The organism is Limnospira sp., from assembly GCF_051859755.1.
Taxonomy (GTDB): domain Bacteria; phylum Cyanobacteriota; class Cyanobacteriia; order Cyanobacteriales; family Microcoleaceae; genus Limnospira; species Limnospira fusiformis.
Map to the genome: position 1 here is coordinate 1 of NZ_JBIMLI010000006.1, position 57,671 is coordinate 57,671.

Here is a 57,671-nt window from a genome sequence, read left to right on the forward strand (position 1 = left end):
GACAGGTTTCTCTCGCAGAGGTTAAGAAACCCGGTTTCTCTCACGGAGGTTAAGAAACCCGGTTTCTCAAAGAAACCGGGTTTCTCGAAGACAGATTTCCCCCACAGAGGTCAGGACACCCGGTTTCTCCCGCAGAGGTTAAGAAACCCGGTTTCTCAAAGAAACCGGGTTTCTCGAAGACAGGTTTCTCTCGCAGAGGTTAAGAAACCCGGTTTCTCTCACGGAGGTTAAGAAACCCGGTTTCTCAAAGAAACCTGGTTTCTCGAAGAAAGGTTTCTCCCACAGAGGTCAGGAAACCGGGTTTCTCAGCCGAAACGGTTTGATATCTGACGCACCACCCTAGGAATGATTGGTATTGAACTTTAGGATGATGCAATTGATGATTAATGTACGACTACAGGTAGAAGACTCGATAGAGATGAACCGATAGTATGGGGTTAATGCTGATTTGTGAGGAAAATATCTGTTTATGGATATTAATTTAGTTCTAGGTGAAGTGGCAACAAATGCGCCTCATTTTCCAGTGGCTGCTACTTTATCCTTGGTAGTAGGGTTTATTGCAGCAGCTTCTATTGGTTCTATTGCTTGGTATAACTCTAAGCGTCCTGTCGGTTGGGAGGATAAAGAACGCCCCGACATAGTTCCCAACATTAATAAATAGGGTGATTCATTGACCCAGTAACACAAGATAACTAAGCAATTGTAGCACAAAATTGGAGAAAATTAAATTATGGCAACTCAAAAAAATAATCAAGCCACAGTAGGTGATAACTACGATCGCAACATCATGTCAGCGGAAACAGCCGCCCGCATGGAAAGGGAGGGGGACAACTTTAAAAAGACTCCTGACGCAGCAGAGGGAACCACAGATACTACGGGTGGTTATCGTATGAGTCGAGAAGGGCTATTAGATAATTTTGCGGTTGAACCAGAAATGTACATTGAGGAACCTGGTGATTTACGGGAACAAGAACAAGTTGATAAAGCGAAACGACTCGAAACCCTTAAACAAGTTAATGAAACTGACGAAGAAGGTAAATTAACTATGTCTGAAGATAGCCGAGGTAAGGGAACCGGAATTATATAATTATCCACTACTAGGATAATCAATGATTGATTAGGTATTTACGGGGTGCGTCATCACCAGGACGCACCCTCAAAAACTGGTCTATTTGGGGCTGTTGACGCGCCCGACAAAAGGTTTGGTAATGGCGGGTTGGGAAGTGACAACAATTATGCGATCGCGGTGGATAAGTTCCCTGGCGACTTGGTTAACTAATGAGGGAGTCACCGCGTCAATTTTTTGGTAAAATTGATTAAGTTCTGTGGGGGTAAATTGGAAGATTTCATTCCACATAATTACACCAGCGAGAAACTCAGGATCTCCTAAAGCTACACGATCGCTCGAAATTATATTATGTTTAGCGGTTTCTACTTCGGCGGGGGTAACTCCCTGTTGCTGAACTTGTTTGAGTAGGGCGAGGGTTTTCTCAATTGCTAATGCTGCGTTTTCCGGTGCGGTTTGCATTTCGATAGTGAAACAACCCCAACGCCACCCGGAATTAAACCAACTATACACCCCATAGGTGAGTCCGTGGCGATCGCGCAATTCCAGTCCTAGGCGACTTGACAAAGTGCCACCCCCTAGGATGTGATTAAGAACTAGGGCTGCATAATAGCGGGAATCGTGGCGGTCTATGCTAGGATATCCCATGGCGGTGACTGACTCCACTATACCGGGTATCTCTTCCTGTAGCCAGACAAATTTGGTGGGTAGGGAAACGGGCGGCCAAGGATTTTCCGGGGCGGTGGTTTGGTTTTTCCAGGAGCCAAATTCGGTTTCGATTTGCGATCGCATCAACCCTAAATCAAAATCTCCGACTACTACCAAAACTGTCCGCTCAGGGCGATAATAAGTCCTCTGGAAATTCTTAATCTCATCACGAGAGATGGCTCTGAGGCTGTTCTGGGTGGGGTAACTATGCAGCGGGTGGTTTTTGGGATAAAGCTGCTTTTGTAGGGCGCGGTGGCTCACATAGGCGGGATTCTGTTCAGATTCTAGTAACTCAGATATCTGTTGTTGGCGGGTCAGTTCTAACCATTTTTGGGGAAAGGTGGGATTTTGCAATACATCAGCCAGCGTTTCCAAAACCAGAAGCCAATCACCACTGAGAGCGGAAGCCGAAATATCTACCCCTTCCGTGGCGGCAGTAAATTCGAGATTTGCGCCTCGATTTTCCAGACGACGGGCTAATGATTGCCCATTATAACTGACTGTTCCACTCATTAGGTTTTCCGCAGTTAGTAGGGCTAACCCTTCCCGACCTTGGGGGTCAAATTCTTCCCCGGCTTTCACAAATCCCCGAATTGATATCGATGGGGTACTATTGTCCGCTAGTAATAACACTCGCATCCCATTATCTAGGGTGAAAGACTCCGGCGGCGTGATGGTGTGAACTTTCGCGGGGGGAATTTCTGGCAGATATTGGCTGATGGCTGCTGGGTCTGGGGGTTCACTAATGCGATGATGACCGTTCGTTTGGATATTAACTTTAGTGGCGGCGGAATTAAGAGCATTTGGGTCTGTTGTTGACTCGGTTTGGGTCTGGGTGGGTTCAAATCTTCCCAGGGTGCGATATTCTGGTTTGAGATAGGTTTGGGCGACTTTTTGCACGTCTGCTGCTGTGACTTTGGCGATCGCTTTTAGATAATCTTCTGTATAGCGATAATTCCCCGTTGTTGTCCAGTCTAAACCTAATTGCATGGCTTGACTGGTCAGATCACGATTTTCCAGGATGGAACTAGCCAGGATTTGGGTTTTGGCGCGATCAAGTTCTTCCGTAGTCACCAATTTTTTTTGTAGTTTGACAATCATTTTTTGCCAGGCTTTATCGAGGCGGTTCAGAGATTTGATGTTAGTGGTAGTTCCCCACATTTCTAACCAACCTCCCGCACTTAAATTAACTACTGTACTGCCAGCATCCGTCGCAATTCCACTATCGATTAATTCTTGATAAATCCGAGAACTACGACCACCATTATCTAAAATATAATCCAGGATATTCAGGGCGGGAATATCATCATGATTAATGGCGGGGATTGGATAAATTGCTAGGCTGAAGGGGACGGCTCCCGGTTCCTGTAGAATAATCGGTTGATTTGATGGTAAAATCTGGGGGGGAAAGGTACTGGGAATTTGTCCGCGCTGTACACGGGTGGGAGGTTCATCCGGGTTAGGAATGCCGCCAAAGATTTCCTGAATTGTGGTGAGGATTGATGCGGGGTCAAAGTCACCAACCACAATTAAAACCGCGTTATCAGGGCGATAATTGAGATGGTAATAAGAACGCACATGATCGACCGTGAAAGTTTCGACATCTGCTTTAGTTCCACCAATCATTAAACCATAGGGATGATGGCGAAAGGCGGCTTCCATTACGGCGCGACTGAGGCGATATTGGGCGCTATTTTCATATCCCTGTAACTCGGAGATAACTACTCCTTTTTCTTTGTCAAGTTGCTCTGGAGAAATCAGGGCATTTTTGAGGCGATCGCCTTCCAAAATGAGAACGCTTTTTAAGGCATTAGATTCCACAGTATTATGATATGCTGTCTGGTCATAACCTGTAAAAGCATTAAAATCTCCCCCCAAGGTTTCTAATAAACTACCATATTGAATAGGGCGGGTAGTAGTACCTTGAAACATCATGTGTTCCAGTTGATGCGCGATACCATTATCCCCCGGTTGTTCGTCTAGTGAGCCGATTTTATACCATACCTGGACTGTCACAACTGGGGCGGTATGGACGGGTTTGGTTAAAACGGTCAGACCATTTTCTAGGATGGTTTGAGTCACGTTTTGGCTGGGGTGAATGGTGGTGGCTTCTGTGGTTAAATTGGGTGGAAAGGATGGATTTAAAATCACTTGGTTTAAAGGGTTAGTTACCATTAAAAATTGGTTGAATCTCGCGCCATACAGGATTAACTAATTATGGCTAATGATACTGGTAATCATGGCTATCTCAAGATTCATATATACTCGGAGATTTGGGGTTATTTAATGACCGCTAGAGGGATAGTTATTAACTGTTCTCTCTAGCGGTGTTCAGGTGAAATGATTAAGGATTTACCAGCCCATTGTCCCCGCCCCACCTTTAAAAGGTCCGACAATATCTTGAGTAATCCAACCGCCGTAAAAATCTCCGGGTTGAGATTGCACTAACTCATCATTAACATAACATTCATCCATGAGACTAGCATAGAAGCTGTAACATTCTTGGATATCGACAAAACTGGGAGTTGGCTGCACATAACGCCAAGCGGCATTAGATACTCGCTTATCTCCGACAATGACATCATAATAAACACAAACTCCCTTCCATTCGCACATAGTGCGGCGGGAAGTTTCCACAAGATATTCAAGTTGAATATCATCGCCGGGAATGTAGTATGTTGGGGGGTGGCTAGTTTCTAAAACCCGTTTAGCGTTGCGGGAGTCAGCGAGAGTAATGCCATTAAAAATAATCCGCAGGTGTTTATTGGTATCCTCCAATTTGGCGGGACGGGGATAGTCCCAAACTGATTCTTGTCCGGGACCAGGGGTAATCGGTGATGGTCTAAAAAAACTCATGTTTTGTGGTTTCAGGGTTTAATTAATAAGAATCCGAGGAAGGCGATGTTTAAATCCACAGAGGATTTCCCAGGAAATCGTGCCTAACTGTTCCGCCCAATCATCGGCGGAAATGCTATGATGGCGATCGCTTCCCAAAAGGGTGACCACTTCTCCGACCTGTAAATCAGGAATAGCAGTTACATCTAACATTAACTGATCCATTGTGATTGCGCCAATTTGGGGGACGAATTGACCGCGAATTAGGACTTTCATCTGGTTAGACAGGTGGCGGGGTACTCCGTCAGCATAGCCAATACCGACAACTGCAATGGGAGTCTTTTGTTTGGCGATAAATTTATATCCGTAACTAACGCCGCACCCAGCTTCAATGGTTTTGATTTGGGTAACACGGGCGCGAATACTCATGGCGGGCTGAAGATTGACGACCGATCGCAAATGAGGGGCGGGATATAATCCATAAAGGGATAAGCCGACCCTGACCATATCATAATGTAAAGCTGGGTCGGTTAAGGTGGCGGCGGAGTTGGCTAGATGTAAACAGGGTTTGACGGTAGGGATAGAGAAGAGGGTTGTATGTTCCTGAATTTGGGCTAAGACCTGTTGAAAGCGCCAATGTTGCTGATCCATAATGGTGCGATCGCGAATATCAGCGGTGGCGAAGTGGGAATATATGCCAGAAATCTCCAAATTAGGTAATCCCCGCACCAGTTGCACAAATTCTAGGGCTTGTTCCCACCAAGTCCCCAGCCGTGACATTCCGGTATCTATATTAAGTTGAACGGGTAGCGATCGCTTAATTGATTGGAGAGTTTCCGAGAAAAGTAGGGCTTGAGTCGGGGTGCATAAAGTGGGTTGTAGTCCCCAATGGGCGATCGCCTTGATCTCATCAGAAGTATGAACAGCCCCCAGCACTAAAATAGGCTGTTGAATACCTAAGCGCCGCAATTCAATACCTTCGGGAATGGTAGCCACCGCGAAATCGTCAACCCCAATTTCAGACACAATTTTAGCCACACTCACCGCCCCATGACCATAGGCATCTGCTTTAATTACAGCCATCAACCTAGTTTCCGGGGATAGTAGGTGGCGGATCTGTTTGACGTTATTGGCGATCGCCCAGCGGTCTACTTCTACCCAAGCACGATGTTCACATTCACCCTCATAGGTATAGGTGCGATCGTCCTGGGCTAGTGGCTCAGATTTCCTGCTAACCATTATCATTCCTTAGCGCGAAAGTTAAAATACACAGATACCAATTAGATACCAATATCGTCTGGGGATTTCCCGACCCAGGCCAAAAATTTAAATATATGATAATATCGGGTCAAAATCATTACATCGCAGCAATTTATTAGTATGGGCAATGTTCTGGTGTTGAATGCCTCCTATGAACCGCTCAATATCACGACTTGGCGGCGGGCGGTGGTCTTATTGTTGAAGGAAAAGGCGGAACAAGTTGAGCATAATGGTAAGTATCTGCTACCAGATTTTCCCCTCCCAACTGTGATCCGATTACGTCATTATGTCCGAGTCCCCTATAAAGAAATTCCATTAACCCGAAGGAATATCTTGCAGCGCGATTGCCACTCTTGTCAATACTGTGGCTATAAGGGGGATGAATTGACTGTTGATCATGTGATTCCGCGATCGCGCCAAGGGGGTGATACTTGGGAAAATCTGGTAACCGCTTGTATGCGCTGTAATGTCAAAAAGGGCTGTCGCACCCCGAAGGAAGCCGGAATGCCTTTGAGACATCCCCCCCGAAAGCCTTACAGCAGCCTTTATTTTGAGGTGACTCGACACCTCAAAAGTGGCATGAACCAAGAATGGCAAAAATATATGATTGGCTTGTGAAGCCCCTGGATACAATGATACCCAGGGGTTTTTGTATAGGGGAGGTCTTGTGACCGACAGTTGGGAAAATGGCCAGCCAGATCTTCCCACGGCGGCTAAATACTCCAGCTACCCCAATAATACCAATAATAAATGTAGGGGCGGGTTCTACTGTTAATTACAGAAGGGGGCGACAAGATTAATTAACCCGCCCTCTGATACCCCCCTGTTAATTACAGAAGGGGGCGACAAGATTAATTAACCCGCCCTCTGATACCCCCCGTTAATTACAGAAGGGGGCGACAAGATTAATTAACCCGCCCTCTGATACAGCTTGTTCACCAGTCGCTTAATACATTGCCCTCACCCTAAATCTGGATCCCAGAGAGGGAGAGGGACTTTGAGAAGTGATCAGATGATTTCTGAACAGGCTGTACCCCCCGTTAATTACAGAAGGAAGAGGGGGCGACAAGATTAATTAACCCGCCCTCTGATACCCCCCGTTAATTACAGAAGGAAGAGGGGGCGACAAGATTAATTAACCCGCCCTCTGGAAGATTGTCGCATACCCGGAAATTTTGGGCCATAGCCAGATTTTTCCACGTTCAATGTATCTTTAGCAATCAATTCGGGAATTTTGAGATGAGTAACTTATATTTAATTCGTCATGGAATCGCCGCCGATCGCGGTACTTACCAAAAGGACGAACAACGTCCCCTCACCCCAGAAGGCGATCGCAAAACCCGTCAAGTAGCCCTTACACTGAAACAGCTCAAAATTCAGTTTCATTGTATACTTTCCAGTCCTCTTGTGCGCGCCAGACAAACCGCCGAAATTCTCCAATCAACCGGACTGAGTTCCCGGTTAGAAATCTTGCCAGCCCTAGCCCCTGATGGTGACATTCAACAATGGTTAGATTGGTACGGAAACCATGACAAAACTAGGGATAAGGATTGGGCGCTAGTCGGACACCAACCGGATTTAGGCAATTGGGCAGAATATCTAATCTGGCAAAAATCTGCAGATGTTTTAATCGTGAAAAAAGCTGGTATAATTGGAATCAAAATTCCCAAACAGGGTATGATACAAGGGAATTCCCGTCTGTTTTGGTTGACAGCTCCTAAATTTTTGTTGGGACTAAATGAACGTTAACTTTTATTAACAGCCATTTGTTAATTAATTATTTTAAAATGGCGTTTGTTTCAATGTGTCTGGTAATGTAATACCTGTACATTCTACACATATAGAAAAGCTCCTATGACTACAACGAGTGAGTTTAAGCCCGGTTTAGAGGGCGTTCCCGCTACGCTGTCAAGCATCAGCTACGTTGATGGACAAAAAGGACTCCTGGAATACCGAGGGATCAGCATCGAGCAGTTGGCTGAACAAAGCACATTTTTGGAAACTGCCTATTTGTTGATCTGGGGAAAACTGCCAACGAAAGACGAACTCGCAGATTTTGAGCATGAAATCCGCTATCACCGTCGGATTAAATATCGGATTCGGGACATGATGAAATGCTTTCCCGAAACCGGTCACCCCATGGATGCTCTGCAAACCTCAGCGGCTGCTTTAGGGCTGTTCTACTCCCGTCGCGCCTTAGATAATCCCGAGTACATTCGCCAAGCGGTAGTGCGACTGCTGGCGAAAATTCCGACGATGGTAGCAGCTTTTAAACTGATGCGGAAAGGGAATGATCCGGTACAACCCAGGGACGATTTGGACTACTCCGCCAACTTCCTATATATGCTGAGTGAAATGGAACCGGACCCGTTAGCAGCTCGTGTTTTTGATGTGTGCTTAACTCTCCATGCAGAACACACCATCAACGCTTCGACATTTTCGGCAATGGTGACAGCTTCGACGTTAACTGACCCCTATGCGGTGATCGCGTCGGCGGTGGGAACTTTAGCAGGTCCACTGCACGGGGGTGCTAACGAGGAAGTTCTGGAAATGCTCGAAGAAATTGGTTCTGTGGAAAATGTCCGGCCCTACCTAGATAGCTTGATGGAGAAAAAAGCCAAAATTATGGGCTTTGGTCATCGGGTGTATAAAGTCAAAGACCCGAGGGCAACTATTCTTCAGAATTTGGCAGAGCAACTGTTTGAGAAGTTTGGTTCCGACCAATACTATGAAGTGGCGGTGGAATTAGAAAAGGTGGTTCAGGAACGGTTGGGACATAAGGGTATTTATGCCAATGTGGACTTCTATTCTGGTTTGGTGTACCGGAAATTGGGTATTCCCTCGGACTTGTTTACTCCGATTTTTGCGATCGCTCGGGTAGCTGGATGGTTAGCGCACTGGAAAGAACAATTGGTCAAGAACCGCATTTATCGACCCACCCAGATCTACACGGGAAATCATGCGGAAACTTATATCCCCATTCATGACCGCAACTGTGCGATCGACCTGCAAGGTCCAGTGATTAAATAGGTATTGAACCACTACAGATTGGGATTGGGGGAAAGGGCAATAGCCCCCCCCCATTTCCTTTTTTTGGGGGCAGAAATTCCCCCGGCGGTGAAAATTTCCCCCGCTCGTGAAGATTTGAGTCCCTCCAGCGGTTATACTGATCAGGGGAATTGCAGCCGTTTTGAATGCGAATAATATATGAATCCAGGAATTGATATACAAGGAAGTTTCATTCAAGTCCTCCTAGATTTGGGTATACCAACAGGGGTGGCTAAAATTCTGTGGATGCCATTTCCCATGGGATTAATGCTAGTTGGTGCTACCGTAGGAGTATTAGGATCGGTTTGGTTGGAACGAAAAATATCCGCCGCCGCTCAACAACGTATCGGACCCGAATATATTGGCCCGATGGGGAGTTTGGCTCCCCTGGCAGATGGCCTGAAACTTTTGCTAAAGGAAGATATTGTCCCGTTTAAGGCAGATCCGCTATTATTTACTCTCGGCCCGATTATTGTGTCGATTCCGGTGTTTTTGTCTTACCTGATTGTGCCGTTTGGACAAAATTTGGCGATCGCTAATCTGGGGACAGCAATATTTTTGTGGATCGCCCTATCGAGTATTCAGCCTATTGGTCTACTGATGTCCGGCTACGCTTCCAATAATAAATACTCCCTACTGGGAGGGCTACGGGCCGCCGCTCAGTCCATCAGTTACGAAATTCCCCTCGCCCTAGCCGTGTTGGCCGTGGTGATGATGTCTAATAGCCTCAGTACCCTTGATATTGTGCAACAACAGTCCGGCTATGGCATCCTGGGTTGGAACGTCTGGCGACAACCTGTGGGTTTTGCGATTTTCTGTATTGCCGCTTTGGCTGAGTGTGAAAGATTACCTTTTGATTTACCAGAAGCTGAGGAAGAGTTGATCGCTGGATATCAGACGGAATATTCCGGGATGAAATTTGCTCTGTATTACCTGGCTTCCTATGTCAACCTGGTACTATCTGCCCTGTTGGTATCAGTTTTGTACCTTGGGGGTTGGAATTTTCCGATTCCCGTCGTGGCGATCGCAGGACTTTTGGGCGTGAGTGAAACCACCCCTTGGTTACAGGTGCTAACCGCCAGTCTCGGCATTACCATGACTATCCTGAAAGCCTATCTACTGGTATTTACTGCTATTCTGATCCGGTGGACCGTCCCTAGGGTTCGTATTGACCAACTGCTTAACCTGGGTTGGAAATTCTTACTCCCCGTGGCTTTGGTAAATCTTTTGCTAACAGCCGCCTTAAAACTAGCATTTCCCATAGCTTTTGGGGGATAAATATTAAAGGGGGCTAATCCCTAAACTTAAGTTAACCCAAGCTAAGACACTCCGAAAACACTATGCTCAAGTTTCTTAACCAAGTTGGCGACTACGCCAAGGAAACCATTCAAGCCGCTAAATATATCGGTCAGGGTCTATCTGTCACCTTTGACCACATGAAGCGGCGACCCATTACTGTTCAATACCCCTATGAAAAACTGATTCCTTCCGAAAGGTTCCGGGGTCGCATTCACTTTGAGTTTGATAAGTGCATCTCCTGCGAGGTCTGCGTCAGGGTATGCCCCATTAACCTCCCCGTCGTAGACTGGGAATTTAACCGGGAAACTAAGAAAAAGAAACTCAAACACTACAGCATCGATTTTGGCGTTTGCATCTTCTGCGGTAATTGTGTCGAATATTGTCCGACTAATTGTCTGTCAATGACGGAAGAATACGAACTGGCGGCTTACGATCGCCATGAGTTGAACTATGATAGTGTGGCACTGGGACGGTTACCCTACAAGGTGACTGATGATCCGATGGTGACTCCCCTGCGGGAACTTGCCTATTTACCCAAGGGAGTTATGGACCCCCACGATCTTCCCCCAAATTCCCGTCGTTCTGGTTTGCGTCCAGAGGAAATTCTCGATAAGATGGAACAACAACGGGATGGGGAATCCCAAGCTAAGGCAGAAAAAGCCTGATTTTAATAACTTTGGCAGGGGTAATGTCTCCATTACCCAAACTTTGATAACTCTAGGATATGCCCGTGAATTTAGCAGAAGGGGTTCAGGTCGTTTCCTTTGGCCTGCTAACCATCATGATGATTGGCTCCGCTTTGGGTGTGGTTTTGCTCAAAAATATCGTTTACTCGGCATTTTTGCTGGGAGGCGTGTTTATGAGCATGGCTGGATTATATCTCCTACTCAATGCGGATTTTGTGGCTGCGGCTCAAGTTTTGATTTATGTCGGTTCTGTTAATGTCTTGATCCTGTTTGGGATCATGTTGGTTAACAAACAACAGGATTTTCGGGTTTTACCTAATGCTGGGCTGCGCCAAATTGCTACGGCTGTGGTCTGTGTGGGCTTATTTGCTCTGTTGTCTACTATGGTGTTATCAACGCCATGGTCGGTTACGACTACAGTGGTGACCATTGAAAGTTCGGCGATCGCTATTGGTGAACATTTCTTTACTGACTTTTTGCTACCCTTTGAGTTAGCTTCTGTGTTCTTGCTAATGGCTATGGTGGGAGCTATTGTTCTCGCTCGTCGGGATTTTCTCCCCGATGCTTCTAACGCGCCAACTACAACTACACCTCTTTTAATGCTCACCGAGCGCCCCCGGGAACTGGTCTCCGTTTCTGGTAGCTCTGAGGATTCCTCCGAATAATGGCTAGAGTAGCGATCGGTTAATCTACAGCGAGGCTATTTAACCCTGGGTTAGGCCTTCGCTGTGGTGATCCCGATGGCATTACACAGACACTTGGAAATCTTAAAAATTGTTTATGGAATTGCAACTTCAATATTTTCTATTGGTCGCGGCGGCTTTGTTTTGTATTGGTATCTATGGATTGATTACTAGCCGTAATGCGGTCCGGGTTCTCATGTCTATTGAGTTACTGCTTAATGCTGTTAACCTCAATTTGATGGGGTTTTCTAACTATTTGGACTCTGGGAGTATTAAGGGTCAAGTTTTTGCGGTGTTTGTCATTACCGTGGCGGCGGCGGAGGCGGCGGTCGGTTTGGCGATCGTCTTGACAATTTATCGTAACCGTGATACGGTCGATATGGAAGAGTTTAACTTGTTAAAGTGGTAGTCTTCCTAACTCAAACTAATCATTGAAAGCCTGGTTTCTAAGGAAATTAGGCTTTTTTGGTGGTGGACTCTAAGACGAGAGGGGCGATCGCAGAAGTAAGATCTTATTTTCATTGTGCTAGAATGTTGTAGTGCAGGAATCCCTTGAGCTATCAGGGTATTCCCAGGGTCTAGCACAATTGCCAATTGGGGTCAACGGGTTCCCGATAACTGAATATGGTAAACCCTTTCAGTGAGGGGGAGTTGTTGAACTCGGAAAACCCTGGCTTTGATGGCTAGTGGGTTCAGTTTCACTTAGCACTCTTATCATCAGAGAAAATTATTATAGATACTTCACCTATTATTGTTGGACCGGAGACTAAAATAATTGATGCGATCGCTCTAATGAAGGAGTTGGACGCACAAGTTGTTTTGGTTGTCAATGACAGTACCCCGATTGGTTCATTCAGCGCCAAGGAGGTAGTCGATGTCGTGTCGAAAAAAATAGATCTAAATGAGACTAAAGTGGCAGAAGTAATGAAGGAATTACCACTGGTCTTCAAAAAGTCACATTTGCCGAATATCTCTAGCCTAATTTCATTATTTAATAATGCTAAAACTGATTTTTGTGTCGTAGTTAATGACGAAAATCATTTATTGGGATTAATTTCGAGTTACCGACTTTTACAAATTCTGAACAATCCCATATTATATCAATCAGTTTATCAACTCCAAGAACAGCTTGATATTCTGCAAAGTGACAATGATGATTGGCGGGATGAGACCCAAGCACAAATAGACCAAATACAGGCAGAATTTCAAGACCTAAAAACTCGTTTAATTACGACAATTTCCCATGAGTTAAGGACTCCCTTAACTACTATTTCTTTCTCGGCTGGATTATTAGAAAGTTATAGTCAGAGAATTTCCGATGACAAAAAACGCACCCATTTTCAGAGAATCAGGGTAGGAATCCAGCAAATGACAGAACTTTTAAATGATATTCTCATCATTGAAAAAGCGGAATCTGGCAAGTTAATCCCCCATCCCGTGGTGGTGAATCTGAAAGAGTTTTGCGCTAACTTAATTGCGGAAATTCAACTAACCACGGATAAACACAATTTAATTTTTACCTGTCCTAGCAGTTTCCCGGATACCAGACTTGATGAGTATTTAATCTCACAAATACTAACTAACCTGATTTCTAACGCGATTAAGTATTCCCAGGCGGGGGGGGATATTAAAATAGACTTGACTTGTGAGGATGATCGGGTTATCTTGATGATTAAGGACTCAGGTATTGGCATTCCTAAGTTGGATCTCAAACACCTATTTGAGCCGTTTCACCGTGGTAGCAATGTGGGGAATATATCAGGAACAGGACTGGGGTTGCCTTTGGTGAAAAAAGCGGTAGATTTACAGCTTGGTGAAATTCGGGTGGAAAGTGAAGAAGGAATAGGAACAACTTGTACAGTTATCTTGCCATCTAAATTAGAGGAATGAAAAAAATTCTGATTATTGAAGATGAAAGATTGGTCAGAGAGAACTTGGTGGAACTGCTAACATTTGAGAATTTCCAAGTGTTGGAAGCTACCGATGGTCTGCGGGGTGTTAAACTGGCTGAACAGGAGCAACCTGATCTGATTTTGTGTGATGTGATGATGCCGATACTTGATGGTTATGGGGTTCTCGCACAGCTTCGACAGAACCCGAAAACGGCAATTATTCCGTTTATTTTTATGACGGCTTTAGCCGATCGCATGAATACCCGCAAGGCTATGGAGTTGGGTGCTGATGATTATATTACTAAACCCTGTTCAGCAGCGGAGCTAATGCGATCAATTACCGTGCGTTTAGAAAAATATTCCAATATGCAACGGTATTATCAAAATAATCAGAGTCAAATTGTATCTACAGAATCACCACTGAATCAACTGTTGGACTGGGACGGAATCACTAATTTACCGAATCGTTTGGCTTTGCGCGATCGCTTTGAACAAATTTTAGAGAATTTACCAAGTTACGATTCGGGATTAATTCCCATTGTCTGTTTGAGTGTAGATAGATTTAAGCGGATTAATGACATCCTTGGTTATGAGTCGGCGGAAGCACTACTTAAAGCGGTGGGAGAAAGACTGGTTAAAGCTATGGATAATCAGGGGACTGTAGCTTATTTGACCAGTGGAGAGTTTGCGATTATTGGTGAGTTCACTGGCTCGGAAAATCAAGTCCATGAGCAAGCCCAACTACTCAGGGATGCTGTGGCTGAACCCTTATTAATTAGGGGTCATGAAATTGTGATTATGTCTAGTATGGGAATTGCTCTGTATCCTCTTCATGGTCAGGAGATTGATTCGCTGTTAAAAAATAGTCAAATTGCTTTAAATTCGAGTCGCAGTTATGGAGGAAACCGCTGTACAGTATATCGAGATAGTTTACAGGTGATCTCAGCGGATAGTCTGGCTTTAGAAGCGGATTTGCAAAAAGCGATCGCCAGGAATGAGTTACAACTTTATTATCAGCCAAAAGTCTGCTTAAAAACTGGTAAAATTGTGGGTGCTGAGGCTTTGCTGAGGTGGAATAGGCGCAATAATGGTCTAGTCCCACCGGCGTTATTTATTCCTTTGGCTGAAGAAACAGGTTTAATTCAAGCTCTTGGAGAATGGGTAGTTAAAACGGCTTGTAATCAAATCAAAAATTGGGCAAATTTAGGCCTGTTAATTCCGGTAGCGATTAATGTTTCAGCTGATCAGTTTAATCATCCTGATTTTTGCCACCATTTAAGGGAAATTTTACAAAGTGAAGGGGTAGATCCGGCTTATTTGGAACTAGAGTTAACCGAAAGTATCTTGGTGAAAAATGAGGAGTTATCTATCCGGAAGTTAAAGGAATTAAATTCTCTGGGTTTAAAAATTGCCATTGATGATTTTGGGACGGGTTACTCTTCTCTTAACTATTTAAATAAGTTTCGTTTTGATACTTTGAAACTAGACCGTTGCTTTGTGAAGGATGTTGATAAAAATCCGAAAACTCAAGCTATTGTGAAGGCGGTTACTATGATGACCAAACAACTTAACTTAAAGGTGGTGGCGGAAGGGGTACAAACGGAAGAAGAACTGGCGTTTATTTATGACAATTTATGTGATGAAATTCAGGGTTATATTTTCAGTCCCCCCCTGACGGCTGCTCAGTTTGAAGGTTTATTAAAAAGCGATCCTGATTTTAACCTACCCAATTATTGAAATAAAGCGATCGCCTCTTTTAAATCCACATTACCGCCACTAATAATCACCCCAACACGACGATTAGCAGCGGGGACAATTCCCGAAAGTAAAGCGGCTGTGGCTAATGCTCCGGTGGGTTCTACCACCAATTTTAACCTTTCCCATAAAAACCGCATCGCCTCAATAATTTGAGTTTCGGAAACCGTTACCATATCATCAACAGTCTCTAGGATAATCGGAAAGGTGAGACTTCCCAAATAAGGTGTTCTCGCGCCATCAGCAATAGTTTGGGGGTTGTGAATAGTCTGGAGAATTTTAGTCTTAAATGACCGGGTAGCATCGTCTGCTAAAGCGGGTTCAACGCCGATAATTTGACAAGCCGGAGAAAGTTGGCGAGTAGCGATCGCACAACCGGAAAGCAAGCCACCGCCGCCACAACAAACTAACAATAAATCCAATTCTCCTACATCCTCAATTAACTCTAATGCTGTAGTTCCCTGTCCGGCGATAATATCGGGATGATTATAGGGGGGAATAATGGTAGCATTTCTTTCCTCGGCTAGTTGTTGACAATATTTTTCTCGCACTACTTCCGAGGGATTATACAGGACAATTTCCGCGCCATAATTGGCTGTAGCCGATCGCTTGACAGCGGGGGCATTGTCTGGCATAATGATAGTGGTGTTGATTCCTAGAATTGACCCGGCTTGTGCGATCGCTTGGGCGTGATTGCCGGAGGAATAGGTAAACACGCCCTGTTGCCGTTTCGGATCTAGCAAAGATAGGGCATTGAAAGCACCACGAAACTTAAATGATCCGGTACGTTGGAAATTCTCGCACTTAAAAAAAACCGTCCCCCCAGTTAGTCGATTCACGGTGGTAGATGTAACCACTGGGGTGGGCTTAATGTAGCCCTGGAGACGTGCGGAGGCGGCAGCAACTGCGTTAAAGTTAACTGGTAACTGGCTATCCATGGTTAGTGCTGAATTTTGCCATCTTCGAGATGTAGAATGCGATCGGCCACATCAATGATGCGGGGGTCGTGAGTCACCATTAACACCGTCGCGCCGTCTTCCTTAGCCAACTTCCGCAAGACATCAATAACCGCGTGACCGCTGGTAGAGTCTAAGGCTGCTGTAGGTTCATCAGCCATAATCAGTTTAGGACTTCCCGCCAACGCGCGAGCGATCGCTACCCGCTGTTTTTGCCCCCCAGAAAGGTCACGGGGTCGCAAATGCTTCTTATCAGCCAAACCCACTTGATCGAGCCGTATTTGGGCTTCCTGACGCGCTCTCCGTCCACGAATGCCTTTGATATTTAGGGCAACTTCCACATTTTCCGCGGCCGTGAGTGCTGGAAACAAGTTAAATCCCTGAAAAATAAAGCCAATATTCCTTAGCCGAAACTGTGCCAACTGTTGGCGAGACATTTGGGTAATATTTTCGTCTAACAACATGACTCGCCCGGCTGTGGGGGTGAGAAGTCCGGCTAAAATTGAGAGTAATGTGGTTTTACCAGACCCACTTGGTCCCATCAAAAGTTGTATGTCCCCAGAGCGAACTTGCAGGTCAATGCCTTTGAGGACTTTAAAACTTTGCCGTCCAGATTGATAAATCATTTCAATCCCACAGGCCCAAATCGCGATCGCTTTGGGATCATGGTTGCGTTCAGCCATTAGGCTTTTGCTTTTGGCTAAGTTCGTCCAATTTAAGTTAGAAGTGATCATTGATGACTCTCGATCTGAAGATTAGCGACTGCTTACTGGCACGGTCTTTAAAACTTTACTGGTAGTTGTGACATGATCGGCAAAAAAATTGGGCTTCCATTTAATTATGACCTATTGGATAGTGGCAGTTTGGTATCAATATGACATTTGGGTAACTGTCACTGTCGGGGTCAATCTTTCCCCTGGGTTCAGGGGGGAGTCCAATTTTGGCTGGCACTTGATTCCCAGAATTCTATATATATAATAACCTGAAACCCGGTGGGTCTGTCTAGTGGTAGCCTTGCCCAAATCGCGATCGCTGATTCTGATCTGGCTGGCACTACTAACATAGCCGGGGTCACTCTACCTAGCATGAAAAGCTTATGGAATGGTTATATACGGCTGAGGCTGGACTCAAACTGCTAGTTGATTTGGCGAAGTTTTTATTAGAGACCATTTCGGTTTTTTGTGTGTTATTTGGCGTGGCGAAAACCGGACAACTGGCGATTCGATTTTCTCAATTTAAATATGATGAGTTTCTGTTTATTGAGTTACGGATTAGGTTTGGGGTGTGGTTGGCATTAGCCCTAGAATTTCAACTGGGGGCTGATATTCTGGCGACTACGGTAGCGCCGACGGAGGAAACTCTAATTAAATTGGGGGTGATTGCTGTGATTAGGACGTTTTTAAACTATTTCCTGAATAAGGAACTTGAGAAGGAGTTTGACTTTAAAAAAAATCATGGAAACAAATAAAGGAGTTTTCTGGGTGGGTGAATTAGTAGAATTGAGCAAGGAGTGAGCCGATGAATGATGCGGTTATATTATCTCTGGCTGATGCGATCGCCACCCAAGCTGTGGGGGTGAAATTGGGGCGATCGCTTGGTGCTAATAGTTTAATTCTGCTAGAGGGTAATCTAGGGACAGGTAAAACTACTTTAGTGCAAGGTATCGCTAAAGGTTTGGGGATTTCCGAATCAGTGGATAGTCCGACTTTTACTTTGATTAATGAGTATACAAGCGGACGGCTTCCTCTGTATCATTTGGATTTATATCGCCTGAATGAGTCGGAAATTGAGGGGTTGAATATTTCATTGTATTGGGAGGGGGTGGAGGTGGAACCGGGTATGGTGGCGGTGGAGTGGTCCGAACGTCTCCCCTATCGTCCGGCTGATTATTTGCAGATTATTTTGAGTCATACTCCCCAAGGCGATCGCCAAATTAAATTGATTCCCATGGGGGAGTTGGTGATAGAATTGGATGGGTTAATTGACCCGGTTTAACCAAGCTGGGTAAAGTGGCTCATAAATTGCCGATCAATATGGTCTTTCCATTGCCAAATTAGGGGATGGGGACCCAGACGAAAACAGCCGCGTGAGGCGATCGCCTGTTGGTCCCCTGTACTAATTAGGATTAAAAATTCTTTCTGCGGTCGATAGGCTCGTAGGGGTTGTTGGTTGGCTTTGCGTCGCAGGTTTTCCGCCAGGGGTTTTCCTTGACGGACCGCGAAAACTCCGGCTTTGGGTCGGGGATGGTTTAACATGGTGGCGATATCTCCAGTCGCGAAAATATCAGGGTGAGAGATAGACTGAAGGTAATCGTTAACTAGGATAAATCCTTGTTCGTCCGTCGCTAGTCCTGCGTCTTTTAACCAGGTGGCGGCGCTGGCTTGTGTCACCCAAAACAGGCGATCGCATTTTAGGGTTAATCCTGATTGACAATGAATAGTATGGGGGGATTTTCCTTCGATTTCCGTCACGGTTTCCCCTAGGTGTAGTTTGATACCTCTCTCGCTGAAAAGTTTTTGCAAACGCTGACTAACCTCCCGGTGGTGTTGGGGAATTAGGCGATCGCCTTTTTGAAATAGATGTAACTCTAGGTGATTTTCTGGTAGTGTGCTGTCGAGACCAGAAATCTGTTGGAGACGGGAAAATATGGCTAGGCTTAATTCCACTCCCCCCGCGCCGCCGCCAACCACTGCTAATCGCATTTTCTGCGTCCGGTTTTCCCTCACCGTTTCCACAATTTTATCCCAGTGGTTCAGAAATTTAGCAATAGGTTTCACCGGAATGGCCTGTTGTTGGACACCGGGGACCGTGATAGTGTTGGGGGTACTACCTATATCTATGGATAGGATATCGAAGGGGACGGGGGGACGGTTGGCGCACAGGACTTGATTCGTTTGTAGGTCTAAACCAATGGCGCGATCTATCAATAGTCTGGCTTTCGCCAAATTGGCTAAGGCTTGCACATCTATATGACAATCGTTAAACTTATATAGTCCGGCTATATATCCCGGTAGCATCCCCGAATAGGGAGTATGGTACACATCAGAAATTAGGGTGAGGCGTAGTCTGGGAATAGGATTGATGGCTAATTCTTTGAGAGCGATCGCATGGCTGTGACCCCCTCCAATTAGTACCAGGTCCTTAACAGGGGTAACAGAAAACATCGCTTAACTAAGGGAAACTCCGTTGATTTTCATGTTTTATTGATATTAATCCCCAGCAAAACTAGGTTAAATATCAGCGAGTTGGCTGCCCAAATCCATGATTCCGACACCCATAATATTTTACCATAACTCGATAAAAAAAACTTGATTAAATTTTTCTAAAGATAGCGATCGCTATGTGGTTGGGGGAATGTTGGCTAGGTAGACAGTTAAGCACTGATTTTCTACTGTAACCCCCAGGCCATAGCCTCCCAGAGTCATGCGGGGATCAGGGATTTTAACCTGTTGATAGGATAGATTTAGTTTTTCCTTAACTTAATTCCAGGCAATTTGTGTATAATGTTATAACAGTGAGCGATCGCGAATGTACCAGAAATTTTTGGGAATAGGGAAATTGATAGATTGGTGTAATTGAATACAAATCTTGTTAGCATATTTTGAAATCAATTAGCAATTGCGATCGGTAATATGGCGCATCAGAAAATGTAGATAATACTTCACAACTTATTCACAAAGGCTACCTAGACTGGGTAAACAGAGCTTAATAAATCCGCGTTAACCATCAACTTTGATCAACTTGGAGTTTTAAATTATGAGTACCTGTCCTTGCTGTGGTTCACCTATGTTAAGGCATATCAACCATAACCGAATTTATTGGTACTGCCAACACTGCCACGAAGAAATGCCTAACCTGTCTTTTATAGTAAGTCTCCAACGATCTGCAAGTCGGATATCTAGCCCCCTTGTGGCTCTGAGTTTTGAGGAAACTAACCTAGAAATGCCAGTGCTGGCTTAGTTTTTCCGACTAAAAGGCAGTAAAATGCCTAACTTGTATATTTGTATATACGATACCTTTTGGCTAAATCCGGTTTCTATCTACACAAAGGCTGCAATATACCCTCGCAGGGTCATGACCATATCACTCCATGAGCAAAATCATCAACTCCAACTAATCACGAGGGTATTGGCAAATTTTCCAGAAAATTGATTAAGTGGCGATCGCTAAGGTAAATTGAGCGATAGCTACTATGCAGCAGCCTTGATGGAAACTCCAATATGTCCACGGAACGATCGCAGTCTTCTGAACCCAAGCGACCATTACCCTATTCACCACCGCCTAGGTCTCAACGTCACCCTTGGCGGGATTTGGCGATCGCATTATTACGGAAAATCATTAAAATTTTGGAAGGCACCATTGACCAATTGGAAGCCGACCCTCAAATTCCCCGTCGTCGCCGTGGTTATGTTTGGTGGTGGGGTGCAATTTTATTAGTCATATTTGGTGTAGGACTGCTGCTGTTCTCGAAGTCTGGACCGGAAACCGCTACCAATTATCAGAGAGTTGAGGACATCCCACCAGTGACCACAACCGAGACACCGCCACAGGTCCCCGTCACTGCGGAAACTATTTCCGAACCACCAGCCGAACCAGAAACCCCAGAACTTCCTGAAGCCGAACCCCCTAACCCGGAAACCGAAATAGAGCCGGGTCGTTTACCTCCAGAACTAATTACCCCGAAGGCGGCGGAACCTGTGGGTTTGATTGCTTCTACTTTGACTGTGGAACCTTCTTTAACCAACTCAATTCGCGATCGCCTTGCTAAACTAACTAAAGCCTATGGCGAGGATTTGATTGGGTCAGTTAAAGCGAATTTTGCCGGGAGTTTATTAGAAGTGGAGATTAGCGATCGATGGTATCAGCTAGAATCTAAATATCAAAGTCGTTTGGCTAATCAATTATTTAAGCAAGTGCGATCGCTCGATTTTACTCGTCTGGAAATCCGAGATCGCGATCGTCAGCTTTTAGCTCGTAATGCCGTCATTGGATCTGATATGATTATATTTACTCCCTTGAAACCTGGCGTTATGGAACTTTCCGACCCTCAATAACCGGGAAAAAATCATGCCAATGACATCTTGTAGCCATAATTTGGGGTTCATCGAATCATCGAGGGTAGCCACCTCAAAACTAACTGGGATGATGAGTAATCAATCAGAGTTGATCATCCATACTGTGATTTCACCCCTTTGTAATCTGAACCTATGTTAATCAAATTATTAAAGCAGAGAACCTCTAACCTATTTGAGCAAGTCCCTCTCAAACAGATAATTATTGTTCCTTTTGTGCTTCAGCTATTCGCCACAGTGGGAGTCACAGGATATCTATCTTGGCGCAACGGTCAGCAGGCGGTTATGGATATAGCTAACCAACTGAGTGAGCAAGCAACTAATCGCGTCAAAAGTAATCTAGCCAAATTGTTACAACGTCCCCATCTTTTATCTGAAATTCTGATTAAAGATACTATTCAAGGAGATATTAGCTTTGATGATATTGAAAGATCCGAAAAATTCTTATGGAGAATTATACAACTTTTTGAGAATGTCTATGCTGTCTATATTGGCAATGAACAAGGGCAATTTATTTATGTGAGTCGGGAATCTGATGGTTCTTTTCGAGCCAAAAGTGTCGAAGAATCACCGAATCGCTTATATTATATGATCACACCAGAAGGCGCGCGAGGTGATTTTTATAATCAAACTATCTATGACCCGCGAATCCGACCTTGGTACACTAAAACTCTCGCCTTAAATGCACCAAATTGGAGTCCAATTTATGCCTTTCCCAATGGTAAATTAGGGATTACTGCATCCCATCCACTTTCTGACAGTCAAGGTCAATTGATCGGCGTGATTGGGGTGGATTTTGTGCTAACTTTAATTAATGATTTTTTGGGAGGTTTGGAAGTTAGCCCAAATGGGGAAGTTTTTATTGTGGAATCCTCCGGTTTATTAGTGGCTTCCTCCACTAATTTTCCCCCCTATACAATGGATGATCAAAATGTAGCCCAACGCCTGCATATTTCCCAGGTTAATCACCCCATAATTAGCGGCACAGCAGCATATTTTAGCCAAAATTTTGAACATTTAAGCCAGATTAAAACCAGCCATCAAAGTAGCTTTTATATCAACGGAGAAAAGCAGTTTCTTGATGTCGTGCGTTATCAGGATAAATGGGGGTTAAATTGGCTGATTGTCGTCGTCATGCCAGAGTCAGATTTTATGGGCAGAATTAATCATAATGCCAAAATCACTTTTATGCTATCTCTTGTGGCTTTAGCTATTACGATTTGTATCGGTATATTCATGGCTAGTCGGGTAACTAGACCGATAGTTAACTTAAATAAAGCAGCCCGGAAATTTGCCCAAGGTGATTGGGAACATACCGTCCATATTTCCCGTTGTCAAGAAGTCGGAGAATTAGCTGAATCTTTTAATCAAATGGCCGCACAAATTCGGCAATCTTTTAGTGAATTAGAAGCCCAAAACAGCCTCAGTGAAGCATTAAATCGCCAGCTTTCTGACCGAGAATATTGGCTTAAACAATTCCTAGAAGCCTTGCCAGTTGGCGTTTTAGTTTATGATAAACATGGCAAGATATACTATGCCAATCAAAAGTTAAAAAAATTATTCAGGGCTGAACATATCCCAGAGGTTTCTTTAGAAGAATTTGCCGAGATAAATCATTTATATTTAAGTAGCACAGACCAGCTTTATCCCACCAAAGCATTGCCGTTAGTTAGGGCATTAAAAGGCAAAACTGTTCCCATTGAAAATATCGAAATTCGTCACCCAGATCAAACTATTTGCTGTTCCCTGATGGCTACACCAATTTTTGATAGTGAAGAAGATATTGTTTATGGAATTGGAGTTTTTGAAGATATTACTCAGCGCCGACAAGCCGAGATTGAACGCCAAAACTTTACCAAGCAATTGAAAGAGAAAAACGATGCTCTCAAGCGTATGGATGAACTCAAAGATGAGTTTCTCGCTAATACATCCCATGAACTGCGTACTCCTCTTAATGGTATGATTGGCTTGTCGGAATCAATGCTGGATGGTGTCGCGGGACCTTTAACAGAACTTCAGCGCCAAAACTTGTCTATGATTGCTAAAAGTGGACATCGTTTATCTACTCTAGTTAATGATATTCTTGACTTCTCCAAATTGCGCCATCAAACCTTAGAACTACAACTGCAACCTTTAGGTCTGCGGGAAATTGTCGAAGTTGTTGTAGTGCTAAGTAAACCTCTGATTGGCAATAAAGATATTGAGTTAATTAATGAAATACCTGATGATTTTCCGGCGGTTAATGCTGATGAAAATCGCCTCCAACAGATTCTGTATAATTTAATTGGTAATGCCATTAAGTTTACCGATTCGGGAACTGTGAAAATTACCGCCTCGGTGTTAGATACAGACGCGAATAACTCCATGGCTGTGATTAATATTTCTGATACTGGTATTGGTATTCTCCCAGAAAAACATCATCGTATTTTTGAATCCTTTGAACAGGGTGATGGTTCAACGGCGCGACAATATGGCGGCACGGGTTTGGGTTTAGCCATCACTAAACAGTTGGTGGAATTACACCAGGGTAAAATATGGTTAGATTCGGTGGTGGGGTCGGGTTCTACTTTTTCCTTTACTCTTCCTATCAGTGAGGAAATACCAGAAACTACTGCTAAGGCGGACTCACTACTGGTTAATGAGGCGGCGCTGGTGAATGCTGATGTATTGTGGGATGCTGCTATACCAGAAACTGAAAATAATCAATCTATGGCGGGGTCTAAGTTGGCTCCAGATAACAATCAGTTTAAAATTATGATTGTTGATGATGACCCGATTAATTTACAGGTTTTGGCGAATTATCTTTATTTGGAAAATTATGCTGTTACTCAGGCTACTAATGGTATGGAAGCCCTGAAAATTTTAGAGTCCGGTTTTATTCCCGATCTGATTTTATTGGATGTGATGATGCCTCGCATGACTGGTTATGAAGTGACGGAAAAAATTAGGGAAGATTGGCCACCTCATCAACTGCCAATTATGATGTTAACGGCGAAAAATCGGATTTCTGATTTAGTGGTGGGACTGGAATTAGGCGCGAATGATTATTTATCTAAACCGCTGAATAAAGAGGAGTTGCTGGCGCGGATTAAAACCCACATTCGCATTAAAAAACTACGCACCGAAAAGGCTCATATCCGCAAGACTTTTGGGCGATATGTAACTGATGAAGTGGTGGCAAATTTGCTAGAAAGTCATGAGCGTTTGCAGTTGGGGGGAGAACGACGGACTATCACGATTTTAACTTCGGATTTGCGAGGATTTACGGCAACTTCTGAACGTTTAAATCCTGAAGAAGTCGTCAAGATTCTGAATTTTTATCTGTCAACTATGGCGGATATTATTACTCATTATAATGGGACCATTGATGAGTTTATGGGTGATGGGATTTTGGTGCTATTTGGTGCGCCTAATGTCCGGGAAGATGACCCGCAGCGAGCGATCGCCTGTGCGGTGGCTATGCAGTTGGCTATGGAGTCAATTAACCAAACTATGAAGGCTTGGGGTTATGCTAATTTAGAGATGGGAATTGGGGTGCATACGGGAGAGGTGGTAGTTGGTAATATTGGTTCAGAAAAACGAACTAAATATGGGGTGGTGGGTAAGAATGTTAATTTAACTTATCGGATTGAATCTTACACCACGGGGGGACAAATTCTGATTTCTGAATCTACCCTAGAAGCGGTAGGGAGAATGGCGAGAATTACCGGAGAAAAACAGGTGCAACCCAAGGGGGTACAAAAACCGATTACCATTTATGAATTGGGAGGAGTGGGTGTACCTTATAACTTGTATTTAAAAAGGGAAAAAGAGTTATTTGTGGTCCTACCAGAACCCATCTCTTTACAATATACGGTTTTGGAAGGAAAGCACGTCGGGGAAAATGTCTTTTCTGGTACTATTGTGGAATTGTCGGCGCGGGAAGCTAAGGTTCAAGCTGAGTCAGAGGATGAGGCTTATTTACCTTTACCTATGACTAACATTAAGCTGAATTTTAGTAGTGATATGTGCGGTTCTGGTGCGGAAGATGTCTATGCTAAGGTGTTAGAATATCCAGCAGAACCAGGTCATTTTTACATTCATTTCACGGCAAAATCGCCGGAACTAGAAGCTAAGTTAACTGCCATATATCAAGGATTAAGTTGATAGTTGATAGCCCATCATCAATGGGTAGTCTTTTCATGATTGCTGTCTCCTCCATATAGCAACGGTTCCGTTTTGACTGCCTCCTATTAAGGTGTCATCATTAAGGAAAAATACGGAGTTAATGACGGCGGGAATATCTGTTAAGGTATTCAGTAGCTCTCCGGTGGCTCGGTTCCAAATTCTGACAGTGCGATCGCCACTACTACTGGCAATTTGAGAGGCATCGGGACTGACGGCTACGGAGAGAATTTCCCCTTGATGACCTGTGAGGGTTATGGTTTCTTGTCCGGTTTGTAAGTCCCAAATTTTTATGGTATTATCACTACTACCACTGATGATATTTTGACCATCAGGAGTAATAGCCACGGCTCGGACTTCTCCGTTATGTCCTTGTAAACGGTGGCGTAACTCACGCATTTCTAAATCAATAACATGAACAGTGCGATCGCCTGAACCCGTCACCAGCCAGCGACCATTAGGACTAAAAGCCAGCGCATAAACTGTTTCTGAGTGTTGAGTATGGTTATACAAAACTTGTCCGGTACGGCGATCCCAAACTCGCACAGTATTATCAGCACTGCCAGAAGCAATATTTCTATTATTAGGGCTAATTTGTACTGTCAAAATTGGGGCTGAGTGTTCCAATGGTAAATACAATTCTCGGGTTTGTAAATTCCATTCCAGAATCCGCCAAAATTCCGTCCCTGATGCTAATTCAATGCCATCACTACTAAAGTTGACGGACAGAATAGCCGATCCATCTCCGGTGAGTGTGGAGATATTTTCCCCGGTTTGTGTATTCCAGAGTTTGATAGTATTATCCCGACTGCCACTAGCAATTATTTCTCCATCATTACTAGCTGCTACTGACATTACAGGGGCTGTATGACCTGCCAAAGTCGTTAGGTCTGCCTGTTTCCAATTAACCACACTTTGGCATTGTTCAAGCACTGTCTGTGCTTGGGGATGATAGCTAGAAGATTCGGGAATTTGTTGGGCTTGGGTAATACAACCTTGGTAGTTTCCCGCTTGTACCAAATCGGCGACTGTCTCAAACTGTTGGCTATAAAGTTGTTGTTGATTGGCTCTGGTTAGTTGTAACTGTTGCCATCTTTGATATTGATACAACAGGAAAAGTAACATAGCGATCGCCAAAGAAATACCCCCAATCACCAACCAAAAAGACGGGCGCGGACGAAAAGCGACGGATGATTTAGGCTGTTTATTAGCCACTTCAGTACGGGGATTATCTCCAAAGATATCTAAGATTTTACTCCACCCAGATTTGGGTAAGACATGAGATTTAATCACCTCGACATCTTCATCATAAATACCTAACAATTCCTTGAGTCTATCTAGTTCACTTTGCGTTTCAGCACTAAAAGGATATTGCTGTTTAACTGCTGCTATTAATGCCTGTTCGTAACGTTCTCCCTTCTCACGATACTTACGATAGGGATTAAGTATTTCATCTTCTAAGGCTTCTGCTTCTTCCTTGGATATTTCTAAAGTGACTCGCAGTTCCTCCAAAATTTGCCTACCAACTACGGAAATATCACCTTTATGACTAGCGCAGCGTTGTATTTCTTCTCGGTAAGTTTGGAGTTTACTAAAATCGGTGGGACTGCGATCGCCCATGGTTCGCAAAGCAGTTAAAACCTCTTCCGCCGATTGATACCTTTCCCGATAGTCCAACTGCACCATGCGATCTATAATGTCGGCAAATTCGGAACTAACAATAGTTAAATGCCTCCAGAACAACTGTCCTGGGTTAGTATGATAATTTTCTCGCAGTTGTGATAATTCATAACTAGGAAGTCCGGTTAAGGCTTGAATAGCGACCATACCCACGGCATAAATATCGCTATTGAGGCGGGGGTTACACTCGAACTGCTCAATAGGCATATATTCTATGGTTCCAATCGGACCTGTGGGGGGGTTATGATTTTGGCTAAAACTAATTTCTTTAACCGCCCCAAAATCCAATAGCATTAACTTTCCGTCCGAGTCTCGCCTGAGTAAATTACTAGGTTTAATATCTCGGTGAATTACTCCGAATCTATGGACAAAAGTCAGGATTTCTAGGACATCGTAAATTATCTGAATTACCAGGTTTTCTGATAGGGGATGACCGGGCCAAAATTCATCAGAGAGGAGATGACCAGGAGTGTAAGACTCCACTAGATAAAATTCTTCGTTTTCCTCAAAATAAGCTAAAAGTTGCGGAATTTGATCATGTCTAGATAATTTTTCCAGAATCTTGGCTTCCTGGCGAAACCGACGACGGGCAATATTCAGCAGCTTGATATCTTCTACCAAAAGTCGCAAATGTTTGATAAAGCAGAGGCATTCCCCTGGGCGACGGGTGTCTCTTGCTAAAAACGTACTACCTAGATCCCCAGACTCAATAACTTCTAGGATTTGATACCGTCTGTCTAAAAGTTGGTCAATCATGATCCATATAAATACTGATGTAAATTCAACCGGTAGACAGTAACACTATAATTGTTACAACCGTTTTCCGATAGTTTATCCGGGTCTAGTAGACTCAGATAGATATGTAGTAAGTAGACGCCCTGATGTTCTGATTATCTCAAATATACTAGTTCTGTTACTACAATATCATATTGATGAGAAAATTTACATCTAAAATTGTGGCAAATTTTTGAGAGACTTATACCAAAAAGTTTGGCAGCCTACAATCCTCTTCAATGCTTGGGTTTCCGGCAACAATTCAGATGGTATAGGGGACTGGATACCCCTACGGGTAATGGTCTGTCGTTGCCACCCCCCCCCAGGGCTAAAATCCTGATGGTGAACCCCCCCATAACGCCAGATTATCGCTGCCAGACTACAACTGTTCCATCCTGAGTGCCTCCGATTAAGGTGGCGGAGTTAATACCAAAAACTAGAGAATTAACTACGGCTTGAGGGTTAGTTAAAGTATTAAGTAATTCCCCAGTTTTTAAGTTCCAAATTTTGACGGTTCTATCCCGACTACTACTAGCAATTTGTGTCCCATCTGGACTGACAGCTACGGAAAGAACTGCGCCTCTATGACCTGTTAAAGTTATCACTTCTTCTGCTGTTCTTAGGTTCCAAATTTTGATATTGTTATCTGTACCACCACTGATAATTTGCAGAGCATCAGGAGTAATCGCAAGCGATCGCACTTCTCCGGTATGTGCTGGGAATCTATGGCGTAACTGATCTATCTGCCAATCAATAATATGAATATTGCCATCCCCTGAACCCGTAACCAACCAACGACCATTGGGGGTGAAGGCGACGGAATACACAATAGTCGAATGCTGATTGTTGTTATATAAAATTAACCCAGTTCTCCGATTCCACACTCGCACATTACCATCGGCACTTCCGGTGGCGATCGCTCTATTATCAGGGCTAATTTGTATAGCTTCAATGGGAGAGCCTCCGACTAATGGGGGATACCATTCAATGGTTTCCAGATTCCATTCTATCACCTGAGATAGTTGAGTTCCGGCTGCTAATGATAAGCCATCGTTACTAAAATCTACGGAGAGAATAGCTGATGAATTGCCTACAAAATTTTGCAGCACTTCCCCGGTTTCTATATGCCAAAGTCTGGTGGTGTTATCTCGGCTGCCACTAGCAATTATCCTGCCATCAGGACTGACAGCAACTGACTGGACGGCGGCTGTATGAATGGGGAATGTGTTAACTTTTGCTTGTTTCCAGCTAATCACATCTTGACATTGGCTGAGTAACTCCTGGGCGACAGCATACTGAGGTGAAGACTCTGGAAAAGTTTGGGCAGCGGTAATACAATCTTGATAGTTATTGGCGGCTAATAATGACTGAATATAGTCAATTTTTTCGGTATCAAGTTGTTCTTTAATATCGGCTTGTGCTCGGGATTGTATCCAGTTATTATATTGATATAATCCCCAACCTAAACCGATAATAGCTATGATAATTCCACTAATGACAAATCCCCAACGCCAGGACAGAAGACGATCGCGATCGGGATTTAATTTGCTTAAAATCTGATTTAACCAAGATTCCGGTAAAATTTGAGCCTCTATCAAAGCTACATGATCATCGGAAAGACCTAATAACTGCTGAAGTCGCCTTAATTCTTCTCTGGTTTCTCTGGTTAACGGGTATTGTAAAATATTGGCTTCAATGATAGCCATATCCTGATCAGAAATTCCCAACATTTTTTGCAGTCGGTCTAATTCTGCTCTGGTTTTCTTGGCTAATGGATATTGCTGTATAATGGCTTCGGTCAGGGCTTGTTGATAGCGATCGCCTTTCTGGTGATCTCGACGGTAAGGATTAAGAATCTCGTCTTCCATGGCTTTGGCTTGGGGTTCGGAGATTTGTAAACTCACTCGTAGCTCTTCTAAAATTTGGCGACCTACTACTGATATTTCCCCTTCATAATTGCCGATGCGCTTAACTTCTTCTCGGTATCTTTCGAGTTTATTGGCATCAGTTTGAGAAGGATTACTGAGATTATTAATATCTGCCAAAACTACCTCGCTTGACTGATATCTTTCTCGGTAGTCTGGTTTAACCATGCGATCGATAATCTCGGCAAACTCAGGACTAACAATGGCTAAATCTCGCCAGAATAATTCCCCAGCATTGGTCGGATGATTTTCTCGAATTTTTCGTAATTCATAAGCTGCCATTCCAGTTAATGCTTGAATAGCAATCATTCCCAGGGCATAAATATCGCTATTCAAGCGAGGATTACACTCGAATTGCTCGATGGGCATATATTCTAAAGTGCCAATTCTCGCCGTAGGAGGATTATTATTTTGGTGAAAACCAATTTCTTTAACCGCCCCAAAATCTAATAACATAATTTTTTGATCTGCATCCCGCCTCAGCAGATTACTAGGTTTAATATCCCGGTGAATTACTCCTTGATCATGAACAAAATTCAGGATTTCTAGAACTTCTGAGACGATGGCAATTACCGAATTTTCTGATAAAGGTTGACCGGGTAAAATTTCCTGGGCTAGGGACTGTCCATTTATATAGGATTCGACCAGATAAAATTCCTGGTTTTGTTCAAAATAAGCCAGCAGTTGGGGGATTTGGTCGTGGTGGGATAACTTTTCTAGAACCTCGGCTTCCTGTTGAAAGCGACGGTAAGTATTCTTAAATAATTGGGGATCTTCTACCAAAAATCGTAGATGCTTGACAAAGCATATAGGTTCCCCAGGGCGACGGGTATCTTTGGCTAGATAGGTACTCCCAAATTCCCCCGACCTGATTATCTCTAGGATCTGATACCGTCCATCTAAAAGTTGGTCAATCATCTGATGTCCTACCAGTGCTAAATTGTATATCATACCGCAAATTTTATCATTTGAGGTTGATGCAGTATAAAATAGATTGACAGATAGTGGTCAATAAATGGATCTGATGATTAGGGGTTCTGTCCCTAATGGCGATCGCTTGTTGGGTAAGTTTTGCAGAAAAAAATAACCATGAATATTCACCGATTTTGGCTAATTATGCTAGGAATTTTGGTAGGGGTATCCCCTGGGTCTTTAACCGTGATGCCAACACCTATGGCGCGCGCCCAAACTACCCGCCGAGAATTGCAACTTAGTCAAACTGGTAGTGGGATTTATTCCGTTAATAGTCGCTTTCAAGAATCTATTACCGCCGCCTCTATTAATGTTGATAGCAGTGGTAATGCTGAACTAACCTTTTGGGATAGTCGGGAAAATCCGGTCAAGTTAACGGGTAATATAGCCCGCGAAACGGCTTCTGGTTTGGAGATGACAATTACTGGGGCGACAATTCCCGGAGTTATCGGAACTGCCAATATTCGCTATAATTCCCACAATGAGATTAGTTCTATTTTTGTGGCTGGAACTATCGAAGGACAGCGATTTTCTATTAATTTTAGTCAGTAGAATTGGCTGGAACTATTAATATCTTAATAGCTGGCTATCGGGGTAATTTGCCGTCAATTTTTATGGGTATACTGACCATGAATTTGATGTTAAAATAAAGTTCTAATTGGTTTTAAACAAAATGATAAAATCCCAAAACCAGACGGATTCCTGGTTAAAATGGCACGCAATCACTTTAATTTCTGGCTGGATTTTAACAGCGATCGCCTATGGAAACATCATCAACTCTTTTTTCTTATCGGATGATTTTAACTGGATTTATCAAATCAAAACCAGAGGTGTATTTGGTGTCTGGACAACCCCACCAGATGTGTTTTTTCGTCCCCTAATTTCCCTAACTCTATTTGCTGATTATCAACTGTGGGAACTGAACCCCCTTGGTTATCACCTCACCAACTTATTTTTCCATGGCTTAAATGCTTTTCTGGTTTATGCAATGTCTCGGCTGTTGTTTAGGGGTGCAGATCTAGCCGGAAAATTAATTAATATTTTCTCCCTAGTCTCCGGCTTTATTTTCATTATTCTTCATAGTCATGTTGAAGCTGTTACCTGGATATCAGCCAGATCCGATCTCGTCGCTACTTGCTTTGGCTTGGCGGCATTTTGTGGTTATCTTAAATATAAAGAAACCGACAATAACCGATTATTTTTTATATCATATATCCTATTTTTTCTGGGTTTACTATCCAAAGAATCAGTCATTATTTACCCAGAATTAGTATTGTTATATGAATTATATAATTACCTGAATAAAAACAATTATATTAATTTATTAAAAATACTATATTTGCCGCTAATGTATGCCTCGGTTTTGCCAATTTATTTGGGGCTAAGATACTTGGGAATTAGACAATTTTTAGGAGGCTACGGAAGCGGGGTTCACACCAACTTTAATCTTGACATTATCCAGCGAGGTTTGGCTTCTAGCCTCAGAATTATCATTCCCCCACTTCCTAATATTCCAGAAGAAAACTGGGTGATATTTTTTGCCATATTCATGACCATTATTTGTACTTTTGTGGTCGTCTGTTTGTGCCGACAAGGGGTTTATATATTAATTGCAAAATTAGCAATTCTTTTGTTAGGATTATTTGGCACTTCTTTATTACCTGTGATTAATATTCGCATTTCCTTGTCCAATACAGAAGGGGAAAGACTCCTATATTTACCATCGGCATTTTTGGTGATTTTATTGGTATTAGTTATTGGTGTTTCTCTGGCTAGATTTCGTGTACTTTTAGCTATTCAATTCATGATTATATCAATCATTTTATCTTATTATTTGTATAGCTTTAATCAAAACTGGAATTTAGCCGGGAACATAGCTAAACAAGTAATTGAAAGCATTGATCAGGAAATCCAAGGACGCAGAATGTTTTTAATTAATATACCAGACAACTTAAATGGAGTCTATATTTATCGCAATGGCTTATATGCTGCTGGCCAACTTTTTGCAGAGTCAGAAATTGAATTACTCAACAATGCCACATTTAACAATTTGATTAATCCCTCGAATGCTTTAAATATTAACCGCATTGGCGATCGAGAATACTGGGTTAAACTATTATCACCCGGTACTTATTTTATGAATGTGCATATTCCCTTTGACCAAAGATTAGAAACCCAAAACTTTATAATTTCTGATGTGGATTTTCAGACTATGCAATCTTTTCGCATTCAAATAAAAGACAGGATTCAACCTGGGGAAGTAGGTTATTACTCTGGCGGCAGAGTCATTAACACTAAATGGCTAGAATAAATTAGGTTAAATGGTATCCTATGAATTTTTATTTAAGTGGTTGGGGATTTTTGATTTTGGCAGCAATTAATAACTGTGTCGGTAGTCTGCTGTTAAAAAAATCGCGACTGGTAGCTACCGATCCAAGTTTGTTAACTCTGTTGCTTTCTCCCTGGTTTATCGGTGGCATTATGGTCTATGGAGTTAATGTGATTTTATTTGCGAAAGCATTAGATCAGCTTCCGGTTTCGACTGCTTATCCAATTTTTGCCGGAATTAGCTTTACTTTAATTGCGATCGCCGGAAATTTACTATTTGGTGAAAGATTTGATTTGAATCAGTGGATCGGACTTTCCCTAATTTTTACTGGTATCATTATTATGTCTCGCTGAAGAATGTCTATGGTTGAGATTATGGTTAAAGAATTAATTGAACCTGTAAATTCGCTAATTCGTGTTTTAAAATTCATGGTGATCTTTACAATTCACTAACCAAATTTTACCAATAGCTGATATTCAGAAACAAGTTAATTTTTATCTTGGGGTTAAGCCTAAGCAAAACCCCACTCTTTTTTTTAAGTTAACATACCAGCCAAATTTTACAAAACCTCTCGCCCCAAATAAGGCTGTAAAACCTCCGGAACCTTAACGCTTCCATCCGGCTGCTGATAGTTTTCTAAAACGGCAGCCATAGTTCGTCCAACCGCCAATCCCGAACCATTTAAAGCATGAACAAACTCCGTTTTCTTTTTCTTTTTCTTGGGGTCGCCTTTGGCTTCCCGGAACCGAATATTGGCACGTCTGGCTTGAAAATCTTTAACATTAGAACAACTCGAAATTTCTCGGTAAGTTCCTGCTGAAGGTAGCCATACTTCTAAATCATAACATTTAGCTGCTGCAAATCCCAAATCTCCCGTACACAATTCTATCACACGATAGGGTAATTTTAAAGCCTGTAAAATACCTTCAGCATCCGCCACTAATTTTTCATGTTCTAACTCCGAAGTCTCTGGGTGTACTAATTTCACCAATTCCACTTTATTAAACTGATGCAGTCTAATTAGACCTCTGGTATCCTTTCCATAGCTTCCCGCCTCCCGCCGAAAACAGGGAGTAAATGAACAGTGATAAATGGGGAGTTGTTCACTTTCTAAAATTTCATCACGATATAGGTTAACTACCGGAACTTCTGAAGTAGGAATTAACCATAAATCGTCATCAGCACATTTAAAACTTTCTTCCGCAAATTTAGGTAATTGACCTGTAGCAGTTAAAGATATACTATTCACTAGCAGGGGTGGTATAACTTCTAAATAGCCATTAGCTGTGTGGGTATCCAGCATAAATTGAACTAATGCGCGTTCTAATGCCGCGCCAGCCCCCACTAAGCTAACAAAACGACTTTGGGCAATCTTTACCCCTCGTTCAAAGTTAAGAATTCCTAGCTTTTCTCCGATTTCCCAATGGGGTAAAATCTCGGCATTTTGGAGTTTATATTCATCTCCCCAGCGGCGTACTTCCACATTTTCGGCTTCACTTTTTCCCTCTGGGGTGGTGTCACTAGGAAGGTTTGGTAAAGGAAGTAATAGGCTAGTAATTTGCGATTCTAGGTCTTTTTCTTGGGGTTCTAAGTCACTTAACTGGGACTTGATTTGCTGTCCTTCTTCCCTCAATGCTTGAATTTCTGGCCCTTTGGGGTCGGTTCCAGATTTGATTTTTTCTCCTACAAGTTTACCGATCTCGTTGCTGCGGGTTTCTAGTTGAATGCGTTGCTGTTCAAGTTCCCGCCGTTTTTCATCTAATTCTAAGATGGCTTCTAGGTCATAGTTTCCTCGACGGTTGAGGCGTTGTTGAATCTCTTGTGAATTTTCCCGAATCAGTTTAATGTCTAACACTGGTCTTTCCTAAATTATCAAGGTCTGATTAATTAATCTTCAGAAGATTTTACTAGCCTCGTGTCTATAAGTCAATCTAATTTTTATTCTAGTGGTTGGGTCAGCGATCGCCAGATGATAATTAATGGCTAAAAATATTTTTTAATTAGGTGATATTATCTTACCTTAAAGATTAATAGCATCAATCAATCTGATGTGTGTCAGATTATACAGAAATTTTCCGATGGCCACCCCCTAAATATTAAGTAATCTAAAGTTGCCTTGCCATAATCCTCAAAAATTTGTATAATCATAACCCAAGTGAACTCTAACCTGCATTTGATACCAGGGTAAATCAGGTCTATCTCCAGATATAGGGATTGTTTCCGGTTGTCAATTGCAAAAATTTAGTAATGTTACAGAAACACAGAATTAATCGTCAAATCAATAGCCGCTTACTTCATCTAAAATATTCGAGATTTTGGCGAAATTTGGGATTAGCGATCGCCAGTTTATTAGCGGTATTGTGCGTTATTATTCCCGCCTTTAGCCAACAACCCGTAACCGTGAGGGTGTTAGTCCAAGCCTTGGAAGCAGCCCAATGGCAACCCCTGGTTAAAGACTTTAATGAAAACCACGAAAATATCCGCCTAGAAGTCATCAGCGGCCCCAATAACACCAATTTAGTCGAAGACCTATATACCTCGGCTTTTTTACTCGGAGATTCTCCCTACGATCTCGCTTATATGGATATCGTTTGGGTACAAAAGTTTGCAGCAGCCGGGTGGTTATCTGATTTATCGAATCGGGTGACTCCAGGACAGTTACAGGCGTATTTAGAAGGGGATATTGACGGGGGACGCTATCAAGATAAACTTTACCGAATGCCTTTCCGTACAGACGGAGGAATGCTGTATTATCGGACTGATTTATTAGAAAAAATTGGCGCAGAACCTCCGGACACTTTCGATGAATTAATAGAGATATCCCAAAGGCTACAAGAAGAAGATTTAGCCCAATGGGGTTATTTGTGGCAAGGTAGACAATATGAAGGTTTATCGGCTATGTTTACCGAAATTTTAGAAGGTTCTGGAGGATTTTGGATCGACCCAGATACCCAAGAAGTCGGGTTAGATAAACCGGAAGCGATCGCCGCTGTGCAATTTCTCCGAGATACCATTACCAAAAACATTTCTCCCCCTGGAGTTACCACCTACGCCGAAGAAGAAACCCGCCGCCTATTTGAAAGTGGTAATACTGCCTTTTTAAGAAACTGGCCTTATGTTTATTCCCTCGCCTCCAACTCAGACATAGCCGGAAATTTTGCCATTAAACCAATGGTACACGCCCCCGGTAAAAATAGTGGTGCTTGTTTAGGAGGTTGGGGATTTGGCATTGCCTCCACTTCTCGCCATAAAGACGAAGCCTGGGCGGTTATCAACTTCTTTAATAAACCAGAAGTTCAGCGCAAATATTTTTTAGAAACTGGTTATGTTCCCTCCAGAATATCTCTATTTAATGACCCGCCATTAGTCGAGAAGTTTCCCTATCTTCCCAACTTATTGGAAGTAGTGCAGAACCCAGTTTTAAGGCCTCCGATCGCTCAATATGCCCAGGCTTCTGATATTTTGCAACGGTATCTCAGCGCCGCCCTAACCGGAAGCAGAACCCCAGAACAAGCCATGCAAGCTGCCTCCAATGAAACCCGCGCCTTGTTGAATCGATAACTAATTAATCATGAATGAAAGAATTAACAATCAGATGGAACGCCAAGAGAAACTCACCGGATGGATCTTAATAGCACCAGCTTTGATAATTCTTGGCTTTGTGTTTATTTATCCGATAGGTAGGGCATTTTGGTTGAGTTTATTTACCAATAATTTAGGCACTCAATTACAACCAATTTTTGCGGGATTATCCAACTATCAGCGCCTAATTGGAGATGGTCGATTTTGGCAAACCATGTGGAATACTAGCGTTTTTACCATCATCTCTATTTTCTTAGAATTGGTGATTGGTATGGGCATCGCATTAGTGCTAAATCAAGCCTTTTTTGGGCGAGGTTTTGTCCGCACATCTTCCCTAATTCCTTGGGCGTTACCTACAGCCGTGATGGGGTTAGCTTGGGCGTGGATTTTTAATGATCAGTATGGGGTAGTTAATGATATTCTGACCCGCTTAGGATTCATTGATAGCCCCATTACTTGGCTAGGCGATCCTACCCGCGCCATGTTAGCTATGATTATCGCTGATGTGTGGAAAACCACCCCTTTTATTGCCATTATTCTCCTAGCTGGTTTGCAGTCGATTTCTAGTGATTTATACGAAGCCCATGCTATTGATGGCGCTAACCAGTGGCAGAGTTTTTGGCAAATTACCATCCCCTTAGTTATGCCTCAAATTATCATTGCTTTACTGTTTCGGTTTGCCCAAGCATTTGGTATTTTTGACTTGGTGCAAGTCATGACTGGCGGGGGACCCGGTGGGGCTACAGAAACCGTGTCTATTTATATCTATGCTACGGTGCGCCGATATCTGGATTTTGGCTATGGTGCTGCCTTAGTTGTAGTCACCTTTTTACTGCTGATTTTAGCTGTGGCGATCGCTGCCTTTTTCCTATCAAGAACTCGCTTAAATGTTATGGGAGGTAAATAATCAATGACCGTTGCTAATCAATCCTCAGAAACTGATAGCAAAAGCCAAATCAACTGGGGTCGGATTTTTCTGTGGATAGGTGTGATTCTCACCATCATATTTTGTCTAGCGCCCGTGTTATGGCAGTTGCTAACTTCTTTAAAAACCAATGAATCTATTTCCACCATTCCCAATGTTTATTTTCCCAGTCTGGATCAACTCACCTTTCAACACTATCAAAGTTTAGGCTGGCACTTTCTGCGCTATGTGTTTAATAGTGCTTTAGTTTCGCTCATTTCAACCTTTCTATGTTTAGGAGTTGGGGCCCCCGCCGCCTACACCCTAACTAGATTAAAAATACCCGGAGAAAATGTGATCCTCGGCTTTGTCCTAATTATCAGTTTGTTTCCCTATGTTCTCCTATTTTTAGGGTTGCTGGAAATTGTCAAATTTATGGGATTAGGTAACAACTACATCGCCCTAATTATCCCCTACACTGCCATTAATTTACCCCTGACAATTTTGGTCTTGAGAAGTTTTTTCCAACAACTACCAAAAGACCTAGAAGACTCCGCCAAAATTGACGGATATGGAACCGTTGGGATGCTGTTACAGATAGTTCTACCCATGACCATACCTGCTTTAGTAACCACCGGAATTCTCACCTTTATTTTCGCCTGGAATGAGTTTATTTTTGCTCTCACCTTTATCAGCCGCGAAGAAATGTATACCATTCCGGTAGCCGTTGCACAAATTGGAGGTGCATCTATTTTTGAAATCCCCTATGGTCCTATTGCTGCTGCTACCGTAACTGGAACTATTCCCCTGGTTATTTTAGTGTTAATGTTCCAACGTCGTATTGTTCAAGGAATCACAGCCGGCGCTGTCAAAGGCTAAAATCACCTCAATCACTGTTCTGTAATTATCGAAATCATGGCTAAATTAGAACTCAAAAACCTGCGTAAACAATTCGCTCATAATGTCATCCCCGTTAAAGATGTAAGTGTTAATGTTAATGATGGGGAGTTTCTCACTCTTCTGGGTCCCTCTGGTTGTGGGAAATCAACCCTATTAAGGATGATTGCTGGGTTAGATGAACCCACCCAGGGTCAGGTAATTTTAGGGGGAGAAGATTTAACCAATATTCCCCCTGGTAAACGCAATATGGCGATGGTATTTCAGAGTTATGCGTTATATCCTCACATGACGGTTTATGAAAACATTTCAACCTCTTTGAAATTGCGGAAAGTTGATAGCATAGAAATTGAAAAACGGGTTAATGATGTATCGAACCGTTTGGGAATTCAACATCTATTAGAGCGTAAACCCGGACAACTTTCGGGGGGTCAGCGTCAGCGGGTGGCTTTAGCCCGATCGCTAGTGCGTAACCCTGATGTTTTCCTGTTAGATGAACCTCTGAGTAATTTGGATGCGCTGTTGCGGGAACAAGTCCGCGCCGACCTCAAACAGTTATTTGAATCTCAACAAAAACCTGTGGTTTATGTCACCCATGACCAAACGGAAGCCATGACTCTTTCTAGTAAAATTGCGGTACTTTATGATGGGTATTTGCAGCAGTTAGCCTCTCCTACTGAGATTTATATGCAGCCGGCTAATCGGTTTGTAGCCGGATTTGTGGGGAGTCCTCAAATGAATTTATTAACCTTAGACTGTCACGACAATCAGGCAATTTTAGGAGAGTTTGGTTTAACTTTACCTTATTTACAAACTTCCCCAAAAGCTGTGGTTTTTGGGATTCGTCCAGAGGATGTATCTTTAGGAGAAGAAGCCGATGCCGATCTAGTTGAAGGACAGGTCTATTTAATTGAAGACTTGGGGAAAGAAAAACTTTTGAGTGTCCGCATTAACGGCTCTGAACAAACTCTGCGGGCGGTGATTCCGGCTGACCTACTTTGGGAAAGTGAACAGGTAAAATTAAGCCTATCTCGAAAACAGATGCACTGGTTTGATCTCGAATCAGGCGATCGCCTAAATTAACCCAATTTTTGACGACATCCCTAGGGGCAACTAGCAACAGTTGCCCAGTTAATTAATTATAATGGTATACTGATGTCACTCCCTAGCCATTTAATTAGATTAACCTATGCAAGACTTTTTTCAGAATGTATCCCGCTATCCCCGCTACCTGATCACCTTTACTCTGGGGATTTTTTATTTCCTGTTTGAACGTCTCAAACCTCTTTTAAACCGTCCCGTGACAGCGATCGCCCTGTTAGGTTTACTGATAAGTGTCTTCTTATTTACCTACTTTACCCTCAAAGGAATGTTAGGCTTGAATGCAGTTTAGGCTAAAACCTGATAGTTTATAGATAGGGAAGTTGGGACTAAAATTAGCTCTCAACTTCCCCTATTATATCATATAATCACTCACCTAGCTATGATGCGTATCCCCAAAATGTGGTCTATCCGTCGTCGCTTAATTACCGGGATATCCTCTAAAATATCGCTGCGGGGACTGTTAGTTATCCCTTTTGTAGTCCAAATTTTTGCCACTGTTGGTGTCGTGGGATATCTGTCTTTCAAAAACGGACAGAAAGCCGTTGATGATTTAGCCCATCGGTTGATTGTCGAAATTGTAAATCGCATTGAAGAAAATATAACTCACTACTTAGAAATTCCTTTTATAGTAGGTCAGGATATCCAAGATGCGGTAGCTTTGGGATTATTAGATATTGAAGATTTATCAGGATGGGAATTGTATTTCTGGAGAAAAGCCAAGTTTTTTGAATCAATTGATATTATTTCTATTGGTAATGAACAGGGAGAATATCGCTCAACTTCCCGCACTAAAGATGGTCAATTACAAGTAGGAATTGCTGGGGCATCTACCAACTTTGATTTATATCGCTACAATAGCTTAGAGGCAATTAATAGGCAACCACCAGATTATATTGATCCCGATTATGATCCTCGTCTACGACCCTGGTATCGGGTGGCGATCGGCACTGATAAACCTGTTTGGAGCCCAATTTATACCCGGTTTGAACCCCCCCCAATTCTGCAAATTAGTGCTAGTCAAATTATTTCTTCTTCCCCTGATTCCACGGAAGCTGATGGAGTCATGAGTATTGTCATCAGTCTGTCTTATATTGGTCAAGTTTTGAATAGTTTAGATATGGGAGAAATGGGAAAGGCATTTATTATTGATCATGAAGGTTTATTAGTAGCAAGTTCTACCTCAGAACCCCTGTTTACACAGGAAGACGATCGCATAATTAGAAAGGCTGCTTTAGTTAGTGCAAACCCTTTAATTCAAGAAATCAGTAAATATTTAAAAGATGAATTTGATAGATTTGATCGCATCGATAATTCTTATTTTAGAAAAATCCCATTTAATGGTGAAACTCAATATATAAAACTGCTACCTTTTCGGGATGAACGAGGTTTAACATGGTTGATTGTGGTGGTGATTCCCGAAGCCGATTTTATGCAAAATATCCAAAATAATACCCGCCTTACCATGGGATTATCGGTGATTGCTTTAGCAGTAGCGATCGCCATAGGATGGATGACCGGAGAGTGGATTACTCGCCCCATTATCGATTTAGCAAAAGCGGCTAACGCCCTATCTAGGGGTAACTGGAATCAGAAAGTTGGAAATAGTTGCACTCAAGAACTCCGCACCCTGGCTAGGTCTTTTAAACAAATGCGGGGACAATTAAAACTTTCCTATAGTCAACTTCAGGAATACTCCTATAGATTAGAACAAAAAGTTGCCGAACGTACTCAACAACTCGAGCAAAAAGTTAAAATTGCCGAAGCCGCAGTCCGAGAACGTAAAGCTGCAGAAGCTGCACTTAGGGAGTCAGAACAAAAATTTTCGACAGCCTTTCATGCAGCCCCTCACCCCATTACAATTAGTCGTCTTGATGATGGTATTCACCTAGAAGTTAATGAAAGTTTTTGCCTAGTCACCGGATACAATGCGGAAGAAATTATCAATCGCACCCTGGACGAACTCAACCTATGGGTATATTCTGAGCAACGGTCAGAGATGTTAGATCTTATAGCCCAAAATCGTCAAGTCCGCAACTTTGAACTAGAATTTAGAACTAAAAATGGCGAGATTAGAAGCGGATTAGTTTCGGCAGATATCATTAATTTAAACAGCCAAGAATGTCTACTTTCTAGCAGTAATGATATCACAGATCGCCGTCGAGCGGAAGAAGCTCTCCGCCGCCAATTTGAGAGGGAAAGACTGCTGCGACAAATCACGGAGGAACTCAGATCTAGCCTAGATCCCCAGCAAATTTTTCAAACTGCAGCCAACCGTATTGGTCAAACTTTCGGAGTCGATCGCTGTACGATTTACACTTATTTATCTAGCCCCACACCCCAAATTAAAGCCGTTGCCGAATATTTAAAATGCGAGTATCCCCCGATTTTAAATCAGGAATATCCCCTCGAAGATTATCCCTATATTGATAGGATTCTTAGTCAGGATATCGCCATCACTCACGAAAATATTAACACAGATAAAAACCTACAAGGAGCCTTAGAGTTTTGCCAGCAATTTGAGATCCAATCTCTTTTAGCTATTCGCACATCCTATCGCAGTCAACCCAACGGCGCAATTTATCTAAGTCAATGTAGCAACAGTCGCACCTGGACAGATGAAGAAATCGACCTTTTAGAATCAGTAGCTGCTAAAATGGGAATAGCCCTCGCCCAAGCCAATTTATTAGAACGAGAAAAACAACAAAGACTGAAACTAGCTACCCAAAATATTGCCCTAGAAGAAGCCAGACGCGCCGCCGATGCTGCGAACCGTGCCAAAAGTACATTTTTAGCGAATATGAGCCATGAATTAAGAACCCCCCTTAATGCGATTCTGGGGTTTAGTCAATTGATGTCTGATAACCCCATATTTGCTGAAGGTTCCCAGGAATTAGCAATTATTAATCGCAGTGGTGAACACCTCCTAGAACTCATTAATGATATTCTGGATTTATCCAAAATTGAAGCGGGAAAAATCACTTTAGAAATGAATCATTTTGACCTGCATAGGCTTCTGGAAACCCTGGAGGAAATGTTTAAGTTAAAAGCTGCCCATAAAGATATTGTATTAAATATTAATCGCCCCTTAGATTTGCCTCGGTATCTGTTAGGTGATGAGAAAAAGCTGCGACAAGTTTTAATCAATTTACTCGCCAATGCTATTAAATTTACGACCGCCGGGGAAGTGACATTATACACTAAGACTCTACCGACACCTAAAGAAGCTCATACAGATTCTAATACTGTACTGATGCAGTTTATAGTTGAAGATACAGGCCCAGGAATTTCCCCCCAGGAAATCGATGCTTTATTTGATGCTTTTGTGCAAACAGAAACGGGTAAATATTCTCAGGAAGGAACCGGGTTAGGATTGCCAATTAGTCGAAAATTTGTGCAGTTGATGGGAGGAGATATTACAGTTGATAGCACTATGGGTGTGGGGAGTAAATTTATTTTTGAGATTCCCTTAGATTTAGCTACAGTCCAGCCGTTGATTATTACTCCTATGTGTAGCCGGAAAATTGCCATTGAATCTGATGGTCAAAATTACAGGATTTTGGTAGTGGATGAAGTGCCAGAAAATCGACTATTGGTAGCTAGAATTATAGAAACTTTAGGATTTGAGGTTTTGGAAGCAGAAAATGGTCGGGAGGCGATCGCCACTTGGGAAAGTCATAAACCCCAACTAATTTGGATGGATATGCGGATGCCAATTATGGATGGCTATGAGGCGACCCGCCAAATTCGATCGCGCCCCTTTGGTGATACAGTTAAAATAATTGCTCTCACCGCCAGCGCCCTAAGTGAACAGGAGGTAGATATTATCAATGCTGGCTGTGATGATATCCTACGCAAACCTTTTCAGAATCCTGATTTACTGGAAAAAATGGCAATTCATTTAGGTCTGCGCTACCGTTATCTGATGGAACCTAACCCCCCTAGCGTCTCTTCTCAATCACTGCGCGCGCTGACACCGCAGGCTTTAATGGTTATGTCTTTTGATTGGCTAAAACGGCTTCATAAGGCGGCAATTTCTGGGGATGATGCGGAGGTATTCCAATTAATTACTGAAATTCCCGAATCGGAAACGGAATTAGTGGCCACTCTCACGGAGTTGGTAAATAATTTTCGATTAGATACAATAAATGATGTTACGAAAACTTTGATTTGATCGGAAAGCAGATCCGATGCTGCCCTAGGGTCATAGTAATAGTTTTATTATAGGGATTGCGAATATGAGTCGTGATATTAGTTCCGAGTTTCAACCGGATATTTTGATTGTTGATGATATTCCCGAGAACCTCCGCCTCCTCTCCCAAATGTTGCTAGAACAGGGCTATAAAGTCCGTAAGGCTATCAATGGTCAGCGGGCGCTACAGGCTGTAGAAGCGGAAACACCTGATTTAATTTTACTGGATATTATGATGCCAGAATTAGACGGTTATCAGGTAGCTAAATATTTAAAAGATGACCCGACAACTCGGGAGATTCCTATTATTTTTCTGAGTGCGTTGAGTGATACTATGGATAAGGTATTAGCTTTTGATGTGGGAGGGGTAGATTATATTACTAAACCCTTTCATGTTCAGGAAGTATTGGCTAGGGTGAGAACTCAATTAACCATTAGTCAACAAAAACAGCAATTAATCACCCAAAATCAGCAATTAGAGCGAGAAATTAGGGAGCGCCAAAAGATAGAATCTGCCCTGCGAATTTATATTCATGCGATGTCCCATGATTTACGAAATCCGGTTACTGGAATGTTAATGGTGCTGCAAAATCTCCTCAAAAAAATACCAGAAAATTATGATGAATTACCTGTAGCCCCATCAATTTTAAAGCGTATGGCTAACAGTTGCACTCGCCAATTGGCTTTGATTAATTCCCTAGTGCAAACCAGCAATATAGAATTAAAGGGGATTCATTTAAATTGTCAATCCTTAAATTTGCGTCACTTTACTAACAGATTATCCCTGGAATTAGAGCTAATCTTACAAAAAGAACAGGCGGCAATTAATAATCAAATATCGGAAAATTTACCCTCGGTTAACGCTGACCCTAATCAGCTATGGAGGGTTTTTGATAATCTGTTATCTAATGCGATTAAATATAATCCTCCTGGTATTATCATCACTCTGTCAGCGGAGTTGATTACAGAAGTTATCTCCCCTAAAAATACCCGGGTTAAGTTAGTCCGATGCACTGTTCAAGACAATGGTAATGGTATGAGTGAACAGGAATTAGAGGGGATTTTTGATTTATATAAACGGGGGCGAACTGTGGGGAATATTCAAGGGTTAGGTTTGGGTTTATATTTGTGTCGGCAAATTATCAACGCCCACGGTGGTAAAATCGGGGCGATCGCCACTCCGAAGGAAGGGGCAACATTCTGGTTTACTTTACCTATATTTGATGATAAACTATACAGATAAACAATTCTCTCAGCGGGGGGATTATTGCTGATGTCTATTTCCATCCTATCAGGCGTAAAATCGGGATAATTGTATAGTGAATTACTGCCAAAGATAAAGCTATAGTGCAGCCCAATAAACCCACAAAAGTAATAGCATACCTGAACTGTACCCACTCGGCTATCAGACTGACTTGGGGAAATTGTAATAGATAAATGGGCAGGATATTCAAGTTAGCTAAACCCCAAAAAATAGCGCTGGTGGCGCTGGCGGAAACGATCGCATAAACCGAGCGATGGCTTTTCCAATCCAATCCCCAGGTTAAAATCACGGTAGTCATTCCTATACAAAACCATCTCGCCATAGCCAAATTGCCAAACCCTGGCACTAGGGAGATGGTACTGATAATGCGCCACAGTAACCCCCCCGTTAAATATCCGAATACACCCATCACGCCCGCCCATTTATAGTGACGGCGTTGCTGAAAACCTGCGCCATCGGTCAAGCCTAAACCTGTGCCTAATCCGGCTAAACTTAACACTATAATTTCCGCGCCCAAATTGTTAGATAGATGACTAAACAACAGGGGTAAAGAAGGCTTGAGTAAATCCCCTAATATTTGACCGAGGGGAGATTGATAGGCTAAAATTAACCCTAACCCCGCCCCCAGCATTCCTCCTGAACTAGCCAACCCGATTTGCCAAAGGGTTTCGGTGATAGCCTGAGATATAGCCAGGAGGCTGCGCCCAACCAATTTCAATCCCCCCCAGATAATGCGATCGACTTCAATTAATGCAGTTTTGATGACATCAAGAAACAGTTGAGGAAAGGACATCATCCGGCGGGGATGCCTTTTCATCCTGGCGATGCGGAATAGATAGGTTTGAATATCATCAGCATTTTGGGGGCGCTCATTCACATCATTTTCGACCATACAATCAAGTAATTCGGCAAAGCCGGGAGTCACGGCCACCCGATGTTGCCATTGCAATTTTCCGGTCATGGGGTCTTCAAGTTCGGCGGGAAACAGACCCGTTAACAGGTGGATACAGGTTCGCCCCAAAGCATAAAAATCGGTAGCCGGAGTTATGGCGGCCCCAACTATTTGCTCCGGGGGACTATAACCGGGAGAAACTAGGCGGGTGTGGCTTCTGGGGGTAGTTTCTCGATCGCTATGGACTAAAGTCCCAATTTGTTTCGCGCCGCCAAAGTCAATCATCACCAAGGGACTATCCGCAAGCTGGCTGTAGTCGAGGGTTTGCGGGTGGGGTAAACGCAACATCAGGTTAGACGGTTTCAGGTCTCGGTGTACAATTCCCCGTTTGTGTAACTCCCGCAAAATATCCAAAGCCTGATGCAGCCACAGCATGACCAACTCTTCAGGACAGCCTTGGGGATATTCGGCGAGAATTTCCTCGAGAGTAAGGCCGTTAATTTTTTCCATGATTAAGCAGGGAAGTTGTAAGGGGTTACGGTTGCGTCTTCGTAGGAAAAAATAGCCGTCTGGGACTACCCGTGGGACTCCCGAATGCTGTAGGGATGCCAAAACTCTGGCTTCTTGTTCAAATAATTCTAGGGCTTTGGGGTCGGGTTGCACGAGGACTTTCAGGACTTTTTCGGATTGGGTTTTCAAGTCCCAAATGGTGTACAGCCTGGAAAAGCCGCCACTTCCTAGACTGTTTAAGGGAATATAGCGATCGTTGAGTTGCAATGGCGCACCGCAACTTTGACAAAACCTATTACCCCAAGGCTGGCCATGGGGTTTAGGGCATTTGGGGTTAATACAGTGAACAGTAGATGAAACGGGATGTTCCACGATAGCGACCTTAGTGGTCCAACTCAACAGTTAATTGTGCTATCGTCCATGATAACGTTTCTGGGCGAGATGTTCCTAATTAGTCACGCGCCTTAATTGTTCAAAGGTTCGATACATTTGAATGGCTAACTGTTTAGGATTCCACAAGGGGGCGAGAGTTTCTGGTTGTTTAACTCTGGCTAAATGGTTACTAATTTGCTGTCTTAATGTGGCATTTTGACCAAATTCAATCCCTAGTTGGGTGTATTCTTCCCAACTCCAAGCTACACCTATATCAAGGTTAACTGATTTTAGGAAAGCATAACCCATCCGCGATAAATACTGTCTACCTGACCTGGTGACTACGGGTAATTCTGACCATAATGCCTCTAGGTTATGGGTTCCTCCATTGTAGGGGTAGGAATCTAACATGACATCCGCAACTTTATAAATCGCCCGGTGTTCTTCTTCGGTTTTGGTGAGTCCTAAAAAGATTAAACGATTGATGTCAACTCCTAGGTCTTCGCAGGCTTGGTTATACATTTCTCGCAGTAGTTGGGCATCCCCTTGACCTTTGCGAATTAATACACTATTGGGAACCGATCGCAGAATATTAACCTGGGCTTTGATCATCTCCCCATTGGTTTTTCGCCCCGGCGCAACGCATAGATAAGCTACGGCATTTGGGGGGATATTTAACTGTTGTCTCACCATGTTTCTATCTACGGGACGGGTGGGAAGTCCGGCTATGGCTACGGCGGTATCTGGTAGCCTAACTAGGCGTTCGAGATAATGTTTTTCTATTCCGGGTGGGTGAGTATGTTGGTCACAAATTAGATAATGGTTACTGGTGAGATAGGGGGCATCAAATCCTAACCAAGTTACACAAACTGGGGCGGGGGATTTATGCAAAACTTGCACGTTTACAGGAATGGTTACTGAGTCGAGATCAACTAATACATCAATGCGATCGCTTCGGATTTCTTGACTTAATTCTTCTGCGGAGGCAAAACCATTGGGATAGGATTTCGGCCAATAGCATTTAGCGACGGTTTGTTCATATCTGGCTGTTACCTCATCGGGGTGCAGTATGCCACTAATATATAAATTAATATGGGGGGTAATTGCGGACATTTCTTTGATGACTCCTTCGGCACACCAACCCACGGAATGGCGGCGAAAATGTTTGGAAAGAAAACCGATTTTTAAAGGGGAACGCGGTTCGGCATAAATAGACGGGGGAGTGGCTATGGGTTCTTGGTAATAAGATTGACAAATTATCTGATAAAATTGGGCGTTTCCTTCTAAGTTATCCCGGAGGTGGGGAACTGTAAATAAAATGATTTCATAAATTAGCCTGATTTCGATTTCGGTGAGGGTTTCCATGCTGTTATTGCAGATGGTTTCTAAGTGTTCGAGTTTGGCTAATGCCTGTTCACAAGCGCCTGATTGAGTATAGGAAAAAATATAGGCGATCGCGCATAGGACGGGTAGAGTTTTACCGCAGTTTTCCCAGTAGCGATCGGCTACCTTTCTGGCTTTTCCTAAATTGGTGGAATGGCTGAGAAGATCACAGAGTTGTTGATAGGCTTCGGCAAAATCTGGTTTAAGTTCCAGCGCTTTTTCTAGGTTGGCTACGGCTTCTTTGGGTTCCTTTTGTTTTTGAATATGGGCGAGACGACAGTAAACTTCTGCCCATTCTGGTTTTAATTGTAGGGTTTTTTGATAGTTAGCGATCGCCTCTGGTAGTTGTCCAAGGATTGCCTGCATATTCGCTAAATTAGCATAGGCATCGGGAAAATTGGGTTGGAGTTCAATTACTTTTTGATAGTGATTAATGGCATCTTGGTGGCGGCGGAGTTTGGTAAAAATGCGGGCGGTGTGTAGATACAGTTCCGGCATTTTGGGGCTGAGAGCAATGGCTTTTTGTAACTGGTCTAAAGCCTCTTTTAAGCGGTCTTGCTGCACCCGTAAACAGCCGATATTAGCATAGGGTTCCGCCCAATTGGGTTTCCGGGAAATTGCCCGTTGATAACTGGCGATCGCTGGTTCATATTCACCCCGTCGCGCCAGAATATTGCCTAACTCAAAGTGAAAGTCGGCTTCTACTAAATCGGGTTTTAATTCTAAGGCGATTTTCCAGGAATTAATGGCGGCTTCTGTATTTCCTAATTGTTGATAAACTCTCCCTAAATTCCAATGTACCGCCGCCAAGTCCGGTTTAATCTCAATGGACTTTTGATAAGCGGCGATCGCTTCATTTACCTGCCCATTTTGCAGATACATGGTCGCTAGATTAGCATGAACTTCCGCAAAATCGGGATGAATTTCTAAGGCTTGATTGTAGGCGCGAATGGCTGAGGATATTTTGCCTTGAAAATGTAAGGCATTACCCAGGACTACATAGACAAATAAAAAATTAGGATCGAGTTTTAAGATTTGCTGACAGGTGGCAACAGTTTCCTCTAATTTGCCCTGAGATAAATATAATTCTGCTTGTTTTTGTAAGGATAATACCCTGGGATTTATCGGCTTTTGTGCCCAAAATTTTGCATCTGCTTGAATTAATAACTGTTCAGTGGGAGGGGTAACTAAATCCTCTGATTCCTGGGTTTCTTCCTGATAGTGTAATTCCCCTTCTAAGACTTGACCCGAAAAATCTACCCCCTGTTCATCAAAACTATCGGTAGCATCTTCTATAAAATTCATCGATTCACTGATAGACCCGGAAACCGGAGTTTCTAGCCGGGATTTTAATTCGGCAATTTTCCCGATAATATCACTATTATTAGCATCAAGTTTGAGGGCGGTTTTATAATTGGCGATCGCCTCATTAATCTGACCATTTTTCTCTAGCGCTTCCGCCAGTTTGCGATAAAAATCCGGTCTGTCTTGTAGGTTAATCGCCCGCTGATAACAGGTAATAGCGCCCGCCATATCCCCTGATTTAATCAAAGCATTTCCTAGCATCCAATGAACAATCGCCAAATCAGGATCAATTCCCAGGCATTTCTGATAACAATTAATCGCCTCATGCCATCTCTGTTGCTGATAATAAACACCACCCAAATTACTATAAGCTATGCTATAATTTGGCTCAATTTCCAACCCTTGAGTATAAGCCCAAATAGCCAAATCCAGACAATTACACATTTGCAGAGCATTGCCAACTCGCATATAAGCCCCAGCCAAATCAGGCTGTAATTTTAAAGCCTTTTCTAAAGCCGAAATAGCTGCATCAATTTCCTGATTATAAATATATGATTCTGCCAACATGATATAAACATCGGCATTTTTAATATCCAGTTCTAAAGCCTTCATATAAGCCTCAATACTAGCTGGATAATCACCCCGACTAAAAAAAACCTGGCCCTGACAACAATAAACCTTAATCTGCTCTGAATTCACTAACTTTCCTCAAATGCGTGTTGATACAACTAATAATAATCTGTCAGCGTATTAGGTAGAATTGGCAACCGTCCAACAGTTACCCCAAATTATCACTTATTCAAACCACCGCTCTGCTATGATATAATACAACACCAGGGCGACTTATCCAACCCCAGATAATTTTGGTGTTGACTCAAATATGATGTTTGCCAAGGTACAAAACGCGATAAAGTAAAAATTGTTGATCAAACTACAGTTATCCAAAACTGTCCTTTAGGAGTATTTAGCATGAGTCCAGAACAAGACCCCGTTAAGTTAATGAAGCAACAGGTTGGCAAAGCGGCAGCAGACCGGGTTAAGTCCGGTTCCATTGTCGGACTGGGAACGGGGTCAACCACAGCATACACAATTCAATTTTTAGGAGAACGCCTCAAAAGTGGGGAAATCAAAGATATTAAAGGCGTTCCCACCTCATTCCAAGCCTCTGTACTTGCCAAGGAATATGGCATTCCCCTCACCACTTTAGATGAAATTGACCATATTGATATCGCCATTGATGGTGCTGATGAGGTTGATCCTCACAAAAATTTAATCAAAGGTGGTGGTGCCGCTCACACTCGCGAAAAAATTGTAGACTGTTTAGCAGATCAGTTTATTGTAGTTGTAGATGGTTCTAAAATCGTAGATCGTCTGGGTTCTACATTTTTATTACCCGTGGAAGTTATGCCAATGGCGATGACTCCGGTAATGGCAGCCATTACCAAACTTGGGGGTAAACCTACCCTGAGAATGGGAGTCAAAAAAGCTGGACCTGTGATTACAGACCAGGGAAATATGGTGATTGATGTCAAATTTGATGCGATCGATAATCCCGCCGAATTAGAAAAAACCCTCAACAATATTCCTGGGGTTTTAGAAAATGGTTTGTTTGTGGGTGTGGCTGATGTTATCCTAGTGGGAGAAATCAAAGACGGTCAACCTGTTGTCCGCGAGATTTCCTAATCCTCAAAAAAAACTGGGGGATAGAAACCCAAACGCTGGTTTCTGTTTCCCCTAATTGTTGCCATATAAATAGCTGATGATGCACTATAGAAGGTTTGGACGAACTGAACTGCCGATGCCTGTATTATCCTGTGGTGGAATGCGGTATCAATATCAGTGGCAAGATGCCTCTCCTGAAAAAATACCCCCCGAAAGTCAGCGGAATTTAGAAGCGGTAATTCGCCGTTCCCTAGAGTCGGGAATTAACCATATTGAAACCGCTAGGGGTTATGGTACATCGGAGATGCAACTGGGTTGGATTTTACCAAAACTACCCCGCGAAAGGCTAATTATTCAAACCAAAGTTTCCCCGAAACCAGACCCGGCTGAGTTTCGCCGTGACTTTGACAAATCTCTGAAATATTTACAGTTAGACTATGTGGATTTATTGGGTCTACATGGGATTAATACCCCGGAACTGTTAGAATATTCGATTCGACCCGGTGGCTGTTTAGAAGTCGCTCAAGAATTGCAAAAAGAAGGAAAAGTCAGATTTATTGGGTTTTCCACCCACGGGCCAACGGATGTTATTGTTAATGCGATCGCTACTGATAAATTCGACTATGTTAACCTACACTGGTATTATATCAATCAACTAAATTGGCGCGCCATTGAAGCCGCCAACCGTCATGATATGGGAGTGTTTATCATCAGTCCTTCTGATAAAGGGGGGAAATTATATGATCCGCCTCAAAAGTTAGTAGACCTATGTTCTCCCATTAGTCCCATTGTATTTAACAACTTATTTTGTTTATCTTATCCCCAAGTTCATACCCTCAGTTTAGGCGCATCGAAACCTACAGATTTTGATGAACATTTACAGGCTATGGACCTCCTAGACCGTTGGGATGAAATCTTACCCCCCATTTTAGAAAAGTTAGAGAAAACCGCCATAGAAGCCCTAGGGGAAGATTGGTTCAAGACATGGAATCAGGGTTTACCTAACCCAGAAGATACACCCAATAATATTAATATTCCCATCATTCTCTGGTTAAGAAATTTAGCGATCGCATACGATATGACCGAATATGGTAAAATGCGCTATAACTTACTGGGAAATGGTGGTCATTGGTTCCCCGGACAAAACGCCGCCACTATTGACCAAGTAGATTTAAGTGACTGTTTAAAAAATAGTCCCCACGCCGATAAAATCCCCCAATTATTGCGAGAAACCCATCAACTGCTAGGCGGTCAATCAGTCCCCAGATTATCTCAAAGTTAAGTTAATCATAATCCCGTAATAATTACCCCACTATCCTATTAGCAATAAAGCGCGGAGTAAAACTTTAGGTCTCAGAAGAGTCTTAATAGTTAATCGTGGCGGTTGAGGAATCTCAGTAGATTGACGACTAAAGTGATATTCTTGCCATCGCAAAACCACAATACAAGCCAGATAAATCATATAACCTGGTTCCTCCATCTGAGTAAAAATCAACCCAAAAGACAAGGGACATAAAACCAGAAACTTAGAAATATCATCAAAACAGAGTCTACGCCAAACCACAAACCAAATATACAAAAATGATGCCAGTCCCAAAAAGCCGACATCTCCCCAAATTCCCGCCCAACCAAACAGGGGAGAAAACATACTCGATTGATCTCCTAACCAACTGTCTCCGACCGCTTGCCAAATGGTATTAGTAGCTGGGTGGGAAGTAGCCCCAAGGGGTCTTAAAATAAACGCATATTCCCGTAGCATCCAGCCTCCTAGTCTTCCTACAGTGTGACCAGGACCTAAGCCTAGCAAAGGATGAAGGGGAGACTCATAGAAAGCCGGAACAATGCGAAAAGTAGCAGATTTCAGTAAAGTAGCTTCTCCTTCCGGCCCATAAATTTCCGGCCGCATCCAAGTTTGAAAAGCACTCATCTCAGGTACATTATGAATCGCCCACCAAAACACATAAGATAATATCCCAAAAATAATTACAAATTTAATAGCATCAGCCATATTTTTAAATTTAGTTAATAGCAGAAATCCCCCAGCAATACCAAACACTAAAATTACCTGTTTAGCATCAGAAATAACCATGTGCCAAAAAGTTGCTAATACCACGGCAGCCCGCAACCATATAGGCAGATTTTTAGCTGCCAAAAAATAGTAAATCCCAAAGGTTAATGATACAGAAGCACCGATGACATGACCCGCACCTTGGGCAATAAAAACACCTTTGATATTGTCTTCTAATCCCTGGCGTAGATGGAGATGCAGAACATACTGTTGCACATAGGCAAATGCTAGATTAGTGAAGGATGCAAAAACAATATAGCCACGCAATTGGTTTAACTTGTCCAAAGTAATCGGGACAGTCAGAATAATAACAATAAATAAAAAATGTTCACATAACAACAAGAAATTAACGGCAATATTAATTAAACCAGCGGCATTTAATAAGGCACTGGCTACGGAAATAATCAGAAAAATAAATAGAGCCACTACCATTTCTTTAATGATGGTAATTTGTTGTCGGTCTTTGATCTTGGTTTTCCACAGAGCAAAAGCAAACAGCCAGGGAACTATTGCCAGATGCACTAAGTTAACAATCGAGGGAAATTTTAAAAGCTGAAGTACGCGGGAAAAAAATGCGCAAATGAAGGCAAATAGAGTCAGTGTCGAGAGTTTAATATATCCCTTTTTAGGTTTAATTAATCTTGATTGATTGGGGTATGTTTCCATTAATCATGTAATCTACTAGGGTTTACTCAAAACTAACTGGTAAATTGATTTCAGTTGCTCATAATTTTGTTGTGCTGTATATTTGGCTTCAAATTCTGCCCTGGCTTCTCGGCGCATTTGAGGGAGTTTTTCAGGATGGGAAATTAGGGATTCAACTTGTTCGGCAAGACTGATGGGATCGCTGGGTTTAAATCGCAGTCCCGTGCGACCATCTTCTACTAATTCGGCGATCGCACCTAAGTTAGAAGCAATTACAGGAGTACCCTTAGCAAAGGCTTCTACAGCGACTCTACCAAAGGTTTCATACCATTTAGAAGGGAAAATTAAAACCATGGCTTCTCCCATCAATTTATACACTTCTGGGAGGGGTCTACGTCCTAACCATTGAATGTGAGGTAATTTCTCAGCAGCGGCTTGGACACGGGGGACTAAAGGACCATCCCCCACAATTTTTAAGGGTACTGGTTGACGGAGATTTTGCCAAGCATCAATCAGCACATCTAAGCCTTTTTCTACAGATAATCTACCTACAAATAGCGCATATCCCCCTTCCCCGCTGCCGACTCCTGGATCGGGATAGACAAAGTTAGGTTTAACTATTATTCGGTCTTCTGACCACCCGGCTTCAATAAATTTCTGGCGAGCAAATTGGCTGAGGGTAATAAATATATCTACCTGATTTACCCAAGTGCGAGCCATACGGTGTAGGGTTAACATGGTTGCAGTTATGGCACTGGCGGCTCGATTTTCTCGATAACAGGCGTGAATAACTCCGGGATAGGGTACAAATTTACCTAGACAGTCTTCACAAATGCGATCGGAGCGAAAAAACAATCCATTAGGGCAAATTAATCGGTAATTTCGGAGGGTTTGAACTACTGGGACTCCCTCAGATTTAGCCGCATAATATACTGATGGAGAGATTAAGGGGAAAAAGTTTTGAACATGAACAATATCTGTGGGGTGGGTTCGCAACTTTTGTTTAACTATTTTGTAGGCTTCTGTAGACCAAATGGTTGTAGAAGCTAAATGTACTCGATTAAGGCTGGCAACTCGCTCATTGCTATCTTGATAAATATCAACTTGATTACCATTTGCTTTGAGCAAATTAGCTTCGGCTTGGGTTGATTCGTCTTCCCCGCCTCGAATTTGATAATTGTTATGAATAGACAAAATACGCATTGAGATTGAGTTAGTACCTCAGTAAATTGTTATAGTCATTATACCGTAAACTTTCTCATTATGCTGGCTATGTTCCTTTCCCTAATTCAGGCGGCGCTAAAACGGTTGTATAAATTTCTTCTAATCTTCGCGTTTGGCGATCGCGATTAAAATTGGACTGCATATATTTTCGCCCTTGTTGACTAAATTTTTGCCACATTTCCAAATTAGTTAATAATTGCTGTATTGAGTTAGCTAAACCATCTATATCTCTTTCTGGACAAAGAAAGCCAGTTTCTCCATCAATCACCGCTTCTGGGATACCTGCGTGGTAGGTGCTGACCACAGGGAGACCCATCGCCTGTGCTTCTAAAACCACATTCGGTAAACCCTCTGAGTCTCCCTGGGTTCCGGTGATGCTGGGAGTCGCCATAATTTGGGCGCGGTTCATCCAATTTTTGACTATTTCTGGAGATTGTACACCCAAAAATTGATAATTTTTGAGGGTATTGGCGGCGGAGGTTTCGAGGGCGGTTCGTAGGGGGCCATCACCGATGATCACTAATTTGAGAGCAGGTTGTTGGGATTGTATTTTAGCCATAGCTTTAATTAAATATTCACAGCCTTTTTTTTCGGTTAGCCGACCTACAAATAAAACAATTGGCTCTCGTTTAATAGCCAAATCAGGCGTAAATTGATGAACATCAACACCATGATAATGGGTCTGAATTTTATCGGGTGGAAATCCCTGTTCTAGCAGTTTTTTTTCAATAAACTTAGAAACAGTTAAAAATAATGTGGTCTGTTGTTTCAAGGTTGCTAGGCGCTGAAAATAAACCCAATGGTTGAGGGAGCTATAGCGAGATGATTGTTCCTTTACCGTGGCATCAGCGCCCCTATAATGGACAATAAGCGGAATTTTTAGCCGCACCACCCAAGGCAACATTAGCGCCCCACTCAAGCCAAATTGAGCATGAATCAGCAGGGGATTTAATTGGTGGACTTTCCCATAAATTTCCGGCGCAAATCCAGTGATTTTAAAAAGCTGTTCTGCTACTTTATCTATAGGCTTTCCTTGATTAATAACTAAAGTACGTTTTTCAGGTAAATCTAACCCCTTAACCCGCCGACAACCTACATAATAAGGGGTAAATTTCTCAAGTTTTTCGGCGGGATCTCGGATAAAGGTTTGGGAGGGAGGAAGCAGTAGACTATTAAAAATAATGATATTCACTGTAATTATACCGAATTATGAGAATTGTGGATTGTTTCATATAAGTTAGCTAGTTCTGGCCCTTTGTTTTGCCAACTATACAAGTTTTTAACTCTGGCGCGAGAGCGATCGCTTTTTTGTTTCCACAGATGCTTATCATTAGCTACAATAGTCATGGCATTAGCTAAATCATTGATAACTTGATCGGGGTTATTTGGCTCAACTTTAAAGCCTGCATCCTCAGAAACAATTAATGCTGGTCCCCCTAAATTTAAACAAATAACCGGGCGACCTGCCGCCATTGCTTCTACACAAACTAAGCCCCCAGACTCGTGTAAGCTGGGATGAACTAACCCCAAGCATTCTGATAGTTTTTTGAGGGTTTCCGGTCTGGATAACTGATTCCAGAATTTAACTTGGTTGGCAATTCCCAAATTTTGAACTAGGGTTTCAAGTCGGCGACGTTCTGGCCCATCTCCGACGATCCAATATTCGGCATCTGGAGGCAATTTGGCTTCGGCGAAGGCTTTGAGTCCGAGATGAAACCCTTTCCAGTGTAACAGACGGCCGATACTGATAAATTTAACCCCTTGAGGTTGAGAGTCAGCCAACTGGCTGAGTTGAGTGATTTCTAAATCAGATAATCCTAACTGAGATAAAACCTCTACATTTTTCGCCCCTAATTTTCTGAGTCTCTGGGTGGTTTCTGCTGTGGTTCCCCAGACTAAAACACTGCGTTGCGCGGTGAGTTTAACGAAGGGGTCTAATTCTCCTAAATTTCGGGCTATATCTCGCATTATTTCATACATAATTCCCCGCCAACCGAAGTCTAGCCAGAAGGCTTTGGGGGCCGATTCTCCACCGCCTACAGGTCCCCATAAAAAAGGTATAGGAAGAAGTGCTAAAAAACTGGGGGTTGAGTGGCGCTCATAGGTGACATGATGCACTACATCAAAAGTGATGGTTTCCTGGAGTTGTTTGGCAACAAAATAAGCTGCTATTTGCCATAAATAATAGTGCAGGTAAACTACCCTTTGTTTGAGATTTGCTGGCCGCACCCAGGAGGGAGGTTCGCAGTAAATTACCTGTAGTTTAATTATGGGGTTTTGGTTAAGTTCGGCTTCAATGGTTGGGCGGTTATTTTGTCGGGTGAGAACCCAAACATTATGATATTTTGCTACTTCCTGAATGGGATTCCAACCCAAGCCTGGTTCTGAACCTTCTCCTGGACGACAGGCGTAGGCTGAAATTAGAATATTTAAAGGTTCCACGCTTCCTCCTTTGGTCTAGTAATTCGGAAATATAAAAGATGTAACCTGATTGAGAAAATTAGCTGCGGCTTCTGGGGTGTAATTATCCATTAGTTTTTGCGATCGCATTCCCATTAACTTAGCT

Annotated in this window: 44 protein-coding genes (1 of these 44 running past the window's edge); 28 read left to right on the plus strand and 16 right to left on the minus strand. The window is 42.8% G+C overall.

Annotated elements, in window-relative coordinates:
* Positions 1-469 precede the first annotated feature (469 nt).
* Positions 470-661, plus strand: coding sequence for a photosystem II assembly protein Psb35 (gene psb35, locus ACTIE0_RS01965; protein WP_006621654.1), 192 nt, complete (start codon positions 470-472; stop codon positions 659-661).
* Positions 662-730: 69 nt separating this feature from the next.
* On the plus strand, positions 731-1,087 hold the full coding sequence (locus tag ACTIE0_RS01970; protein WP_006667912.1) for a hypothetical protein: 357 nt from the start codon (positions 731-733) through the stop codon (positions 1,085-1,087).
* A gap of 81 nt (positions 1,088-1,168) precedes the next feature.
* Here ACTIE0_RS01970 and ACTIE0_RS01975 read toward each other — a convergent pair whose 3' ends face one another.
* From ACTIE0_RS01975 to alr, 3 genes are all read right to left on the minus strand, one after another.
* Positions 1,169-3,949, minus strand: coding sequence for a M16 family metallopeptidase (locus tag ACTIE0_RS01975; RefSeq protein ID WP_006667911.1), 2,781 nt, complete (start codon positions 3,947-3,949; stop codon positions 1,169-1,171).
* A 177-nt stretch (positions 3,950-4,126) separates the two neighbouring features.
* On the minus strand, positions 4,127-4,630 hold the full coding sequence (locus ACTIE0_RS01980; protein ID WP_006667910.1) for a DUF427 domain-containing protein: 504 nt from the start codon (positions 4,628-4,630) through the stop codon (positions 4,127-4,129).
* An 18-nt stretch (positions 4,631-4,648) separates the two neighbouring features.
* Complete coding sequence (gene alr, locus ACTIE0_RS01985; RefSeq protein ID WP_006621649.1) at positions 4,649-5,848, minus strand: alanine racemase; 1,200 nt, start codon at positions 5,846-5,848, stop codon at positions 4,649-4,651.
* A gap of 141 nt (positions 5,849-5,989) precedes the next feature.
* Between alr and ACTIE0_RS01990 the strand changes: the two genes are divergently transcribed.
* The 9 genes from ACTIE0_RS01990 (at position 5,990) to ACTIE0_RS02030 (ending at position 15,214) form a co-directional block, all read left to right on the plus strand.
* Positions 5,990-6,487, plus strand: a complete 498-nt coding sequence (locus tag ACTIE0_RS01990; RefSeq protein WP_006621648.1) for an HNH endonuclease — start codon at positions 5,990-5,992, stop codon at positions 6,485-6,487.
* Between the two features lie 621 nt (positions 6,488-7,108).
* Entirely contained in the window at positions 7,109-7,618 is a 510-nt protein-coding gene (gene sixA, locus ACTIE0_RS01995; RefSeq protein WP_006621647.1) for a phosphohistidine phosphatase SixA, read from the plus strand.
* Positions 7,619-7,723: 105 nt separating this feature from the next.
* Complete coding sequence (locus ACTIE0_RS02000; RefSeq protein ID WP_006667909.1) at positions 7,724-8,899, plus strand: citrate synthase; 1,176 nt, start codon at positions 7,724-7,726, stop codon at positions 8,897-8,899.
* Between the two features lie 177 nt (positions 8,900-9,076).
* Entirely contained in the window at positions 9,077-10,195 is a 1,119-nt protein-coding gene (gene nuoH / locus ACTIE0_RS02005; RefSeq protein WP_006621644.1) for an NADH-quinone oxidoreductase subunit NuoH, read from the plus strand.
* 62 nt (positions 10,196-10,257) lie between these two features.
* A complete protein-coding gene (ndhI, locus tag ACTIE0_RS02010) occupies positions 10,258-10,881 on the plus strand; it encodes an NAD(P)H-quinone oxidoreductase subunit I (protein ID WP_006621643.1) in 624 nt (207 codons plus the stop codon).
* 65 nt (positions 10,882-10,946) lie between these two features.
* The gene (locus tag ACTIE0_RS02015) at positions 10,947-11,567 is read left to right on the plus strand and encodes an NADH-quinone oxidoreductase subunit J (RefSeq protein WP_006621642.1); all 621 of its coding nucleotides are present in this window, start codon (positions 10,947-10,949) and stop codon (positions 11,565-11,567) included.
* Positions 11,568-11,688: 121 nt separating this feature from the next.
* A complete protein-coding gene (gene nuoK / locus ACTIE0_RS02020) occupies positions 11,689-11,994 on the plus strand; it encodes an NADH-quinone oxidoreductase subunit NuoK (RefSeq protein ID WP_174447153.1) in 306 nt (101 codons plus the stop codon).
* Positions 11,995-12,377: 383 nt separating this feature from the next.
* Entirely contained in the window at positions 12,378-13,475 is a 1,098-nt protein-coding gene (locus ACTIE0_RS02025; RefSeq protein ID WP_006667905.1) for an ATP-binding protein, read from the plus strand.
* A complete protein-coding gene (locus tag ACTIE0_RS02030) occupies positions 13,472-15,214 on the plus strand; it encodes an EAL domain-containing response regulator (RefSeq protein WP_006621638.1) in 1,743 nt (580 codons plus the stop codon). The genes ACTIE0_RS02025 and ACTIE0_RS02030 overlap by 4 nt, the downstream gene beginning before the upstream one ends.
* Here ACTIE0_RS02030 and ACTIE0_RS02035 read toward each other — a convergent pair.
* Positions 15,208-16,170, minus strand: a complete 963-nt coding sequence (locus ACTIE0_RS02035) for a threo-3-hydroxy-L-aspartate ammonia-lyase (RefSeq protein WP_006621637.1) — start codon at positions 16,168-16,170, stop codon at positions 15,208-15,210. The genes ACTIE0_RS02030 and ACTIE0_RS02035 overlap by 7 nt on opposite strands.
* A 2-nt stretch (positions 16,171-16,172) precedes the next feature.
* Positions 16,173-16,922 (minus strand): ABC transporter ATP-binding protein, encoded by a 750-nt coding sequence (locus tag ACTIE0_RS02040; RefSeq protein WP_006621636.1) that lies wholly within the window; start codon positions 16,920-16,922, stop codon positions 16,173-16,175.
* Between the two features lie 362 nt (positions 16,923-17,284).
* Between ACTIE0_RS02040 and ACTIE0_RS02045 the strand changes: the two genes are divergently transcribed.
* Positions 17,285-17,656, plus strand: coding sequence for a DUF1622 domain-containing protein (locus ACTIE0_RS02045; RefSeq protein ID WP_006621634.1), 372 nt, complete (start codon positions 17,285-17,287; stop codon positions 17,654-17,656).
* Positions 17,657-17,706: 50 nt separating this feature from the next.
* On the plus strand, positions 17,707-18,183 hold the full coding sequence (locus ACTIE0_RS02050; protein WP_006667904.1) for a bifunctional alanine racemase/tRNA (adenosine(37)-N6)-threonylcarbamoyltransferase complex ATPase subunit type 1 TsaE: 477 nt from the start codon (positions 17,707-17,709) through the stop codon (positions 18,181-18,183).
* Here ACTIE0_RS02050 and ACTIE0_RS02055 read toward each other — a convergent pair.
* On the minus strand, positions 18,180-19,352 hold the full coding sequence (locus ACTIE0_RS02055; RefSeq protein ID WP_006667903.1) for an FAD-dependent oxidoreductase: 1,173 nt from the start codon (positions 19,350-19,352) through the stop codon (positions 18,180-18,182). The genes ACTIE0_RS02050 and ACTIE0_RS02055 overlap by 4 nt on opposite strands.
* Positions 19,353-19,944: 592 nt before the next feature.
* On the opposite strand from ACTIE0_RS02055, the gene ACTIE0_RS02060 reads away from it, so the two are divergent.
* The 3 genes from ACTIE0_RS02060 (at position 19,945) to ACTIE0_RS02070 (ending at position 25,406) form a co-directional block, all read left to right on the plus strand.
* Positions 19,945-20,148, plus strand: coding sequence for a hypothetical protein (locus tag ACTIE0_RS02060; RefSeq protein ID WP_006667902.1), 204 nt, complete (start codon positions 19,945-19,947; stop codon positions 20,146-20,148).
* A 260-nt stretch (positions 20,149-20,408) separates the two neighbouring features.
* A complete protein-coding gene (locus tag ACTIE0_RS02065) occupies positions 20,409-21,242 on the plus strand; it encodes a hypothetical protein (protein WP_006667901.1) in 834 nt (277 codons plus the stop codon).
* 153 nt (positions 21,243-21,395) lie between these two features.
* Positions 21,396-25,406 (plus strand): ATP-binding protein, encoded by a 4,011-nt coding sequence (locus tag ACTIE0_RS02070; RefSeq protein WP_190590856.1) that lies wholly within the window; start codon positions 21,396-21,398, stop codon positions 25,404-25,406.
* A gap of 33 nt (positions 25,407-25,439) precedes the next feature.
* Here the strand turns inward: ACTIE0_RS02070 and ACTIE0_RS02075 are convergent, their stop codons facing one another.
* Together ACTIE0_RS02075 and ACTIE0_RS02080 are read right to left on the minus strand one after the other, a co-directional pair.
* Complete coding sequence (locus tag ACTIE0_RS02075) at positions 25,440-27,860, minus strand: serine/threonine-protein kinase (protein ID WP_006667898.1); 2,421 nt, start codon at positions 27,858-27,860, stop codon at positions 25,440-25,442.
* Between the two features lie 383 nt (positions 27,861-28,243).
* Entirely contained in the window at positions 28,244-30,721 is a 2,478-nt protein-coding gene (locus tag ACTIE0_RS02080) for a serine/threonine-protein kinase (protein ID WP_006667897.1), read from the minus strand.
* A gap of 171 nt (positions 30,722-30,892) precedes the next feature.
* Between ACTIE0_RS02080 and ACTIE0_RS02085 the strand changes: the two genes are divergently transcribed.
* The 3 genes from ACTIE0_RS02085 to ACTIE0_RS02095 all read left to right on the plus strand — a co-directional run bounded on the left by ACTIE0_RS02085 (position 30,893) and on the right by ACTIE0_RS02095 (position 33,457).
* On the plus strand, positions 30,893-31,327 hold the full coding sequence (locus ACTIE0_RS02085; RefSeq protein WP_006621624.1) for a hypothetical protein: 435 nt from the start codon (positions 30,893-30,895) through the stop codon (positions 31,325-31,327).
* A gap of 178 nt (positions 31,328-31,505) precedes the next feature.
* The gene (locus ACTIE0_RS02090; RefSeq protein WP_432430797.1) at positions 31,506-33,086 is read left to right on the plus strand and encodes a hypothetical protein; all 1,581 of its coding nucleotides are present in this window, start codon (positions 31,506-31,508) and stop codon (positions 33,084-33,086) included.
* A gap of 20 nt (positions 33,087-33,106) precedes the next feature.
* Positions 33,107-33,457, plus strand: a complete 351-nt coding sequence (locus ACTIE0_RS02095) for a DMT family transporter (RefSeq protein WP_006621622.1) — start codon at positions 33,107-33,109, stop codon at positions 33,455-33,457.
* Positions 33,458-33,663: 206 nt separating this feature from the next.
* Here ACTIE0_RS02095 and serS read toward each other — a convergent pair whose 3' ends face one another.
* Positions 33,664-34,959 (minus strand): serine--tRNA ligase, encoded by a 1,296-nt coding sequence (serS, locus tag ACTIE0_RS02100; protein ID WP_006667894.1) that lies wholly within the window; start codon positions 34,957-34,959, stop codon positions 33,664-33,666.
* Between the two features lie 392 nt (positions 34,960-35,351).
* On the opposite strand from serS, the gene ACTIE0_RS02105 reads away from it, so the two are divergent.
* From ACTIE0_RS02105 to ACTIE0_RS02135, 7 genes are all read left to right on the plus strand, one after another.
* Positions 35,352-36,665, plus strand: coding sequence for an ABC transporter substrate-binding protein (locus tag ACTIE0_RS02105; protein WP_006621620.1), 1,314 nt, complete (start codon positions 35,352-35,354; stop codon positions 36,663-36,665).
* A gap of 10 nt (positions 36,666-36,675) precedes the next feature.
* Positions 36,676-37,593, plus strand: coding sequence for a carbohydrate ABC transporter permease (locus tag ACTIE0_RS02110; protein ID WP_006621619.1), 918 nt, complete (start codon positions 36,676-36,678; stop codon positions 37,591-37,593).
* Between the two features lie 3 nt (positions 37,594-37,596).
* The gene (locus tag ACTIE0_RS02115; protein WP_006621618.1) at positions 37,597-38,469 is read left to right on the plus strand and encodes a carbohydrate ABC transporter permease; all 873 of its coding nucleotides are present in this window, start codon (positions 37,597-37,599) and stop codon (positions 38,467-38,469) included.
* A gap of 36 nt (positions 38,470-38,505) precedes the next feature.
* Entirely contained in the window at positions 38,506-39,570 is a 1,065-nt protein-coding gene (locus ACTIE0_RS02120; RefSeq protein ID WP_006621617.1) for an ABC transporter ATP-binding protein, read from the plus strand.
* Positions 39,571-39,676: 106 nt separating this feature from the next.
* A complete protein-coding gene (locus ACTIE0_RS02125) occupies positions 39,677-39,880 on the plus strand; it encodes a DUF751 family protein (RefSeq protein WP_006621616.1) in 204 nt (67 codons plus the stop codon).
* Between the two features lie 90 nt (positions 39,881-39,970).
* On the plus strand, positions 39,971-43,762 hold the full coding sequence (locus ACTIE0_RS02130; protein WP_006621615.1) for an ATP-binding protein: 3,792 nt from the start codon (positions 39,971-39,973) through the stop codon (positions 43,760-43,762).
* A gap of 64 nt (positions 43,763-43,826) precedes the next feature.
* A complete protein-coding gene (locus ACTIE0_RS02135; RefSeq protein WP_006621614.1) occupies positions 43,827-45,023 on the plus strand; it encodes a hybrid sensor histidine kinase/response regulator in 1,197 nt (398 codons plus the stop codon).
* A gap of 34 nt (positions 45,024-45,057) precedes the next feature.
* On the opposite strand, the gene ACTIE0_RS02140 is transcribed toward ACTIE0_RS02135, so the two are convergent.
* Positions 45,058-46,818: a serine/threonine protein kinase gene (locus tag ACTIE0_RS02140; RefSeq protein ID WP_006621613.1), complete on the minus strand. Its 1,761-nt coding sequence runs from the start codon at positions 46,816-46,818 to the stop codon at positions 45,058-45,060.
* Positions 46,819-46,893: 75 nt separating this feature from the next.
* The gene (locus ACTIE0_RS02145; protein WP_006667893.1) at positions 46,894-50,205 is read right to left on the minus strand and encodes a tetratricopeptide repeat protein; all 3,312 of its coding nucleotides are present in this window, start codon (positions 50,203-50,205) and stop codon (positions 46,894-46,896) included.
* A 270-nt stretch (positions 50,206-50,475) separates the two neighbouring features.
* Between ACTIE0_RS02145 and rpiA the strand changes: the two genes are divergently transcribed.
* Positions 50,476-51,189 (plus strand): ribose-5-phosphate isomerase RpiA, encoded by a 714-nt coding sequence (gene rpiA, locus ACTIE0_RS02150; RefSeq protein ID WP_006621611.1) that lies wholly within the window; start codon positions 50,476-50,478, stop codon positions 51,187-51,189.
* 79 nt (positions 51,190-51,268) lie between these two features.
* Positions 51,269-52,450 carry an aldo/keto reductase gene (locus tag ACTIE0_RS02155; RefSeq protein WP_035758774.1) on the plus strand — a complete coding sequence of 394 codons (1,182 nt, stop codon included), beginning with the start codon at positions 51,269-51,271 and terminating at the stop codon, positions 52,448-52,450.
* 30 nt (positions 52,451-52,480) lie between these two features.
* On the opposite strand, the gene ACTIE0_RS02160 is transcribed toward ACTIE0_RS02155, so the two are convergent.
* From ACTIE0_RS02160 to ACTIE0_RS02180, 5 genes are all read right to left on the minus strand, one after another.
* The gene (locus tag ACTIE0_RS02160; RefSeq protein WP_006667891.1) at positions 52,481-53,902 is read right to left on the minus strand and encodes a hypothetical protein; all 1,422 of its coding nucleotides are present in this window, start codon (positions 53,900-53,902) and stop codon (positions 52,481-52,483) included.
* Between the two features lie 15 nt (positions 53,903-53,917).
* Positions 53,918-55,084 (minus strand): glycosyltransferase family 4 protein, encoded by a 1,167-nt coding sequence (locus tag ACTIE0_RS02165; protein ID WP_006667890.1) that lies wholly within the window; start codon positions 55,082-55,084, stop codon positions 53,918-53,920.
* Between the two features lie 67 nt (positions 55,085-55,151).
* On the minus strand, positions 55,152-56,297 hold the full coding sequence (locus ACTIE0_RS02170) for a glycosyltransferase (protein ID WP_006667889.1): 1,146 nt from the start codon (positions 56,295-56,297) through the stop codon (positions 55,152-55,154).
* Between the two features lie 5 nt (positions 56,298-56,302).
* Positions 56,303-57,547 carry a glycosyltransferase family 4 protein gene (locus ACTIE0_RS02175; protein WP_006667888.1) on the minus strand — a complete coding sequence of 415 codons (1,245 nt, stop codon included), beginning with the start codon at positions 57,545-57,547 and terminating at the stop codon, positions 56,303-56,305.
* 15 nt (positions 57,548-57,562) lie between these two features.
* Positions 57,563-57,671: the 3' portion of a glycosyltransferase family 4 protein gene (locus tag ACTIE0_RS02180; RefSeq protein WP_006621602.1), read on the minus strand. It continues 1,028 nt past the right edge of the window; only the last 109 of its 1,137 coding nucleotides appear in the window; the start codon falls outside the window, past its right edge; the stop codon is at positions 57,563-57,565.

What these genes read in the sequence shown, in the direction of transcription:
- psb35 (WP_006621654.1), top strand. Translation starts at nt 470, where the DNA reads ATGGATATTAATTTAGTTCTAGGTGAAGTGGCAACAAATGCGCCTCAT.
- ACTIE0_RS01970 (WP_006667912.1), top strand. Translation starts at nt 731, where the DNA reads ATGGCAACTCAAAAAAATAATCAAGCCACAGTAGGTGATAACTACGAT.
- ACTIE0_RS01975 (WP_006667911.1), bottom strand. Translation starts at nt 3,949, where the DNA reads ATGGTAACTAACCCTTTAAACCAAGTGATTTTAAATCCATCCTTTCCA.
- ACTIE0_RS01980 (WP_006667910.1), bottom strand. Translation starts at nt 4,630, where the DNA reads ATGAGTTTTTTTAGACCATCACCGATTACCCCTGGTCCCGGACAAGAA.
- alr (WP_006621649.1), bottom strand. Translation starts at nt 5,848, where the DNA reads ATGGTTAGCAGGAAATCTGAGCCACTAGCCCAGGACGATCGCACCTAT.
- ACTIE0_RS01990 (WP_006621648.1), top strand. Translation starts at nt 5,990, where the DNA reads ATGGGCAATGTTCTGGTGTTGAATGCCTCCTATGAACCGCTCAATATC.
- sixA (WP_006621647.1), top strand. Translation starts at nt 7,109, where the DNA reads ATGAGTAACTTATATTTAATTCGTCATGGAATCGCCGCCGATCGCGGT.
- ACTIE0_RS02000 (WP_006667909.1), top strand. Translation starts at nt 7,724, where the DNA reads ATGACTACAACGAGTGAGTTTAAGCCCGGTTTAGAGGGCGTTCCCGCT.
- nuoH (WP_006621644.1), top strand. Translation starts at nt 9,077, where the DNA reads ATGAATCCAGGAATTGATATACAAGGAAGTTTCATTCAAGTCCTCCTA.
- ndhI (WP_006621643.1), top strand. Translation starts at nt 10,258, where the DNA reads ATGCTCAAGTTTCTTAACCAAGTTGGCGACTACGCCAAGGAAACCATT.
- ACTIE0_RS02025 (WP_006667905.1), top strand. Translation starts at nt 12,378, where the DNA reads ATGAAGGAGTTGGACGCACAAGTTGTTTTGGTTGTCAATGACAGTACC.
- ACTIE0_RS02030 (WP_006621638.1), top strand. Translation starts at nt 13,472, where the DNA reads ATGAAAAAAATTCTGATTATTGAAGATGAAAGATTGGTCAGAGAGAAC.
- ACTIE0_RS02035 (WP_006621637.1), bottom strand. Translation starts at nt 16,170, where the DNA reads ATGGATAGCCAGTTACCAGTTAACTTTAACGCAGTTGCTGCCGCCTCC.
- ACTIE0_RS02040 (WP_006621636.1), bottom strand. Translation starts at nt 16,922, where the DNA reads ATGATCACTTCTAACTTAAATTGGACGAACTTAGCCAAAAGCAAAAGC.
- ACTIE0_RS02045 (WP_006621634.1), top strand. Translation starts at nt 17,285, where the DNA reads ATGGAATGGTTATATACGGCTGAGGCTGGACTCAAACTGCTAGTTGAT.
- ACTIE0_RS02050 (WP_006667904.1), top strand. Translation starts at nt 17,707, where the DNA reads ATGAATGATGCGGTTATATTATCTCTGGCTGATGCGATCGCCACCCAA.
- ACTIE0_RS02055 (WP_006667903.1), bottom strand. Translation starts at nt 19,352, where the DNA reads ATGTTTTCTGTTACCCCTGTTAAGGACCTGGTACTAATTGGAGGGGGT.
- ACTIE0_RS02060 (WP_006667902.1), top strand. Translation starts at nt 19,945, where the DNA reads ATGAGTACCTGTCCTTGCTGTGGTTCACCTATGTTAAGGCATATCAAC.
- ACTIE0_RS02065 (WP_006667901.1), top strand. Translation starts at nt 20,409, where the DNA reads ATGTCCACGGAACGATCGCAGTCTTCTGAACCCAAGCGACCATTACCC.
- ACTIE0_RS02070 (WP_190590856.1), top strand. Translation starts at nt 21,396, where the DNA reads ATGTTAATCAAATTATTAAAGCAGAGAACCTCTAACCTATTTGAGCAA.
- ACTIE0_RS02075 (WP_006667898.1), bottom strand. Translation starts at nt 27,860, where the DNA reads ATGATTGACCAACTTTTAGACAGACGGTATCAAATCCTAGAAGTTATT.
- ACTIE0_RS02080 (WP_006667897.1), bottom strand. Translation starts at nt 30,721, where the DNA reads ATGATTGACCAACTTTTAGATGGACGGTATCAGATCCTAGAGATAATC.
- ACTIE0_RS02085 (WP_006621624.1), top strand. Translation starts at nt 30,893, where the DNA reads ATGAATATTCACCGATTTTGGCTAATTATGCTAGGAATTTTGGTAGGG.
- ACTIE0_RS02095 (WP_006621622.1), top strand. Translation starts at nt 33,107, where the DNA reads ATGAATTTTTATTTAAGTGGTTGGGGATTTTTGATTTTGGCAGCAATT.
- ACTIE0_RS02105 (WP_006621620.1), top strand. Translation starts at nt 35,352, where the DNA reads ATGTTACAGAAACACAGAATTAATCGTCAAATCAATAGCCGCTTACTT.
- ACTIE0_RS02110 (WP_006621619.1), top strand. Translation starts at nt 36,676, where the DNA reads ATGAATGAAAGAATTAACAATCAGATGGAACGCCAAGAGAAACTCACC.
- ACTIE0_RS02115 (WP_006621618.1), top strand. Translation starts at nt 37,597, where the DNA reads ATGACCGTTGCTAATCAATCCTCAGAAACTGATAGCAAAAGCCAAATC.
- ACTIE0_RS02120 (WP_006621617.1), top strand. Translation starts at nt 38,506, where the DNA reads ATGGCTAAATTAGAACTCAAAAACCTGCGTAAACAATTCGCTCATAAT.
- ACTIE0_RS02125 (WP_006621616.1), top strand. Translation starts at nt 39,677, where the DNA reads ATGCAAGACTTTTTTCAGAATGTATCCCGCTATCCCCGCTACCTGATC.
- ACTIE0_RS02130 (WP_006621615.1), top strand. Translation starts at nt 39,971, where the DNA reads ATGATGCGTATCCCCAAAATGTGGTCTATCCGTCGTCGCTTAATTACC.
- ACTIE0_RS02135 (WP_006621614.1), top strand. Translation starts at nt 43,827, where the DNA reads ATGAGTCGTGATATTAGTTCCGAGTTTCAACCGGATATTTTGATTGTT.
- rpiA (WP_006621611.1), top strand. Translation starts at nt 50,476, where the DNA reads ATGAGTCCAGAACAAGACCCCGTTAAGTTAATGAAGCAACAGGTTGGC.
- ACTIE0_RS02155 (WP_035758774.1), top strand. Translation starts at nt 51,269, where the DNA reads ATGCACTATAGAAGGTTTGGACGAACTGAACTGCCGATGCCTGTATTA.
- ACTIE0_RS02160 (WP_006667891.1), bottom strand. Translation starts at nt 53,902, where the DNA reads ATGGAAACATACCCCAATCAATCAAGATTAATTAAACCTAAAAAGGGA.
- ACTIE0_RS02165 (WP_006667890.1), bottom strand. Translation starts at nt 55,084, where the DNA reads ATGCGTATTTTGTCTATTCATAACAATTATCAAATTCGAGGCGGGGAA.